This window comes from Fibrobacter sp. UWH6 (assembly GCF_900142465.1).
Taxonomy (GTDB): Bacteria; Fibrobacterota; Fibrobacteria; order Fibrobacterales; family Fibrobacteraceae; genus Fibrobacter.
On the sequence record NZ_FRAX01000014.1, the window covers coordinates 1 to 57,267 of the forward strand.

Here is a 57,267-nt window from a genome sequence, read left to right on the forward strand (position 1 = left end):
TGAACAATAGACCAAGAAAAAGGCTTGACTACCTAACACCAAATGAGTATCTTTTGAAAAAGTTCAACATTATGCGTTAGCGATTAGAAATCGCCAACTATTATCTTTCATTGCTTGACCGCCTGGAGCGCGGGGAGGGTGAAAATCGTTCGGTCGGTATTATTCTTTGTGCAACAAAAGATAATGTTGAAGTTGAACTTTCGCTCGATGGTATTGGCAAGCCAATTGGAGTTGCTGATTATCAATTGCTGTTGCCAAAGGAAGAACTGCAGAAAGTTCTGGCTGACGAAATCAAGTCTTTCAAAGAAGTTAAACATTTAACGCATTAAGACCTTAGTTTTTTTGATGGAGAGTAGATTCCCGGTAATCGTACCCACCACGCGATCTTAGCAATAAGAGCGGACCACGGTGGGTCTTTTTTATTTGCGCAGCTTCTTGACATTTTTCAATCATTAGTGTATATTTGTGCAGTAAACATCCGTAGTTATACGCTTGTCTACGGAAAGGAGAAGTGATGGCTAGTAGTATTCAAAAACAGTTGCAGTTCCTTATGTACAGCACACCTGACGAAGATGTCAAGGTGAACGCCTTGGTGAAGGATGAAACTATTTGGCTTACGCAAAAGGCCATGGGGGAACTGTTTGGCTGTTCTTCAGACAATGTTGGATTGCATCTGAAGAATGTGTATGAAGATGGGGAACTTTCGAAGGATTCAACTACCGAGGAAATCTCGGTAGTTCAGCAAGAAGGTGCGAGATCTGTCAAAAGAAAAATAGCGTTCTACAACCTCGATGCCATCATTTCTGTAGGTTATCGCATCAGTTCTGCTCGCGCAACGCAGTTCCGCATTTGGGCGACTGGCATTCTCAAGGAATACATCCGCAAGGGTTTTGTCTTGGATGATGAACGCCTGAAGCAGGGTGAAAACGCTTTTGGCGCAGACTATTTCCGTGAATTGCTGGAACGAGTGCGTTCGATCCGAGCAAGCGAACGCAGAATTTGGCAGCAGATTACCGATATTTTTGCTGAATGCAGTTTTGATTACAATAAGGATTCCGAGGTTACCCAGGAATTCTATGCGACTGTACAGAACAAGTTCCACTTTGCGATTACTGGGCAGACCGCTGCAGAAATTGTCGCTGCTAACGCCGATGCATCCAAGGAACATATGGGACTCCAGACATGGAAAAACTCACCTGACGGTCGCGTGTTGAAAAGCGATGTCGCTATAGCCAAGAACTATCTGACCGAAAAGGAGATCAGAAGGTTGGAACGTCTTGTGAGCGGCTTTTTTGATTATGTGGAAGATTTGATTGAAAGAGAAATCCCGTTTACCATGCAACAGTTTGCTGGTGCTGTAAATGAGTTCCTGGAGTTCCGTAAGTATCAGGTTCTCGAAGGTAAGGGAAAAATTTCTCACGAGCAGGCGGAACACAAGGCCTTTGCTGAATATGATGTATTCAACAAGACGCAAAAGATTGAATCGGACTTTGACAAACTCGTGAAAAAAACGAATAAAAGACTGCGATAAGAGCGGACCACGGTGGGTGTTTTCCCAATTGCCTCCCTTTAAATAAGTCTGAAGGAAAATTGTCGAAAAAGATTTTGCTCGTAAAAACTCATTAATTTCGGATGATTTTCACATTCCAGAAATACGATGGTACCGCCCACAAGGTTCTGGGCTTGTCTTATAGAGGCGATTGCATGTTCCAGAAGTTTACGGCCAGATATTCTTTTTTCCATTGGCAGGTTAATCAATAACTTTTCTTGCGTTATTGCTTAAAAAAGAACTTTTAAAAGTTACAGGCTTTATTGTGAGTGCGTAATAGCCAACGATTTCGTGCACATCATTCAAAACACAGTAAGTGACCGATTGTTTCTTTTTGGTGAATTCAATGGCATTCTTTTTTGCCTGTGCAAGGGGTGGGCATTGATGATTGCGGCGGGTCTTGATATTTTACGTATAAATTACAAAACGACCCTTGCCAGCGTTTTATAAATAGCTAACATTCTGCCTGACGTACGAAAAGTATCTCTATGACATCTGTGAAAAACAGGTGTTTTTTTTATCCAAAGGAGATACTATGCCCAGAGAGAACTTGGCTTTGAAAAAGTCTGACGACAAGTTGTTCGTCAAGGATTTAGGAACCATCGTTTCCACCGCTCGCGACATGAGTTTCCGTGCGGCGAACCTTATGCAGGTGGCGTGCAACTGGCTTATCGGCTGGCGCATTGTGGAGCAGGAGCAGCAGGGAAAGGCCCGCGCGGGTTACGGCAAGCATGTGATTCAGTTGGCGTCGGAGTCGCTGACCGAAAAATTCGGGAAGGGGTATTCGGAAACCGTTATTCGCAATTTCAGGAAATTTTACCTGATGTTTCCGAATTTGCAAGTCCTTCAGATTCTGCCGAACGAATTTGTGGAAGTGGTGGACCAAATTCAGCAACCAATGGTTGCTAAATTGAACGACGAGGGAAGTGCTATACTCCCTCAATTATCGTGGATGCATTATGAAAACTTAATGCGTGTCGCCGACGAAAAGGCTCGTCACTGGTATATGCAGGAAGCAGCCTCAGAGCAGTGGGATTACCGCACTTTGAAACGAAATATCGCCTCGCAGTATTATTATCGTTTGGTGCAGACTCCTAAGAACAAAAAAGCCGTTGTGGTTAGGGAAATGAAATCCCTTACAGCGGATTACCAAAAAGAAAAATCTCAGTTCATTAAAAATCCCATGATCGTGGAATTTCTTGGTTTGAATCAAGATGCTGCATTTACAGAGACAACACTTGAGAATGCCATTTTGAACCATCTGCAAAAATTCCTCATGGAAATGGGCAAGGGCTACGCGCTGGTAAGTCGCCAGCAGCATATTCATACAGAAGAAGACGACTATTATATAGATCTGGTGTTTTATAACTACATGCTCAAATGCTTTGTGCTTGTAGATCTCAAGACCCGCAAGGTTTGTTACGAAGATGTTGGGCAGATGGATATGTACTTGAAACTTTATGACACCCACAAGCGTTCCGAAGGTGACAACCCTACCATTGGCGTTATTCTTTGTTCCGAAACGAACGGGGATGTGGCGAAATTCTCCACATTGGCGACGAATAAAAGAATGTATGCCGCCAAGTACTTGACCTACATGCCGTCTAAAGAGGTCCTTGCCCGCGAAATAGAAATGCAAAAGGATATCTTTGAAAAATCGCAAAGATCCTAAAATAGAACTGATATGCCAAAGACGCCGAAATCAGCCTTCGGCTCTTAAGCGTTCCGGTGTTGCCAAGGCTGTCAATAGGAAAACTTTCGACTTGGATCAACTCACTGAAGAAAGCGAAGTTATTTCCGAAGATATTACCGAAAATTCCGACATAGCCTACGTAATAAAGTACGTGGGTGTGGTGTATACGAAAAATTGCGTTCTGAAATGCTATCCCAAGTATATCAACAATTGTTCCCTATTACGAGAATGGAATCTACACCAACTACCAAGAAGTTATAGAGACCAATGGTGAAGGCGAAATTGACTGGGACCGAACTATCAACGAGACTTTTGCATACCTCAAGGAAACGTTGATTCCTGATATTGTTTGCAAGGCTTCGGATAATACATTCTGTATTCTTGATGGGAAATACTATTTGAAGACTTATTGACGTTCTTAATACCAAATTCTACAACCATAAATAAAAAAAGACCAGGAAAAATCCTGGTCCTTTTGATTTAGAGCGGAAAAAGGGTCTCGAACCCTCGACATCGACCTTGGGAAGGTCGCGCTCTACCAACTGAGCTACTTCCGCGTTGTCTTGTAATGTAGTAATTTTCTATCATTGTGTCATCTCGTATTGGGGATTATTTATGTCAAATCGTATTGTTGTCGGCGTTTTTGCGGGTGTTTTGTTCGTTGTGGGTTCTGCTTTCGCAGAAAAGTCCATGTGGGACAAGTTTAAGGATTTCTTTAGCCCTACGGAGTCTTTTGACTGCCAGGGGCCCATTTGCGACGAGATTCATGGTCTGGAGTCCAAGATCAGCAAGGTGGAGGGGAAGTATTCCCGCGAACGCCGTCCGGCGAACAAGGAACGGTACAAGAAGGAGCTGGTGGCCCTGGGCGCCTCCCGCGATTCCCTGATTGCGGTGTACAAGAGCCAGCCTGCGGCAAGCCCGAGTTCGTCTGCGGCGATTCCGACGCAGCTTGCGGCACCTCCGAAATCATCGGCGGCAGTTTTGAGTTCTTCTTCTGCGGATCTGGCCTGCAGGGCCGATACGGTCTATGTGCGCGACACGGTGGTGGTCCACGATACCTTGTATGTGGTGGTGACGAACAAGCCTGCGGTACCTGTTGCAGAACCCAACCCTTAGGTTGTATATAAAGTATGCGTTATTCCACCGTCGTCCCCGCCAAATTTATTAGCCGTCCTAACCGGTTTATTGCCCATGTAGAGTTGGGTGGGGTCGATACGGTTGTCCATGTCAAGAACACGGGGCGTTGCAAGGAGCTTCTGGTTCCCGGTTGCACCGTTTATCTTGAGAAGTCGGAGAATCCGGCCCGCAAGACTCCCTACGACTTGATCGCTGTCGAAAAGGGGGACCTGCTGATCAATATGGATAGCCAGGCGCCCAACAAGGTGGCTGCCGAGTGGATCCGCGCCCACGGAGAGATTTTCCCGGGTATCACCTTGCTCCGGCCGGAATTTACTTATGGCAAGTCCCGTTTCGATTTTTATGTGGAGTTCAGCGGCCGAAAGATGTTCGTGGAGGTGAAGGGCTGCACCCTGGAATCCGGGGGCCACGCCAAGTTCCCCGACGCCCCTACGGAACGGGGGGTAAAGCACTTGACGGAGCTGGCGGATATTCTTCGCCATGGGCATCGTGCCGAAGATGGTACCCCTTACGAATGTGGCATCCTGTTCTTGATTCAGATGAAGGGTTGCCGCAAGTTTTCGCCTAACGTAGAGACTCACCCTCAATTTGGAATAGCCTTGAAGGCCGCCCGGGATGCCGGCGTCAAGATTTTTGTGTATGATTGTAAGGTAACGCCGGATACTCTCGTACACGACGCTCCTGTGCCACTGGAAATCTAGGAGGTTCACCATGAATCCGTTTATGAAAATCGCCATCGACGAGGCCCGCGTGGGTATCGAGCATAAGCATGGCGGCCCTTTCGGGGCTGTTGTTGTCAAGGATGGCAAGGTGGTGGGTGCCGGCCACAATCAGGTGCTCAAGAATGCCGACCCTACTTGCCATGGCGAGATGATGGCCATTCGCGACGCCTGCAAGAACCTTGGGACTTTCGACCTGACGGGTTGCGAGATTTATACCACGGGGTACCCTTGCCCTATGTGCATGGGGGCCATTCAGTGGTCTAACATGACCAAGTGCTATTATGCCTGCAACCTGGAAGATACCGAAAAGATCGGGTTCCGCGACGACCAATTCTACAATAATCCCCTGAAGCCCGAGGAGTGCGACCGCGCCGAGGGTCTGGTGCTTTACGAGGAATATGTCAAGAGTACGGATGTCCGTTACTAGGCTAAATTGGGGGCTTTTGTAGGCGGGGCGGTTTGACACCGCCTTTTTTTTTGACTATTGTTTTTTGATGCAATGAAAAAGTATGTTTTCTGTTTGGTTTTGTTGAGTTTCTGCCTTTCTGCGTTTGCAGAGAAGGTGGTGCGCGTGGGGTGTTTCGACTCCCGTTTTTGCCACAGGGATGAATTCGGGCGACTTTCCGGCTATGCGTATGAATTCCAGCGGGATATCGCCACTTACACGGGCTGGCGTTATGAGTATGTAGAGGATAGCTGGCCCAACTTGTTCCAGATGCTCAAGGAGGGCAAGATTGACCTTCTGTCGGATGTGTCCTTTACGGAGGACCGCACCCGCAGCATTCTTTTTTCGTCTTATGCCATGGGTGTAGAAAAGTACCTGCTTTATGCACCCCTGGCGGCGGGGGCCTCCTTTGCCGATGTAAGGAATCTTGAGGGCAAGATTGTGGGGGTCAACAAGGGGAGCGTGCAGGTCGGGATTTTCAAGAAGTGGGAATCCCAGATGGGAATCAAGGCAAAGATTGTGGAACTGGTCGACGACGAGTCGGTGCAGGCGGCCATGCTCAATAGCGGCAAGCTGGATGCCATTGTCAGTGGCGATGCCTATGAGACGGTTGAGCAGATGGTACCTCAGACGGAAATTGGTTCATCTGATATTTTCTTTGGCGTCAACAAGAAACGCCCTGACCTTTTAGAAGAACTGAACCGTGCCATGGCGGCGGTGTTCAGGACCAACGGCTATTACACCCAGGATCTTTACAAGAAGTATGTTGACAATCTCAGGAACAACAAGTTCCTGGACGCAAACGAGCTGGAATGGCTCAAGAAGCGTAGGACCATCAAGGTGGGCTACCGCGACAACTACATGGCCTTTTGCGCCAAGGATGAAAAGACGGGGGAGCTTAAGGGGGCGCTCAGCGATTATCTGAAGATGATGTCTTCGGTGTTCAAGAATGCCTCTATAAAGTTCGAACCGGTGGCTTTTGTTTCGACCCAGGCTTCGCTGGATGCCTTGAAGCGCGGCGACGTGGATTGCGTGTTCCCCATCAACCTGGATCCGTACGATTCCGAAAAGGCGGGGGTCCTTTCTACGAAGTCTTTTGCCGGTACCGACATGTATGCGATTGTCCACAAGGATAACTACAAGAATTTCTCTGTGGTGAACGAGAATGTGGTGGCGGTCAACAAGGATAATCCCAATTACGAAAGTTTCTTGCAGGTACACTTCCCCAAGTGGAAGCCGGTCATTGTGGCGACTACTGACGATGCCTTGAGGTATGTTTCCCAGAAGAAGGCCACGACGCTTCTGGTCAGCAACTTCCGCATCAAGCATTTTGAGCGCAAGCTGGACGAACTCAACTTGTTCGGGATCGCCACCAGCCATATCATGAAGCTTTCTTTTGCGGTTAGGAACGACGACCTGATCCTCTACTCTATTTTGAACCGCTGCATTTCGCTGATTCCCAGGGAGGAACTGGATGCGGCCCTTACCAGCAGCGCCCTGCAGGATTACAATACTTCGTTCCTCGACGTGATCAAGCAGAACTATCTGACTTTCATGATTGTGGGTGGTTCTGTTCTGTTTGTGATCGTGGTTCTTTTGGTTCGTACTTTCAGGTCTGAGATGAAGTACAAGAAGGCTAACCGTCAGCTAGAAAGTAGTTATGACCATCTGAAGATTGCGTTGGCCGCAGCCCAGGAAGCAAGCCGCGCGAAGACCACCTTCTTGAACAGCATGAGCCATGATATCCGTACGCCCATGAACGGCATTATCGGTATGACGGCCATTGCGACGGCCCACCTGGATGACCCTGAAAAGCTGAAGGATTGCCTCAAGAAGATTTCGGGGGCCAGCGACCACCTGCTTTCGCTGATCAACGACGTGCTGGATGTTTCTCGAATCGAGTCGGGCAGAACCACCTTGAACAGGGAAGAATTCGCCATCGACAAGATGTTCATCGACATTACCAATATGGCCCAGTCCCTGGCTAGCCAGAAGCATCACAACTTCGTGGTGGACTACAGCGGCCTGCGGAACATGAATGCCGTGGGCGATCCCCTTCGCCTGCGCCAGGTGATTCTGAATATTCTTTCTAATGCAATCAAGTATACACCCGAGGGCGGAACCATCAAGGCCACGCTTTCGGAACTCCCGTCTTCGACGATCGGCTTTGCAGATTACTTGTTTGTCTGTGAAGACAACGGCCTGGGCATGGATCCGAAGTATCTGGAAAAGATTTTCGAACCTTTCTCCCGCGACGAGCTCGACGAAAACAAGAGGGCTATCCAGGGGACCGGCCTGGGGATGTCTATTGCCCGAAGCCTTGCCCGCATGATGGATGGCGATATCAGGGTCGATAGCGTTCTGGGCAAGGGCTCCAGGATTGAAGTTCCCTTCAAGCTGATGGTCGGAAAGGAACAGTCCACCGGCTCTGTCGACGACGTTTCGCTGGATCAGCTCCTGCAGAAGGATTTCTCGGACAAGCGAATTCTTATTGTAGAAGACAACGAACTGAACATGGAAATCGCCAAGGAATTCTTTGCGACGACGAAGATCAACTTCGAGACCGCCTGGAACGGCAAGGAAGCCTTCTCGATGTACGAGGAGCACGACGCGGGATATTACGACATGATCTTCATGGATATCCAGATGCCTATGATGGATGGACATCAGGCCACACGCGCTATCCGTAGTTCCGGAAAGCCTGATGCGACCACGATTCCTATTGTGGCCATGAGTGCCAATGCCTTTACCGAAGATATGGAAACTTCCAAGCGTTCGGGCATGAACGACCATATTGCAAAGCCCATCAACGTGTCCAGGTTGGTGATGCTGATGGAAAAGTACCTACGATAAAACCCCGATTTTCTCGGGGCTTTAGGTTTAAGCTTTTTAGGGCTGCGGCTCTAGGGGTTGTTGCTCTAGGGGTTGTTGCGGAAATCTTCGATGAGGCAACAGCTGATGCTTACGTCTGTCTCGTAAGGGGGGATGTCTTCTCTCTTGACCCACATGGCTTCTGAAAGTTCTTCGGCCTGCATGTGGATGGTATCGTCGCCATCTAGTTCTGCGGTCCAGCCGGCGATCAGCGAATCGCTGAAGGGCCAGGGCTGACTTCCAAAGTACTTCAGGTTCTTGATTTTGACGCCGGCCTCTTCCATGACTTCGCGGTGGGCGGCCTGCTCCAGGGATTCGCCGATTTCTACAAAGCCAGAGATCAGGAACAGTCTGGGGTTGGGATTGTCGATGTTGTGGGCCATCAACAGCTTGTCGCCGTTACGGACCGCAACGATAACCACCGGCGAGATTCGCGGGTAAACCGTGTTGCCGCACTTGGGGCAGATAATGCTGCGTTCCCTGTCGCCGCGGATGGTGACGTTGCCGCACTTGCCGCAGAACTTGTTCAGGGATTCCCAGTGGGCGATGTGGGCTGCCGTGGCGCCACCCATGCGTTCCAGGGGGCTCATGGTTCTAAAGCTGCGGTTGCCCATGAACTCGAAGCCTTCGGGGGCTTCGTAGTCTTCGGCCACCTGCTGCGTAAAGTAGGCGCGACCGTCGATGTTCAGCAGGTAATGTCCCTCGAAATCGGGAATCTCGCTGACGGTGGGAATGGCGTAGCCCGAGGCGGTCTTTTTCAGAAGGCTCTTGCTTCCGTTATAAAGTATGCAGTAATCGTCTGCTTTCGGATCCTGGATCTTAAACTGGTTGTCGAGAACGTGGGGGGCGATTTCGTGGATCATTCTAGTATTTACCGATAATCTGATTGCGTCCGTTAGACTTTGCCGTGTAGAGTCGTTCGTCTACGACGGTCAGTATCTTGTCGTAGTTGGTAAAGTTCGGGTTATAGCAGTCGATAAAGCCGCCGCTGATGTTGATGCTTACGTTGGGCTGGTCTTCGAACTTTATGGCCGATACCCTCTTGCGGAAATCTTCGGCCTTGGCCATGGCGCTGGTGTAGTTGTCTTCGCAAATCAGCAAGATGAATTCTTCGCCGCCGTAGCGCACTGCCATTTCGCCTTCTCTGTTGCAAATGTTCTTGGCCAGCTGGCCGATGCTTTCGAGAACCTGGTCGCCGAACAGGTGGCCGTAAGTGTCATTGATCTGCTTGAAGTAATCGATGTCGAACATGAGCAGATAATATCCGGCAGGGCTAGAGAGCACCTGGTTGCGGATGCGCTCGATAAAGATGCGTCGGTTGTAAAGCCCGGTAAGGGGGTCGTGGGTCGAAAGGTAATCCAGCTTGGCGATGACTTCGTCTTTCTTCTGGCGTTCCAGGTGGTACGCCTTCAGCAGGTAAGACACCGTGGTAAAAATCAGCAGGGCCATGAAAACGAAGGAGACCACCTGATCCAGGATGGTGTCGAAGGGTTCCAGGGGCGGCGAAAGTTCAGGATTGTACCAGTCGTAGAACAGTATGGACGTGTAGAGAATCAGGGAATAAATGGCCATGATTACACGGGTCCTGAAATTTGAAATCAGCGACGTGATCAGCAGACTGGTAATACAGTAAAAGGGCATGCCGCTGTTCAGGCCGCCGCAGATAAAGAACATGGGCGGCAGAATCAGGGTGTTCAGGGCGAAGCACATGGCCGAATAGCAGGCCTGGTGTTTCTTGGTCATCTGGGCCACGATGGCCAGGATCACGAAGTAGAAGGTGATGAAGGCTGTGTAGATGGCGGCGACTTTACCCAGGTCTTCCATGGCCGTAAAGATGGCTGAAGCGATGGAGGCCATAAAACAAAAAAACAGCACGCCCCAGAAGGTCACGCTTTCGAATGTCTCGTGGATAAAAGTCTTTTTGATGAACTGAAGCATCTACCCAAATATAAAAGTTTGGGCCCCGAAAAAAAAGAAAGCCTCGTCACAAGACGGGGCTTCTTATAGTCTAACGTGGAACTATTTAACGGTTCACTATTCCAGGTAGGTGTAGCCGTAAAGGCCGGAACGGTAGATGTTCAGGAATTCCTTGCCTTCCTTCACAGAGATCTTGCCTTCCTTCACGGAACCGGTCACCCAGTTTTCCATGGTCTTCACCAGGGCCTTGTCGCTGAAGTTCACGTAGTCCAGCACATCTTCAACAGATTCGCCGTCGATGATCTTGTCGATCTCGTAGCCGCCCTTGTTGTCGCAGACAATGTGGACGGCGTTGGTGTCGCCGAAGAGGTTGTGCATGTCGCCGAGAATTTCCTGGTAGGCACCGACGAGGTAAACGGCGATGTAATAGGGATCGTCCTTCTTCAGCTTATGCAGGGGAAGAGTGCGGGCCACGTCACCACCGCGAACGAACATGCCGATCTTACCATCAGAGTCGCAAGTCACGTCCTGGATGGTGGTTTCGACAGTAGGTTCTTCGTTCAGGCGCTGGATGGGCATCACCGGGAAAATCTGGTCGATAGCCCAGCTGTCGGGCAGGCTCTGGAACAAGCTGAAGTTGCCGAAGTACTTTTCGGCCAGCAGGCGGGGGAGTTCTGCCAGTTCGTACGGAGCATGGCGCAGTTCGCTTGCGATCTGGTTCACTTCGCGGGCGATGCTCCAGAACAGTCGTTCGCTCATGGCGCGGGTAGGCAAGTCGTAGTCGCCCACCTTGAAGCCGTTCAGAACGTCATCGTTCAGCTGCATGGCGTCGTGCCAGCTTTCCAGCAGGTTCTTGGGAGTAAGACCCTTATAGATGCTGTACAGGTCCTTCAGTGCGTCGGGAGCGTCGTCACCGATTTCATGTTCTTCTTCGTTGAAGAAGGCCTGACCTGCAGTTTCCAGAATGTTGAACACCAGAATGGAGTGGTGTGCTGTAAGGGCTCGGCCAGATTCTGCAATCACGTTGGGGTGAGGCAGCTTTGCTTCCTGGCAGGCTTCGTACAGGGCGTACACCACGTCGTTGGCGTATTCCTGGATGGAGTAGTTCACGGAGCTGGCGTTGGAACTGCGAGTGCCATCGTAGTCTACGCCGAGACCGCCACCAACGTCCACGAATTCAAGGCCCATACCCATCTTGCGAATCTGCACGTAGAACTGGGAGACTTCACGCAGGCCGCTCTTGATGTGGCGAATGTTGGTAATCTGGCTACCCAGGTGGAAATGGATCAGCTTCAGGCAGTCTTCCATTCCTTCTTCCTTGATGTAGTCCAAGGCTTCCAGGAGTTCAGAACTGTTGAGACCAAACTTGCTGTGGTAACCACCGGATTCTTCCCACTTGCCGCTGCCGGAGCTTGCCAGCTTGATGCGGACACCGATGTTGGGGCGGATGCCGATGCGACGGGACAGTTCCACCACCAGGTGGAGCTCGTTCATCTTTTCGACCACGATAAAGATCTTCTTGCCCATCTTCTGCGCAAGGAGAGCCAGTTCGATAAAGTCTTCGTCCTTGTAACCGTTACAGATAATCAGTGCGTCCGGATTATCCATATTGGCAAGCACGGCGTGGAGTTCTGGCTTGGAACCTGCTTCAAGACCGATGTTGTACTTCTTGCCATGACGAACAACTTCTTCCAGCACGGCGCGCTGCTGGTTCACCTTGATGGGGAACATGCCGTAGTAGGTGCCTTCGAAGCCGTATTCCTTGCGGGCGTTGTTGAAGCATTCGTTCAGCTTTTCGATACGGCTGTCCAGAATGTCGGGGAAACGCAGGAGCATGGGAGTGGAAACGTCACGGATGGACAGTTCCTGTACCAGCTCGTAAAGGTCAATTTCGCAGCCCTTGTCCTTCATGGGAGAAACAGTTGCGTGGCCCTTGTCGTTGATGTCAAAATAGTTGACGCCCCAACCGCGAACGTTGTACAAATCGCGTGAGTCGTCGATACGCCATTTCTTCATGATCAAAATCCTTTGGATTTTGAGGTTTGAGGTTTGAGGTCGTTCGCTTCGCTCTCTTTGAGGTCGGGAGCTTCGCTCCCTTTCAGTTAGATAATCGCGCCTTTGGCGCCTAATTATACCTCATACCTGAGAGCGGGCGTCGCCCGCGTCCTCATACCTCATACCTAATCAACGAGAACCGGGTTGAAGTCTTCCTGCCAGGGGAGGCCGTACTTGTTCAGTGCGTCCATGTACGGATCCGGATCGAATTCTTCAACAGTATGAACACCCGGGGTAGTCCACTTGCCGGTGAGCATCATGAGTGCGCCGCACATAGCGGGAACGCCGGTGGTGTAGGCGATTGCCTGGCTGCCCAGTTCCTTGTAGCATTCCTGGTGGTCGCAAACGTTGAACAGGTAGTAAGTCTTGGGCTTGCCGTCCTTGGTGCCCTTGAAAATACAGCCGATGTTGGTCTTGCCCACAGTGCGGGGGCCGAGGCTTGCCGGATCCGGAAGGAGTGCCTTCAGGAACTGGATAGGAACGATTTCCTGACCGTTGAACATGATAGGATCGGTACGCAGCATGCCCACGTCTTCCAGGCAGCGCATGTGGTCCAGGTAGCTCTGGCCGAAAGTCATGAAGAAGCGGATGCGCTTCACGCCCGGAATGTTCTTTGCCAGAGATTCAATTTCTTCGTGGTGCAGGAGGTACATGTCCTTCTGGCCCACTTCCTTGAAGTTGTATTCGCGCTTGATGCTCATGGCCGGAATTTCAACCCAGTGGCCCTTGCCGTTAGCGTCGGTGTCCCAGTAGCTGCCCGGAGCGGAAACTTCGCGGAGGTTGATTTCCGGGTTGAAGTTGGTGGCGAACTTGTAGCCGTGATCACCGCCGTTGCAATCCAGGATATCGATTTCTTCGATAGTGTCGAACTGGTGCTTCAGGGCGTAGGCGCAGTAAGCCTGGGTAACACCCGGGTCAAAGCCAGAACCGAGAAGTGCGGTAAGGCCCTTTTCTTCAAACTTCTTGGCGTATGCCCACTGCCAGCTGTAATCGAAGTAGGCGCTGAAGCCTGCTTCCTTGCAGCGCTTGTCGTAAACCTTGCGCCATTCCGGATCGTCGATGTTTTCCGGTTCGTAGTTGGCGGTATCCATGTAGTTTACGCCGCATTCAAGACATGCGTCCATGATGGCAAGATCCTGGTAGGGGAGTGCGATGTTCATCACCAGATCAGGCTTGTATTCCTTGATCAGCTTCACCACGTTTTCGGCCTTGTCGGCGTCAACGGCAGCGGTGGTAATCACCGTCTTGGAGTTCGGACGAATCTGTTCGGCCAGCTTTTCGCAGTTTTCGCGATGGCGGCTTGCAATGCAGATTTCAGAGAAAACTTCGCTGACGGTGCAGCACTTCTTGATAGCGACGGTGGCAACGGCGCCACAACCGATAATCAGAGCTCTTGCCATTTTTTTGTTTTTCCTTTTTGAAAAAATGAACGTGCAGGGGCGGCGACCCCTGAAGAAAAATAAGTGCTAGTAAATATAGAAAGCGGGGGAGGAGTCTTTAGAAATGGGAGTAAAGATGGGGTAAAAATTGCCTGAATTTAGGAGATGAAATTACTGGTTTTAAAATTGGCTTATTTTTTAGGCCAATATTGCTTAAAATTGGCCTGTTATTTGAGCCAATTTTGCAACGCAATTGAAAATTATGTATATTGCAAGCTATGAAGAATGCAATTGCCGAAATTATGCGTGAATTTTACGAGGAAGGCCTTCCCGAAAAAATTCACCCCCGTGTTGTTGAATACTACGAAAAGGCGCGTAATGCGACCTCCATTATCGGCATGCGTCGTGTGGGCAAGACCTATGTGGCGTTTCATCGAATACAGGAATTGCTTAGCGATGGTATTCCATTAGAACGGATTGTTTATATCAACTTTGACGATGAGCGCTTGCGAGGTGTTTCGGCAAACGACTTGAAGCTCATTGGGGAAATTCATGCAGCCATGTACCCCGAGGCCGCAAAGGAAAAATGTTGGTATTTTCTGGATGAACTCCAGGATGTTGAAGGCTGGGAATTGTTTGCCCGTCGGTTGGTAGATTCCAATCGCGTTCAGCTTTGCCTGACTGGATCTTCTGCGAAACTTCTTTCATCAGAAGTTGCCACGCAGTTGCGAGGCCGTTCTCTCGATGTTGAGATTTTCCCGCTTTCTTTTTCGGAATTTCTGACTTTTAATGGTCTTGTAAAGACTGTACCGCAGGCACCGTTTTCTCCGAGAACGGCGGGCTTGCTGCGAAACGCCATGATCCGTTATCTTGAAGAAGGCGGCTTCCCCGATATTCAAGGCGAAGATTTGCGAATCCGCAACAAACTGCTTCAGGAATATGTGAATGCCGTAGTTTATCGCGATGTGATTGAACGCCATGAAATTTCAAGCACTCAGGCTTTGCGCTATACTTTGGATTACATCATCCACAACTACGCTCGCAAAATTTCTACACGAGCCATCTCCGGTGCGCTCCGTGCCGTAGGTGCTTCCGACAATCGCGAACGCATTTCTGAATACCTGCAATATTTTGTCAATGCATACTTGATTTATCCGGTTTCTATAAGGACTGATTCTCTGGCTGTTCGCCGCACGAATCCAGACAAGTTCTACATCGTCGATACCGGCCTTATCCGCGCCATGACCCCAAAGAATGATGCGGAACGAGGCTGGCTGCTTGAAAACCTGGTGTTTATGCACCTGCGTCGCGGCAACAATAAAATCGAGTATTACATCAGCAAATCTGGCGGCGAAGTTGACTTTTTGGTGACTGACCAAAATTCAAAATCACGGCAGCTAATCCAAGTCGCCTGGAACATGGAAAAATCCGAAACATCTGATCGCGAACTGTCGGCCTTGTGCCTTGCCCGCGATGAAATAAAAGTCAAGGACTGTTTTGTTGTCACTTGGGATTCTGAAGTTGTTCTGGATAACGGAATTAAAGTTGTTCCCGTTTGGAAATGGTGCTTGGGGTAAAGCTTTGATAAATGATTCCTGGCCCTTGCATTGTTAAAACAGTTTGTTTAAATTTATGCCATTCTCATCCGGCTTACGAGCCGGTCGTATAATTCTCTGCTTGCTGTTCGCGGCACAGTTTATTTAACTGCACAAAGCCGCAGGGTACCTGGATAAGCGCTATCTGGACACGTAACGTAGGGCACCAAAAGGAATCCTTAAAACTTTTGCATGTTCTGGTTTTGCCGCATTTGGCAAAGCCTTGTTTTACCACATAAAATTTAACGCGCTCTTTTTGGACGCAGAGGAAATAATGAATATTTCATTGTTACATGATCCCTTCTGTAGGGATGTTTTATCTGACGTATCTACATTTCTTGAATTTGTGGAATACTTGACTACTCGTGATGAAGAACTGAAGTCTGTTGTTGATTTACTGGACCGAGAATCGTTTGAACGAATTCCTGGCGACTATAGTGATACGAAAAGTCACGGCTATGCGGACTTAGCGTTTCTGGCCAAGGTAAAGAAGGAATGTCTGTCTAAAAAGAAGATTCCTGTCCAGGTTTGTGTGGGATTCTTGCTGGAACACAAGTCGTGGCCTGATGATGGTGTCGTAGATCAGTTGATTAGGTATCACTATCACTTGATGGTAGAAAAGCTGAAAAAGAATGCGGACAAAGGCATTCCCTCGGTGGCAATTATTTTGTACAACGGAACAGAATCTTGGAATCCTCTTGACGAAACATATTCTGATTATCCCAAGGCGTTGCAGAGTATTCTGCTTCCCTTCAAGTGTGTCTTTCTGGATGTTTCGACAGTTCCCGATGACAAGTGTCTGAATGATTTCAGTCCCCGGCTGGGGGCGTTCATTGGTGCTCTGAAATACGCACGTAATCCAGAGAACCATAGCGATTTCCTGGCGCAGATGGTAAAAAAGGTTAAAACGTCATTGACTGGAAACGAGGCCCTTGACTTACTTACGTCTATGGATGTATATTTTCGCTACTGGATTTCGGAAAACTTCAAGGAGGCATTCAACATGGATTTCGTAAGACCGCCATACAGGACGATTCATGACGCTGAAGTCGAAGAAGCCGTTGAAAAGGCTGTGGAAAAGACGGAAGACCGTGTTGCTGTCCAGACGGCACTCAAGATGCTGTCTGATAGTAAACCTATGGACGAAATTGTTCGTTATTCAGGCTTGTCCGAAGAACGAATCCGCTCGTTGCAGCAATCGAAATAATCAGTTTTAAGAACTGCAAACGGTTTCATTAAAAATCCCGAAGGTTCTGCGAGAATCTTCGGGAAATTTTTTACGCATACAGAACTTTCTGGAAATCCACAAAGATTCTGTTTAGAGTTTTTGCGTCCACGTTCATTTTGTTGCAAGCGTCTTTTACGGTTCCGTATTGGAGCTTGACGAGTTCTGGCAACTGTTTAAGAGCGAGCGAATCAACTCCGTTTTCCACATATTGCTTCAAAACAAATTCTACGAAAGATATTTGCTTATCTGTCAGTTCCTGAATAATGCTGTCGTGCATCAGCTGGACGCGTGCGACGCGTTCCATTGGCGTGCTTTGGTATGCGATATATTCAAGTACATCTAGCAAATCGCATTTTTCGTTGGCGGTAAGTGTCTGCACTTGGCGAAGGCGCTCTCTGCTGAAACCTCCGTCGGCGAGGCGTTGCAAAAGTTCTTCGCGAGTTTTCGGGTCGGACCATTTTGTGCGAAGGTCTTTTTCGTTCTTGAAAAAGCTTGGAATTTTACCGAAGAGAATTTTAATGAACTGCTCGATGGTAATGAGTTCGCCATCAAACATGAAGCGTTCTGTCCATTCGGTCGTCAGCTGGATTTTATGGCCTGGCGAAAGTTCAATAACCACCTTCTTCTTTTTCTGATCTTGTACTGGACAGGTGCAAGGCAAGTTACCGCATACTTTACAAGGCTTGGGCTTTACGGGAGGCTTGTTGCCGCCTCCGCGTTTTCCGCATGTGCAGGGAAAATTGCCGCACTTTTCGCAAATCGGGTCACCGTCCCAGTCGGGGTCGGTAAAGTTCTTGCTGGCACCGACAAAGTCATAGACGGTAAAGAAGTACTTTCCATCAAATAGACGGGTGCCGCGTCCAATAATTTGCTTGAATTCAATGATGTTGTTGACCGGGCGCATCAAAACGATGTTGCGAACATTCTTTGCGTCAACACCTGTAGAAAGTTTCTGCGACGTGGTGAGAATGGTGGGCAGCAATTTTTCATTATCCTGGAACGCCCTGAGATCCTTTTCGCCCTTGTCGCCGTCGTCGCTGGTGACGCGCTTGCAGTAATCGACATTTGGCTTTTTGGAATTTTGATTGATTAAGTCTCGCAGAATGGCGGCGTGAGCCTGAGTGGCGCCAAATACGATTGTCTTTTCGTCGGGATCGATTTGATCCAGAAATTCCTTGACGCGGTGTTCGTCGCGGGCGCGGATTTCAATGTTTCCCTGATAGAAATCATTTTCGTTGTAAATGCGGTTGGGGTCCACTTCGCCACTTTCCACATCGTCGTCTTCGTCATAGGCGTATGTGTCGATGTTTGATTTAGAAATGCGGACGCGGTATGGAGTAAGGAAACCATCTTCGATGCCCTGCTTCAAGGAATATTCATAGACGGGCTTTCCGAAGTATTTATAAGTGTTGGCGTTTTCCTTTCGCTTCGGTGTGGCGGTAAGGCCTAGATGGTAAGCTTTCTGAAAATATTCAAGAATGCCTCGCCAGCGGCTTTCGTCGTTGGCTGCACCACGGTGACATTCGTCGATAATCACTAGGTCAAAAAAGTCTTCGGGATAGGCTTTGAATAAGGCTTTTCCCTTATGCTCTGTCATGAAGGTCTGGAAGATGCTGAAGTAGATGCTGCGGCTTGTGGAAACATCGCCTTTTGCCTTGCGGATGTTTTCGGGAGTGATTCTGCACATGGCATCTTCGGGGAATTGTCCAAAATCGTTCAACGCCTGATTAGAAAGAATGTTTCTGTCGGAAAGAAACAGTATTCGAGGCTGGCGACTTGTGCCGCTAACATTCCAGCGGGCCTGAGTTAATTTCCAGCAGATTTGGAATGCGATATAGGTTTTGCCGGTTCCTGTTGCAAGAGTCAAGAGAACGCGGTCCTGCTTGCGGGAAAAGGCGTCCATTACGGCATTGACTGCGTTTTCCTGATAGTAGCGGGGTGACTTGCCGCCGTCGCGATTGAACGGAACTGCATTTAACTTGTCACGGAGAGGATTGTTGACGGGGAACTGTGTTGCCCATAGTTCATCGGGAGATGGGAATGCATTGACAAGACCTTCCTTGCCTGTTTTCATGTCGATGGCCCAGATCTTGTCCCCGTTGCAGGAATAGGTAAAGCGGATGCTCATGCGCTTGGCGTATTCCTTGGCCTGGGCCACGCCTTCGCTAACATCCACTTCGTCTTTTTTGGCTTCGACGATGGCGATTTTGATGCCCTTGTAAACCAGCAGATAGTCGATTTTCTTGGGATTGCGCTCGTGATTGGCGATGCGGCCCGGCGCGATTTCATAGGCGGACTGTTCCGTAAAGATTTCACTTTCCGGAATCACTTCCCAACCCGCTTCTTTCAGCTTCGGGTCAATCTTCTTTCGTCTGGTATCGGACTCGTTCATAATCTAGTAAGCAGTGGTTAGTGGCTAGTGTTCAGTAAATGAATTGATGCAAGAAGTTCTTTCCTATAGTGTCATTGCGAGGAGCGAAAGCGACGTGGCAATCTAGAGCATTCCTTCAAACGCTTGTTTGAGAAGAGCTTTCTTCAGTTCGTCGCAGTCGGCTAGGACTTGCTTGTAGTTTGATTCTAGTTGTTTGACTTTTTCGGAAAGGGTATCCAGTTTGGCTACAATTTGCTTTTGGACGGGAAGAGGTGGGAGAGGTAAATAAAATTGTTTTATGTCACCAACATTAACATGACCAACTCCACAACCTTTGTTCTTAGCTTTTGCTTGGTTATACACAATTGGCGAAATAATCATGTTTAGCATGAATTTAGGGCTAATTTTTGATTTGTCAGGCCTTAAAAGCATGGTTCTTTGACCAAGACTAAAAAAATGAGTATTGGGTAATAATACTGCGTCTCCAAAGGTTCCTTCACGTCCGTATACAATGTCGTTGTATTCAGGCTTCAAACGAGATATTCGTTTTAAATATTCAGATTCATCTAGATATTGCATTGATTCCCAGTAAATTCTGCCATTGCGTAATTCTGATGTTCTGATACAGGGATATTGCGTTTTTCGTTGAGCTTTTTTAGGTGTACTATGAGGACAATCAACAATATGTGTGCAACAATTCTCTAACGATTCTTCTACCCATCCCTGCTTGATTTTTTCATCGGTGATGGAGAGTTCGTTGGCAAGAGTTGTTTGGAAAAGGTCTTTGGCGTTTTGAAGGTTGGTTTCGACGGTGGTTTTGATGGTGTCAATTTTTTCAAAGGCGTCGTCTAAAACCTTGACAATCCGCTCCTGCTCATCCAGCGGCGGAATGGGAATTTCAAAATTTATGATATCGTTTCGGCTAATTGAATCAAAGACTGCTCCGGTTTTACTTGTCATATTTGATTCGTTATAAACGAGAAATAGATACAGATATTTTTTATCAATATGCTTTGCTCTAATAGCAGCGAGACCTCGTCCAATACACAGTTGTCGATCGGTGAAATTAACGGGACCAACGGGTGCTCTCACCGAAATGAGAATGTCTTCGGGGCTCGCGATTTTGGTAATCTCTGAAGTCCATACACCAGAAGACTCAATAATGGTCTTACCGAAGGATTTCTTTCCTTGGTGAAATTCCATTCCTTCTTCATTGTTATTGTAAGAAGAACCTTTTGGTGATTGACCTGCAATTACTTCGCAAACATCCCCAAGTTTCTTCCATTCCCATTCAACATTCTTCTTACTCATATAAACCTTTTTGTTCTAGATCCTTCGCTACGCTCAGGATGACACTCGCATTGCTAGATTCCCGGTCAAGCCGGGAATGACGATGGCAAACTACTTCACGCTTTTAACGAGTTCTTTCAGGAGTTGTTCACTTTCCTTGTTGAGGCGTTGCATTTCGTCGATAATTTCGGAAGGTTCGCGGAGCTCCACTTCGGTTTTGCGATTGGGATTCTTTACGGAAAGATCGTAGTTCTCATTCAAATCCGAGACCTTGATGGTCCAGGAATTTTCACTGTCGGTCTTTTTCTTTTGTAGCTGAACAAATTCAGCAAGGTCCTCTTCACTCAGGGGATTTGTCTTGCCCAGGTTTCTGCCGAAGTTGGGCTGGTAATACCAAATCTTGTCGGTGGGCTTGCCCTTTTCAAAGAACAGCACCACGGTCTTTACACCGGCGCCGGTAAACACGCCGCTGGGCAAATCCAGGATGGTGTGGAGGTTGCAATTTTCAAGGAGACTTTTACGCAAGGCAATGGATGCGTTATCCGTATTGCTCAGCACTGTGTTCTTGATGACAACGCCAGCCCTGCCGCCGGCTTTCAGCATCTTCATAAAGTGCTGCATAAACAGGTAGGCGGTTTCGCTGGTCTTGATTTCAAAGTTCTGCTGGACTTCGGCGCGTTCCTTGCCACCGAAGGGCGGGTTCGCCAGGATTACATTCTTGCGGTCTTTTTCTTCTACCGCGGCCATGTTCTCGGTTAGGGTGTTGGTGTGCAGAATGTTGGGCGCACTTACGCCATGGAGAATCATGTTCATGATGCCGATGATGTAGGCCAGCCCTTTCTTTTCCTTGCCGTAGTAGGTTCTGGTCTGCAAGGTTTCCTTTTGGGAAACGTTCTTCACCTTTTCCTTCATGTAGGCGTATGCTTCGCAAAGGAACCCTGCGCTTCCGCAGGCGGCGTCGTAAACTGTTTCGCCAATTTTGGGGTCCACCACTTTCACGATGGTTCGAATTAGGGGGCGGGGCGTGTAATACTCGCCGCCGTTTCGGCCTGCGTTACCCATACGGTGAATCTTGTCTTCGTATAGGTGGCTCATTTCGTGCTTTTCTTCGCTACTCTGGAAGCTGAGCTTGTCGGCATACCAGAGAATTTCACGGAGGTTGTAGCCGCTGGTAATCTTGTTTTTCAGTTCCCCGAAAATTTCACCGATCTTGTATTCCAAGGATGCCGCGGTGGAAGCCTTTTCCTTGAACTTCTTCAGGTGGGGGAAAAGTTTTTCGTTCACGAAATCAATAAGGTCGTCGCCGGTCATGGCCTTGTTGTGGTCCGGTTCGCCCTTGGAAGTTTTGGGTGCCGCCCAGGTTTCCCAGCGGAATTTCTTTTCGATGATCCGTTCGTAATCTTCGCCACGGAGAGCCGCTTCGTCTTCCCGTTCGCTTTCCAGGTTGTCCAGGTACTTGAGGAAAAGGATCCAGGAAGTCTGTTCCACGTAATCCAATTCGTTGCTGCAGCCACCCTCTTTCCAAAGGATGTCGTCGATATTCTTGAAAACCTGTTCGAACATGTGGGCTCCTCTTTTGAGGTTAGCCCTGTGCAGGTGATTTTTGTGCCACGCCCTTTGCAAAAAGCAAATAAAAAAGCGTGGGCTCGAATGCACCTATTTAGTCAGAGGCTCGGCAAAGCCATACCACAATAAGCACAAACGACCCACGCCCATTTCTGGACGTGAGTGTCCGCCTTATCCTTTGTGGTTTTGAAATTTTGCCGATTTCTGACTAACGGATAAGAGCTAACTCTACGTTAAATTTTGCGTCCTTCGTCACTTGCGCAGCGGAGAACTATGTCAAGGAGAATATAATTAAAAAGCAAAAGAAAAAGGTTGGCAGCTCAAAGCAGCCAACCATAAAGTCGTTACTTATTCAAGATAATTGAACGCAATCCTCCCCGTCAATCCTAGCCATCCACAAATCCCGCCTCCGCCATGCATTTTTGTGCGAAGCAATTGGCTTCTTCTTCCTTTTCGGGATGGTGGTGGGTAATATCGACATTTTGCAGACAGATTCCTTTTTTGCCGTGGTATAGAACGTGGGCGAGTTCATGGAAGAACGTGTGCCACATGGCTTCGCGGCTCTTGAAGCGGTCGTGTAGCTGAATTGTGGGGACGTCCTTGTACCAGCGGTACATTCCATGGACGGGTGCTGTCTTGAAGTTCTGTACAAAAAGAATGCGAATTCCGATTTTGCGGCAAAGCTCTGCAAGCCCGGTCATGCAATCGTCAACTACGTCGGCTTCGGGAGTGTTGTAGGTAATGTCCTTTGCGCTTTCGGGAAGGGCTTTGTTTGCCGCTGCAAAATCAATAATTTCGGGAAGATGCTGCTTTAGTTTCTTGCGAACAGCCTTGTGGTCTTGCGGTTCCATGGGGTCTTCGTCAGAAAGGATTTCTCCCCGGCGAATCCACATGGACATGGCGTAAGGGTCTTTCACCTCTGCCAGGGAAATCCTGAAGGCGACTTTTAGACGTGCGTCCTTGTAATAGCGGTCCCAGGCCTGCGGGGTTCCCACTGCAAAAAACTTTAGTAGCGTGTGGACTTCGTTGGCGGTGGTTTCGGTTTTGGATTTGCCCTCGGGAGCTTTTTCGATCCAGTTTCTCGCGCATGCTTCTGCCGGGAAGGATTTTTTCCAAAGGGGCTGGTTTCCGAGGCTTGCCTTGACTTTTTCGCGAATGAGGTATTCGTCGTAACTGACTTGTCGACGAAGCCAATAGCTGGAGGGAATGTTGGTCACCATTTCCAAGAGAAATGCGACTTCGGAGACGATGCGGACGTTCCCTTGTAAAATGTCGTTCACCGCCTTGGGCGTGTAGCCCATGCGAGCGGCCAGGTCGTTTGCGTCCATTCCCATTTCTTGAATTTTTTCTGCTAGATCGCGTCCTGGAGGGAAAATTACAGCAAGTTCGCCACAATGATATACGTTCATATAAAATCCTACTTATGGTAATCAACAATTTCCATGATTGAGACCGTTTGCTCTACAATTAAACCGACGATATTTCCTTCGTTGTTGATTAATGGTTTGAAAATAAGCCTATAAGGGTGGTCCAAATCGCAAGCCCATTGCCCTGCGCGATTTCCTGTCAGTTCGTGAAAACGGCCGGGCATATTCTTTAATTCTCCCAAATCGCAAGCTTGTTTAAGAGTTTCAAGTCTAGCCCAGTAAACGTTCGCTCGACGCTGGCCTAGTTTTTTTACCGCGAATGATTTGTCGCCGGCGCATGTTGCCAACTCTTTAGTGGCGTAGACGATTTGCATTTCATATCCTCATGTTCTCCTTTTTTTTGATTAACCTAAAATATAAATTAAAATTCTAGTTTAAGTGTTTGGTTTATTAAAAATTCTTTAATTGGGTGTGCTGTCCGCAATTTTCGTCTGCAAAAGAAGAACTTATTTACGTCACGGTTTCTTCTAGAACCATTTTTTTTACTATATTACACCCCAACGTCGCAAGGCGTACCGGAGCTTTAGCTCAGTTGGTTAGAGCAGCGGACTCATAACCCGCCGGTCCTCGGTTCAAGCCCGAGAGGCTCCACTAAAAAAGACAGGTCGTATGGCCTGTCTTTTTTTTATGTAAAGGGAGGGGCTTTCCCCTCCCTCTAGACTCCTTTCCCTTTTGCTCGGGAAACAAACTTCTGCTTTACGTTTAAGAATTTGTTCTTTATGCCTTGGGCTGCAGTCCAAGTTCGCCAAGGATCAGCAGGTACTTGGAGATGGTTCTGCACCATTCGTAGTGGAATCCGCTGTAGGCGTTCACGACGCACTTGTCCCAGTCGGCGGTCTCGGTCTTGTAGACGTTCTCGGCGTCCTTGACGCAGCGCAGCATCTGGTGGGGTGCGTTGGCGTCGTCAACCAGGAAGGCGTTGGCTTCGCCTGCAGTCTCGAGGCTGTAGGTGGTCAGCATGGTAGAAACGCCTACGGTGCGTCCGGTCAGGGGGAGTGTTCCCGCGGCCATGGCTTTCAAGATGATCGAAGAAGAGGGTTCTCTCAGGTTGGCGGCGAACAGGACGTCGGAACCGGCCAGCGTGTCGCGGAGCCTTGTGGCGTCACCCATGAATTTATCCAAATCCAGCAGGTACATGACGTCGGGGTACTGCGTGGCGAATTCCTTGTAGTAGTTCCAGTCGGCGTTGTTCCTGGACGAAGTTCCGACGATAAGGAATACGTCGAGGTGTGCCACGTCCGAAAGGATGGTGGCCAAGGTCTCGGAAGTGTTGCCCGCTTCGGAATCCAGGTGGACGTAGATAACCATCTTGTCTTTAAAGACGATGCCCAACTGCTGCTGCAGGTTGGCCCTGGCTCTGCGCTTTGCTTCCTTGATGGGGAGGCAGTCCTGGTCGTTGAAATCCCATACCTGGTAGCTTACACCGAACTGCACGCCAATCAGCTTGTCGGCGTTGCGGTTCAGGAATCCGCTAAGACCGCCGGGCAGGTTGGTGTTCAGCATGGCGTCGCGGTAACCCGGCGAGGGGAACAATACCTTGGTGGCATACAGGATGCCGGCCTTCAACAGGCTCACCTTGCCCCAGAACTCGTAGCCGTCCATGTTGTAGTCTTCGCGGGGGAGGCCGATCTTCTCGATTTCGCTGGAGGATACGTGGAAGTCGTAGGTGATGTTATGGATGTTGAAGAAGAAGGGGATGTCGGCGGCGTAGCTGGTGTACAGAGTCCTTGCCAGGGTGCCGGCAAGGGCGCCGCCCCATTCGTGACCCATGATGGCCTGGCAGGCGAAGTTGGAGGCTTCGGCGTAGGCTAGCGCTGCGGAGGCCAAAAAGGCGAAACGCAGGTGGTTGTCGGTGTAGGGGCGCTCGTCGGGAGGGCCGTACACGTGGGGTCTGTCAAAAAATTCCTGGTTGTATATGTAGGTGTGGAGGGGGTCCTTTTCGGATACCCAGATCTCGTAGGGCTTGTTCTGAAGTTTTTCGGTTCCTGTAAAGATGCACTTGTAGGAATCTACATCGACCATCAGCTCCTTGTAGAACGGGGAGCAGGTCAAAACCTTGGCACCGGCACATGCGAATGCGTCTGTCATGCGGTTGACTGCGGTTGCCAGGGGGCTCGTGCGCCTCCAATTGCCTGCTTCCGGGCTTACGACAAGAATGTTCATGCCTAAGAGATTACTCCTAATAAAATTTTACTTATACCCAAAGGTTGGTATAAATTTATTTAATTATTTTTAAGAAGTATACGCCCAAATTCAAATTTTTGGTGCAAAAGCTTATAAAACACTTACAAAGCCCTATTGGCTGAAGGAAAACAAAATGAAGAAGATCTTTCTTGCCTCTCTGGCTGCTGCCGTCGCCTTTACGATGGTCGGTTGCAAGGGAACCAACGAAAAGCGTGGTGACGAACACCTTAAGGAAGGCCGTTATCGTAACGCCATCAACTCCTACCTGGAAGCAAAGAAGAAGGGTAGCGTGTCTGACGAATTCTACGATAACTTCACTCTCGCTCTGGTCCGTGCTGCAGAAATCGAAGCCAAGAAGGATCTTAACAGCGATTTGATCAGCGGCTACTTTGACAAGGCTGGCGTCAACATGCCCGAAGTCAAGAACGCCGAAGTTGTTGAAGAATACGTCACCAAGATGGCTACTGTCGGTAAGCAGCAGGCTACTCAGGACGGTGTGGACTTCAACACCATCATCAACGCTTTTGCACGTATCGATACCGCCCTGGTCTATGCAAAGTCCAAGGGTGTCGGCGAAGGTTCTGTAAAGACCCTCCGTAACGAAGCAGAAAACGCCGTCGTTGCCAAGGCTCTCCCCGAAATCAAGGATGAATCTGATCCGGTGGTTTCTGAATTCGGCCTGCTCCGCCTCGAATACGTCGCACCCGAAAATGCAGAGGTCAAGGCAGCTCTTAACAAGAACCGCAAGACCACTCGTGGCTACTTCCTGATCTTCGGTGAAAACATCGCCGACGCTGCTGGCAAGCGCTTTGTTGACAAGTGGGGCTACGTCATGGCTCTGCCCACCATCAAGATGGCTCCGGGCTCTCTCAACGGCGAGCTCCAGTTCTGGGCCTCTACCGGTAACAACACCGAACTGGATCCCGAAAAGATCAAGGTCGTTTCTACCGACGGTAAGGAAGCAATTGCTAAGGTCAGCGGTGGCTGGTGCGAAGCTGAAGTCCTCGTTGGCAAGAAGGGCGACGAAAAGATCGAAAAGAAGAAGCAGCCCATCAAGAAGGGCACTAAGGGTAAGTTGATGAACGAATTCCTGTGCTCCGTGAACGTCTCCTTCACCTATGCTAAGGACTTCGTTCCTGACTACGTCGAATACAAGGACGAATTCGGTATCGGCCGCAAGTACCTCGGTCAGTAATAGTCCAAGACTGATTTAGTCTGAAGCAGATTTAAAATCAACAGGAGCCTCGGTGAAAACCGGGGCTCTTTGCTTTTGTGGCGGGCATTTGCGTTCGCCTTGTTTGCGGGGCGCTTGATGGTTCGCCTTATTTTTGGCGGGGTTCTCGGATCTTTGCCAGGAGCCACAGCAGTAGGCATGCGGCAATGGGGGCGGCTATGTTCCATGGTTCGTGGTAACGGATGCTGCCGGGGGTGGCAAGCCAGATGTAGACCAGGACGATGTGTGCCGTAAAGACGTCTAGACTGTGGCGCCCGATGACGTTGGTAACCTTGAAGTCCAGTGCGCTGGGGAAGCGGCGGACAATCCAGCTGACCAGGGAGACGAACACCATGAAGTTGACGAATCGTAACGGCCCGATTGCGGCCTTGCTTATCCAGAACTTGGAGGGCTGCTGCAGGGGGATGTATTCGTGCCTCCAGAGGAACAGGAAGACAAGGATAATGAATAATAGCGGGATAAGGCGGTCAAATTTTTTGAAGAATGTAGGGGTAAAGACCTGGGAACGTTTCCAGCAGGCGGCAATGGCCGCCCCCGTCACATAAAGGAACTGCCAGCAAAGCGGGTCGAAAAAGCCGTGGTTTATCCATCTGGGGAACAGGCTGTTGAGGGTGTCCCGCAGGCCGTACTGCCCCGCAATCCAGAGGGCGACGCTTGCGCACCAGATGGCGAGAATGTTCCCTCGGATCATCTGGGGGAACAGCGCAGAACCGATTAGCAGAAAGACCACGTAAAGGGGCAGGACGTCAAGGTAATCCGGCGTGTTCACCATGGGTATGGACCACAGGCTAACTAGCACCGGGTGTTCCGGGAAGTTGCTGAAGTATTCGCGGATCGGGGTCAGGATGGTGCAGGCGGCAATGGCGACCGCTGCCAGCGTAATGCTGTGGTACTTCCAGATCTTGAATGCGCGGGAGCGCATCCAGGTTTGCTTTGGATCCTTGGCAGACTTGCTGAAGGCTGCCAAGGCGCCTACAAAACCCGATAAGAAAAAAAAGCCTTCGGCTGCACTGAAGAAGCCGAAGCACTGATATAGGTAATGAGAAATGGGCTTTCCGAAGTGATCCAGGGTCATCTGCAGCAGCAGGATGCCACGGATTGAATCCAGAGCCTTGATTCGCATAGGGAGCGAAGCTAGCTGAACTTAGAAGTTTGCCTTGCCGCTGAAGCCCAGGGAGAACTTGGAATCTCCGAAGGGACCGCTCTTGGTGCCAAAGTTGTAGCCGTACCAGAATACCAGTTCGGTCTTCATGGTGGGATACAGGTAATGGTTCATGCCCAGGAAGTGGAAGCTGTCGCCGCTGGTTTCGGTGTCAGGGTCATGGAGTTCGTAGCTGAAGCCCATGGTGTACTTCTTGTGGAGGTTAAAGCTGGGTTCGATTGCGAAGAGCTTCTGGTCGTCGGTGGACAGCTGGGGAGCGGTTTCGTATTCGCTATTGGTAATGGCGTAGAAGTAGGTCATGGCCAGGTTGAATACGCCGTAGTTCATGCTGGGTTCCAGCAAGAAGGAGTGTACGCCCTTGCCCTTGTACGGGTGGAGACCCCAGACGGCGTAGATGCCGTAGTTGAACTTGTCGTAGCTCTTGGAGTAGTCCACTTCGGTGCCCAGGGAGTAGGTGTTGGGGCGGCCGATGTTTTCGCCGAATACCCAGTCAAGGCTGGGGGTAAGGATCAAGTGTTCGTCGGGGTGGTTCAGCATGGGGAATGCATAGGTGACGAACAAGTCCATGGTATGGTCGGTGTTGTCGGAGGCGCCGAAGTAGAATGCGCCGTGGCCGTACTTGTCGTTGCCGAATTCAGCACCGAAACCGCGGAGGCTTTCTTCGCGGATGATTACGGCGTAGCGGGAGGCATCGCGCCAGAAGTAGTAGTTGAATGCACCTGCGCTGTAGGTCATGTCGCCAAAGACCAGGCTTACGTCGTGGCTAACGTCCCAGCGGAGCTGTACGCCGTCGAATTCGAAGGAATTGTGGCGGCCTTCTTCGCCCATGGCGGTTGCGCGGGCCTTGCCGTGGCGGACTTCAGAGTCTTCTTCGGTGGCGCCGAGGGTGCTGTGGGTGGTTCCGCTAACGACGACAGACACGTTTTCATCGAGATTTGCCTTTACGGAAAGGTCAATATCCTGGTTGCCGGCGTTGACCGGGTCAAAATCCTCGTCAAAATAGCTGGCGTAGTCAAAATTCACGTCGCCGTGGACTTCGATGTCGGCGGCAGTTGCAAATGCGGCGGTCATTGCGACCATGGGCAAAATCATTTTGCGCATACAGTGATTCCAATACTGGGTGTTAAATTTTCACGCCTAAAGATAGCAATATCCAATGTCGTAGACCAACATAAAAACAATTTGAAATACAAATTATGGGGGGTATTTTTGTAAATTTTGATAACTATGATAAGAAAATGTTCCTTTAGACCCCAATTCCTGGTGGCTATTCTTTTGGTGTTGGCCCAGGTGACTTTTGCCCTGACTGCAAGTCAGGCCATGGAAAAATCCAAGGCCTGGTTCAAGTCCGGTAAGGCCTGGAGCCTGGATTTTAAACTGCAGGTGTTTTATGCGGATTCGCCGGATATCGCATCGCAGATGGGTAGCCTCAAGGTGGCCGAAGGCGATAAGTTTGTTCTTGATATCGCCGGCATCAAGTTCTATAGCGACGGTGTCGACATGTGGCAATACAATGTGGAGCAGAAGCAGGTCCTGATCAAGGCCGTGGAGGATCTTTCCAGTCAGCTGCACCCTTCCGAGCTTCTATTTAAATACCTGAACTGCAACGCCAAGGAAATGACCGAAGGCAATTTCGGTGGCCAGAAGTTGTGGGTACTGAAACTGGACCCTTCGAAGTATGCGGGGCAATTCACCCAGATGGAAGTGTGGCTGTCTCAAAAGGATTTTTCTCCGGTGCGCCTGTTTACCATGGACCCTTCTGGAAACGGTTCCTGGTATAACATCGTTAACCTGAAGGTCATGAAGAAAGTTTCCGACAGCGATTTTAGATACAAGGCCATTCCCGGTGTCGATGAAATCGATATGAGATAGCAGAAAAGGGACGTTATATTATGAAATGGACTGAAGGTATTTTAAGGTTAAAAGGCTTGGTGGCTGCAGGCCTGGTGCTTGCCGGTTCCGCCCTGGCCGCCGAAACTCTTTTCAGTAACTACACGCTGAATGTCAACGCTTCGGCCGAAACGGGTAAGCTGTGGGTGTTTTCCCGTGGCGATATTTATAGCGGTGTTACCCTTCTGACTTTGAATGTGGCTGGCGACGGAACGGTTCGCCTGGCTGAATCTTCTCAGGGGCAGATGGATGATTCCCTGACCGCAGTCCACGACAGCATTTTCTGGGACGATATGGCTGAACGTCGTCGCACCCCTTCTATTCTTGCTGGTAAGTTGGGCTATGTCCTCCCGATGGTGGGAATGAATGACGATGAATCCTACCTGCAGCCCAGGGGATTCTTCTCGGTTCGCGGTGTAGATGAAATTTACGGGACGCCCCTTGCGGTTCCCGAAAAGTTAGAGGATACCGATTCTTCGGCCATGTCTTATGCCTCCAGCGGATTTGCCTACGATTCTTCTGCCAAGGCGATGTGGATTGCCCGCGGTTCCGCCGGCCTCGCCCTTTACGATGTTTCTGGAAACAGCGCGAAGAAGAGTTTTTATGCCTTGAATCTCGAAACGAAAACTCTTGATTCTGCCAAGTCCAGCTATTCCTTTAACAGCAAGAAGAACCCCGACATTTTTGCGGTGGCTCTGCACCCCGAAACAGGTGACCTGTGGATGGCTACTTCCAAGGGGCTGTGGAAACGTTCTTCTGACGGATCTGTGAAGAAGGCCTCTTCTGCCCTGGATTCTTCCCGCGTGACGGGTGTCTGGATTGGCGGGGAACCTCTGCAGATTATCGCAGAAACTTCTTACAGAAAGAGCGGCTCCATTAAGGGTGGGCTGTGGCGCCTGAAAAAGGATGCCAAGGATTTTGCGAAGGTGGCCTTCTTGGATACGGCAGGAAAGACCGTAAAGAAGGAAGTGTATGATGAAGGCGATTATACCGTAAGCGGGATCGCATTCCTTGGAAAGACTGCTTTTATCGCTGTGGGTGCCTCTGCGACTTCTGTGAGCGGCTACTTCAAGCTGGATTCTGCTGGTGTCCGCGCCTGGGAACAGGATGATGACGGCAGGAACACCTGGCTTTACGGCTATGGAACCGGAGCCACGGACCGCGACGCCATTATCACTTCTATTTGTGCATTCCCCCTGACAAAGAACAGCACAGGCCTGGCTCTGTCCACCTACGGAAACGGCGTTTCTGTTTCGGCTGATTCCGGCAAGACCTGGAACACCATCTTGAATCGTGCCAAGCTGGGCGACAACCTGGGTTCTGTCCGCATGGTGCCCTCGGTGATTACCGCTGGCGATCAGGCCCTGGTGTCTTACAAGGTTAGCCAGGATTCCAAGATTACCATTGACGTGTTCAGCTACGACATGCGCAAGGTTCGCACTATCGTAAAGGATGCCCCCCGCAATGCCGACAATTCCCGCAGCACCAACCCCAAGGTGGATTTCTGGGATGGTTACGACAAGGCTGGGCGCCCCTGCACCATGGGTGTCTACTATGTACGCGTAAAGGACAACCACGATAACGTGGGCTGGGGCAAGGTCATGACTTTGGGAGGGCGCAAGTAATGAGAAGAGAAAACGCTTCGCTGCAGACGAGAGATGAAAGAATGCACTCTTGGTTGCTGGTCCTCTTGTTGTGTGTCTTTTGCGCAATGCCTGCTTTTGCGGGCAAGAAGGCTACACTTGGAAGTTTTGACGGTTTTGTAGAACGTATGGGTGCCGGTACCCGCGAACTGGGCCGTGGTAATACAGGTTCTGCCGATACGGCTTCTATGCCTGCGGCTTACTGGAATCCGGCCATCCTGGGTTTCCGTGAGAATTTCAATTACAACTTGAATGCCGAAAAGCGCGACCTGGATCGTGCCGGTGGTTCTCTGGGCCTCGAAACGAAAATCGGCAAGCGTATGGGTGTGGGTTTTGCCATGCTTTATCGCGGTGACCTGAACTTCGACGTGATTAACGAAGATGATGAAACCGTTGGAACCGCTTCGCCCTATTTTACCATGATGTACTTGGGTCTTGCCTACCGTGCCACCCGCCGAGATGCCTTCGGTCTTTCTCTTTCCATGAGCTATGACAACATGGGAATTTCTGAATATTTCGAAGGCGTTGAACTGGTGGATGATTACCGCAGCCCCATGACCTTGAACTTGAGCTGGTTGCGTCAGTGGAATGAGAAGTGGTCGACTTCCGTAGTGATCCGCAACTTGAGCTTTAGCGAAAATCTTTCTGCCAAGTGGTCCAAGAACACCAGCACCGATAACTCTGTGGCCAGTTCCGATGGCGTTCGCCCCAAGGTGCTGCAGATTGGTGTGGGGTACCGTTCCCACATCATGGGCAAGCCGGTGTATGCCTGGATGGAAGCCATTGACTATCAGGTGGCGGATACCTTGCTGGCTTTTGACCCGGATCTTCATGTGTGGACTGGCCGCGTGGGCTTTGAATGCGAAATCATTCCCGATGGTACTTTGCGCCTGGGTATGGATGACCTGGACTGGACTGTTGGCGCGGGCTACAAGTTCCGCATCCGCATTGGCAAGAAGAAGTACCTCTTCGACGTGAACTACGCCTTGATCTATGAATCCGAGGCGGACCTCTGGACTCCTCTTAGCTTTGGCCTGAGGGGCTTCATTCCGTGATTGATTTTGTATCCGTTAACTGTATGCGGAGCTTGTCCGGGTTCGAGCAGAAGCTTGGATCCGGCATTACTGTCGTTTACGGACCTAACGGATGCGGCAAGACTACGATCCTCGAGGCGATCCACCTGCTGGCCCAAGGATTCTCCTTTAGGGCGAAGGACCTGAAGGAAGCGATTTCCTGGAAGTGCGACGAAATGATCCTGCGGGGGCATTTTGAAGATAATGGCATGGAAAGGAATCGGGGAATCCGCGTGCATAGGCGGGGTGCCGAAGTCCGTGAAAATGGCGAAAGCCTGAAATCCGCTGCGGCACTTTTTGGAAGTTGCCCGGCGGTGATTATGCAGCCTTCCGACATTGAACTTTTGCGCGGGGCGCCTGATGTGCGTCGCCATTGGCTCGATGAAATTCTGTGCTACCGGTCGGCGGCCAATGGGGCGGTGCTTCGCCGCTACAAGCGTGTCCTGCAACAGCGCAACCAGTGGCTTAAACAGTATAAGAAGGCCGCTCAGGACCGAAGGAATGGATTGTCTGCTGCGGAAGTGGTGGGCGGCGAGGATCTGTTCAAAATTCTGACGGAGCAACTTATAGATTTGGGGGCAAAACTCTGGTCGGCTCGTCTAACCTTGACCGAAGAAATGTCTCCGATTATTACGGGCTATTACCGCAAGCTTTCGGGTGGCGTCGACGAAATTACCTGCGCCTACAAGAGTTCCATTCTCAAGGAATTGGATGCATTGGATGGTGCCGAGTTTTTGGACGGCGAAGAACTTGATGAAGTATCTCCTGCGGAACCGCAAGACGAAATAGTGTCCGAGGAATCCTTGCGGGAGGCTTTTGCCCGCAAGCTGGCAGGCCTTGAATATGTCGAGAAACTGCAGGGGATGACTATGGCCGGCCCTCATCGCGATGACCTGGCGGTTTGCATTGGCGGTTACGAAATGCGTTCTGTAGGAAGTCAGGGGCAGTGCCGTTCTGCGGCTCTTGCCATGCGGTTCGCCGCTGTGGATGTGGCTTCCCGCTATCTGAGCAAGCCCATACTTTTGCTGGACGATATCTTTGCGGAACTGGACGTAAATCGTCGAAACGCCGTGGCGGACTTGATCCGCGAAAAGGAATGCCAGGTGGTGATCGCCACTCCGCAAAAAGAAGACTTGCCTTTTACGGCTGATGCGGAAGTCCAACTGAGTTTATAGCGGAACTTCCTATAACGAAAAAAGACTGTGGTTTGAACCACAGTCTTTTTCATAGTTAGCGCTTGTGAATCGCGGACCAAAATCAAATTGATTGTTGGACTATTACTTCTTGAGAAGGTCGCGGATTTCGGTGAGCAGCTTTTCTTCTGCAGACGGTTCAGGAGGAGCCGGCGGTGCAGGAGGTTCGGCGGGCTTTTCTTCAGCCTTGCGCATGTTCTGCATGAAGCCCAGGAACTTCTTCATGACGAGGAAGACCACGATGGCCACGATGAGGAAGTCGACGATGCCGCCGATGAAGTTACCGTAGGGGATAGCGACGCCAGCTTCGGTAGTGTAGGTGAGGGACTTGAGGCCTTCGCCTGCGTCCTTGGCACCACCCATGGCGATGAGAGCGGTAACGCCCGGCATCACGATGTCGTTAACGAAAGAAGTGACGATCTTACCGAATGCACCACCGATGATCACACCGATAGCCATGTCGACGATGTTGCCCTTGAATGCGAAGGCCTTGAATTCTTCGATCAGGGATGTTGCTTTTCCTTTGATACCCATGTGGGGCTCCTTTTATGTTAAGATTATCTTAAAAATAGTTTAAACCTTGGGGTTTTCAAGTGGGATTTCTACATTGTGTGCGTTATGTCATGGTTGATTTTGGCCCTCGCCTCGGCCATTTTTTTAGGATTTTACGACCTGGCCAAGAAAAAGTCGGTCCAGGGGAATGCTGTACGGCCCGTGCTCTTCATGTGCAGCGCATTTTATGCCTTGCTCATGCTTCCGGTTCTTTTTACGGGAAATTGTCAGAGTCTTCCCTGGCAGAGTCATCTTTTTTTGGCGGGTAAGGCCATGATTGTGGGCGGAAGCTGGATTCTGACTTACAACGCCCTGGCCCATTTGCCTCTTTCTATTGCAACGACGATTCGCGCGCTGGCGCCTGTCTTTACCATCTTCCTGGCGGTGACCTTGATGGGGGAACGCCCCTTTGCCATGCAGTGGGCCGGTGTGGCGGTGTGCCTTTGCAGCTATGTGGCGCTGAGCCTGGCTGGCCGAAAGGAAATGGGACATTTCTTTAGCAACGGCTGGGTGATCTGCATGGTCCTGGGCACAATGCTTGCGGCTTGCAGTGGCGCCTACGACAAGTTTATCTTGCAGCGTATGGATTTCGAGCCGACGACGGTGCAGGTGTGGTTCAGCATCTACATGCTTCTGTGGCAATTTGCAGTTTGCGCCATTACCTGGTTCCCCAAGCGCAAGACCACCACGCCTTTCAAGTTCCGCTGGACATTCCTTCTGGTGGCGGTTCTGTTGACGGTAGCTGACCGCTGTTATTTCTTGGCGGTGAGCAACCCCGATGCCTTGATTTCGTTGATTACGGTGTTCCGCCGTTCCAGCGTGCTTATTGGTTTCGTGGCGGGTCTCGTGCTGTTCAAGGAACGCAAGAGTCCGCTGAAGTGGGCCGCCCTCTTCGGCATCATCACGGGTCTTTGCATGATTGCCTTGGGCAAGTAGCCCTTGATTTTTAGCGGTAATTATGATCGGTATAACAGGTCAGATTGGTGCAGGAAAATCCTTCGTAGGACACAAGCTCCGCGAACGTAAAATCCGTGTAATCGATGCAGACCTGGCCGTGCATCAGCTGTACCGCGACCATGGTGAATTGCGCTCAGCCATCGCCAACGAATTCGGCCCGGAATCGCTGACGGAATCCGGCGTGAACCGCAATTTTTTTGCCGACCTGATTTTTAGGGATGCGGGCGCCCGACTCCGCCTAGAAAATCTGGTCTATCCGGTTTTGACTTCCTACCTCATCAAGGAAAATCCCGACTTTGTGGAGGCCGCCCTTTTCGAGAATGTCCCTGAGCTGGTGGAACATCTGTCTGAAATCTGGGTGGTCATGGCCTCGCCAGAAGTGCGTCTCCAGCGCCTTACCAAGAACCGCAATATGAACGAGGCCGATGCCTTGCGCCGCATGGAACTGCAGAAGGACAAGGATTCCGAAGAGGCCTGGCGCAAATTATTCCCGAACAAGCCTCTGCGGTTTATCGACAACTCCTCGGTTGACATACTTCCTAATCTGTTTTAGATTAGGGGCATGAATCACTACATCCACGAGTTTGCAGGCTTTCTCAGATTCCACATGGATTCTATTTCGGTGGGTATCATCGCCACGCTTCTAATGATTTATGGCGCATCCATCAATGGCTACTTCAAGAAGATTACCAGGAGCGTGCCCTTTGTGGGCCGTTTCGCCTTGTTCGTGATCCTGTGTTCTGCTGGTTATGCTTTCATCAGTTCACAGGCGGTTAAACTTTTCAAGATGTTCCTGATGAACCAGGCCGACTTGCCCTTGATCGGAATCATCGCAGGGAGTTTTGTGGTGCTGGCCATTATGGCTTACCGCGGTAAGGATGTTTGATTTTTAAGACTTCGTTCAAAGGAGATTGTATGAGCGAAAAAAAGATGGATAACGTAAGGGCCATAATGGCCCTGAATGATATGAAGGTGTACGCCAATTCAAGGGCACTAGATGCCTTGAACTACGCAATTGCCGTCCTTGAAAAGCTGGAAGAATCTGGCATCAAGCAACCCCTCGCCAGTTTAGAAAAGGAACCTTAATATGGAACAGTGGATTTTTGCTAGCGGAACTTTCTGGGCTCTGGTTCCCCCGATTGTGGCTATTGCCCTTGCCTTGCTGACAAAGGAAGTCTATTCTTCGCTTTTTGCCGGTGTGGTGATTGGCGCCCTTTTCATTAGCCAGGGTAGCTTTCCGACTTTTTTGGATTCCATTTTCAAGAATGGCCTTGTAGCCAAGGTCTCTGATCCCTGGAACGTAGGCATCCTCCTGTTCCTAGTCATTCTTGGAACCATGGTCGCCCTCATGAATCGTGTGGGTGGTTCGGCAGCCTTTGGTGAGTGGGCCAAGAAGCGCATCAAGACAAAGACGGGAGCCCAGCTGGCCACGATCTGTCTTGGCATCCTGATTTTTATTGACGATTATTTTAACTGCCTTACGGTGGGTAGCGTTATGCGCCCCATTACCGACAAGTACAAGGTCAGTCACGAAAAGCTTTCTTACCTTATCGATTCTACTGCGGCCCCGGTCTGCATTATTGCCCCCATCAGTTCCTGGGCTGCCGCTGTGTCGGGCTTTGTGGAAGGCGAAGATGGACTGGGACTTTTCATCAAGGCGATTCCCTTTAATTTTTACGCCCTGTTTACCTTGCTTGCCATTTTCCTGGTTGTTTTTTGGAAAATCGATTTCGGTGCCATGAAGAAGTTTGAGTCCGCCGTTGAAATCGCTGCTGCGAAAAGGGAAGAACCTGTCGTTCCTGAAGGTCGTGGCAAGGTGATGGACCTGGTGCTCCCCATTGTGCTGCTCATTGTCTTTTGTACCATCGGTATGATTTATACAGGTGGATTCTTTGCCAGTGGTAAGGAGGCCAAGGGCTTTGTGGATGCGTTCGGTGCAAGCGATGCTTCTATCGGTCTTGTGTTGGGTTCCTTCGCTGCTCTTGTACTGACTGTTATTTTGTATGTGTCTCGCGGTGTACTTCGCTTTGGCAAGTGCATGGAATGTCTGCCGGCTGGTTTCAAGGCCATGGTTCCTGCCATTCTTATTCTGAGTCTCGCCTGGACCTTGAAGGGCGTAACAGATACTCTTGGTGCAAAGGAATTTGTTGCCGGTGTCGTAAGCGGCAGTGCGGCGAGTTTCATGAATTTCATGCCCGCCATCATCTTTGTCATTGCGGCATTCCTGGCTTTTGCGACGGGAACATCCTGGGGGACTTTCGGCATCCTGATTCCTATCGTGGTGGCAGCCTTTGGCGGTGTTGACTACAGCCTCATGGTGATTTCTATTTCTGCATGTATGGCTGGTGCCGTTTGCGGAGACCATTGCTCTCCCATTTCGGATACGACCATCATGGCCAGCGCCGGCGCTCAGTGCGAACATGTGAACCATGTGAATACGCAGCTGCCCTACGTACTTTACGTGGCCAGCGTTTCCTTCGTGACCTTTATTATTGCGGGCTTTACCCGCAGTGCTGTTATCTCGTTGATCCTGGGTGCTTCCATGATTGTGGGTGGTCTGTTCCTGATCAAGAAGAGAATGCGGAAGTAAGACGGTCGCGCCTAAATATGAAATTTTAACGGCGAAAATTGTAAAAAAAAGTTAAGCATCCCGTGGTTTTGATATAGTTCACACCCGGGATGTCTTTTTGTGATTATCTTCTTACATTCGTTGTTTTCCTGAAATTGACTTTGTATTTTCTCATTCGTAGAACTTGAGGAACCAATATGAAGTCACATGAACTTTTCATTGTCAAACAGATTGTCGTTCTTTCCGTGATTGCAGCTGTTCTAGGTTACGTTTACGGTTAAGTTTAACACTGAGAGAGAAAGGTCGGTGCGGTATATCTGCGCCGGCTTTTTTTTATACGGTGGAATGCCGGGTGGTGAGTTTCTAACTTTAAGGCATGGATTCTTTTGAGGAACATTTTTCCGAGGTGTTTGAAACCGCGAACCTGAAGGGGGCGCGGGTAACGCTTGTTGGCCTGCGGGAACTGGACGAGGCGGCGTCTGACGCGCTGTACCAAAAGATTTGCGGTTCCCGGGAATTTCTTCTGGAACACTTACCCTGGATTGCGGAAACGTCTCCTGCGGATCTTAGAAAGAGGGCCCGCTCCTGGTGTCTGCAGGCTCACTTGTCCCAGGGCGGCTGTTGGCAGATCTTCGAAACGGCAGAAGGCGGCTCGAACTCCATTGCGAACGTTGCCGAAAACTCCGTCGGGAACCTGGCAGGCTTCCTGATGATGGACGTGAACATGGGGAACCATTCTGCCACCTTGAGTTATTGGCTGTTCAGGGAATTTACCGGTCGCGGTCTCATGACGGAATCCCTGGAGTGCCTTTGTAGGTTTGCCCTTGACACTCTGCGGTTAAACCGATTGGAACTTTTCGCCTCGGTGGAAAATCCCAAAAGTCAGGGGGTGGCTCGCCGCTGTGGGTTCCGCGAAGAGGGTATATGTCGCGATTTTGAGCTAAAAAACGGGATTTTCGTGGATCATGTCCGTTTTTCAAGGCTTGCCCGCGATGGTTAGGAATTGTTTTTCTGGTTACAGAATGTTTACTCGAGTAAACAACAAAAAGAGATTATTTTTTCAATATTGAGGCGCACTCTTCTATCTTTCTAAGTATGGAAAATGGGAAAGAAAATATCCTCGTAGAACCTGATGTTCTGCAGTACACCAATTACAGGGTGTACCTTAGGGACTATTACGAGTATAAGAAGAAGACCACTGCGGCCTTCAGTTTGCGTTTTTTTGCCGAAAAGGCCGGGCTTTCTAGTCATGCTCATCTGAAACTTGCCATCGACGGCAAGCGTAACATCACAAAGAACACTGCTACCAAGCTTATCCACGGTCTCGGTCTCGAGAATCAACGTGCCGCATATTTTGAAAGTCTGGTTTTCTTTAACCAGGCGACAACTGACGAAGACAAGAAAATCTACTACGCCCAGTTGATCAAGGCAAGCCCTCGCTCCAAGCTGCACAAGATGGACAAGGCTCAGCTTCGAATTTTTAAGGAATGGCATCATTCCGCAATTCTGGAAATGGTGGGACTCAAGGATTTCCGTCCTATCCCCGACCAGATTTCCAAGCGTCTCCGTGGCTTGATTACCCCGGCGCAGGTGACTGAATCCCTGAACTTGCTGTTGGAGTTGGGTCTGCTGGTAAAGACCGCTAACGGTTATAGACAGAGTAATCCGCTGATTACGACCGACGACGAAGTCCAGGATGTTGTGGTCAAGATGTACCACAACCAGATGCTTAGCCTTTCAAACAAGATGCTGAACGACCTTCCGGGTGCCGAAAGGGACGTTTCCGCCTTGACTTTTGGAATTAAGCGCTCTGATTTCGTTAATTTGAAGAAACATTTGCAACTTATGCGAAAAGAACTACTAGATTTCTCTGCAAAAGCCGGAGAAGCTGAAGAGGTTGTACAAATCAACATTCAGCTGTTCCCGCTGACTCGAGGAGTGTGATGCGTTTCTTTTTGTCCATAGCCGCTTTCGCCAGCTTGATGCTAACTGGTTTGTCGTTGGTCGCCTGTGCCGATGACAAGTCTGTCGCTGGTATAGAAATTGGCAACCCGTCCCTGGATAATCCTATCGCCGATGGGGATACCACGGGACAGGATTCTATTCCCGTGATTACTCCGGATGATTCCATTCTTCCGGAACCGGAAGAACCTGTGTCCCTGCCGCTTACCGCTAGCTTTGTTGTGGATTACGATAAGGGTACTGCCGCCCGTGCGCTTACAAAGGCTTCCTCCAGCGATAGTGCTGTGATTCTGGATACCTTTGCACTGGAACTGACGAATGTCCGTACATACAACAGCATTTACGTCAGTGTGACGGACACCATATTGACCCGCGGTCTGACGGTCTGGCCCTACGAAGGGTCCGACGTGGAAACCATGCCTATTTCCTTTACGGAACAGTCCTTTGTTGAAGAAGATTTCAGCAAGATCGACCTGTTGCCTGAATCGGACTTCTACCTGAAGGAAATTGGTGTTTCCTTCAAGCCCCATAAGGCCGGCAAGGTTTATGGCCGAGTGCTGCGCGATGGTAAGTATGTTCCCTTTATCTTTAGCCTGTCTCACTTCCAGGCTTTGCAGTTGCGCTATCATTATTCCCAGATTGAAATCGATTCCGCGAAGAATGTGGCAAACCTGCAGGTGGAGTTCCGCGTCAAGAAGTTCGCTGACGGTCTTGACTTCTCCAAGGCTGATTTGTCTGACGGCGTTATCCTCATCGACGAAAAGAATAACGCGGCCCTTTGGGATTCTCTGAATAACCGCTTCATTCCTAGCTTCCAGCCGCTGCGCTATAAGTACCTGGAAGTTGGCGAAGCTGATACGGCCGGTGTCGAAAATGTGGAACGCATGGACTACGTGAACGACATCTGGAAGAATATCGCTGCAGGTCTTGGCGAGAACACCTTGATCAATGGAAACTTCAAGTCTCCCTTTACCACCGATTGGATCTTCAAGACCCAGCTTGGCGGCAAGGCCGACACCGCTATCGTTACCGAAAGGAGTGGCGACCGTATCATGAAGGTGAACGTGACCAAGGGTGGCAACTACTCCTACAGCGTTCAGCTCATGCAGGAGAATGTGGCTCTCATTGCCGGTGTCAAGTACAAGTGTATCTTTACCATCTGGTCTGAAGTGGAAGGTGAGATTACGGTTAGAATCGGTTCCTACTCCACTTACGAAGCGGTTGGCTTCTCGGAACACAAGGAAGTGGCACAGACCGGTCAGTCTATCGAGATTGAATTTACTCCCGAAGTGAACGATCCCTTTGCCCGCTTTGAACTGAATCTGGGCAAGACGGAAAGAGTCCTCCGAATCAAGGAAGCCCAGGTCCTTCGTTTGAGTAAGTAAGATCGCAAGGAAACAACGCAGACTTTTAAAGGCATCCTGGTGGGTGCCTTTTTTCTATAACTTTGATGGAACGTCTATAACCATTATCCTTTAACCTTTCTAATTTTATAGCACTATGGCAATGATTCCTACTTTAAAAGACAATCTCGTTATCGAGAATATCCGCCCGAACATCGAGGGCGGCCGTTTCATGATCAAGCGCGAACCGGGTGATTCCGTGACCGTGCAGGCAGACATTTTCCGCCACAGCCACGAGAAGTATGACGCCGCAATTTTTTACCGACATGTCCCCGTAGAAGGCAAGGCCAAGAAGACCGCCAAGGCCGCAGCAAAGCCTGCCGCCGTCAAGTGGGAACAGGCTCCCATGCATTTCGTTGACAACGACCTCTGGGAAGGTTCCTTTACCGTCAACAACATCGGCTATTACGAATACAAGGTTTGCGCCTGGACCATCGAGCCCAAGGACAAGCCCACCGAAAGCCCGGTGATGAAGCTCCGCGTTGACCCGGCTTATGCACGTACCGGTACTTGGTACGAAATGTGGCCCAAGTCCCAGGGTACCGACGCCACCAAGAGCGCTACCTGGAAGGACTGCGAAAAGCAGCTGGACTACATCGCTGACCTCGGCTTCGATACAGTTTACCTGGTTCCCATTCACCCCATTGGTGTCACCAACCGTAAGGGTGCCAACAACGCCCTCCACGCCAAGACCGACAAGAAGGGTAAGCCCCTGGAACCGGGTTGCCCCTACGCAGTGGGTAATAAGTTCGGCGGCCACTATGCTACCGACCCTGAACTGGGCTCCATGAAGGACTTTGAACATTTTGCCAAGGCTGCACGCTCCAAGGGTTTGCGCCTGGCTCTGGACATCGCCTTGAACTGCTCCCCGGATCACCCCTACGTTAAGGAACATCCGGAATGGTTCTACCACGAACCTGATGGCTCCATCAAGTTTGCTGAAAACCCGCCCAAGAAGTACGAAGACATTTACCCCTTCGACTACTACAACAAGAACTACAAGGAACTCTGGCAGGAAATCGAAAACATCATCCTGTTCTGGGCCGACAAGGGCGTGGAAATCTTCCGTATCGATAACCCGCACACCAAGCCCTTCCCGTTCTGGGAATGGCTCATCGCCGACGTCAAGGAAAAGCGTCCGGAACTGGTGTTCCTGGCAGAAGCCTTCACCCGTCCCAAGATGATGCATCGCCTGGCCAAGGCTGGCTTCGACATGAGCTACACCTACTTCGCATGGCGTAGCGCCAAGTGGGAATTCGAACAGTACCTGAAGGAACTGACCCAGTCCGACGCCAAGGAATACATGCGCGGCATCTTCTTCCCGACCACACCGGACATCTTCCCCAAGTATCTGGCTTACAAGGGTGCAAATGCCTTCAAGCAGCGCTACTTCCTGGCTGGTACCCTTTCCAGCCTTACCGGTATGTATAACGGTTACGAACTCTGCGAAAACATTCCGTCTCCCATCAAGGAAGAACTGCAGGATTCCGAAAAGTACCAGTACAAGGTTCACAACTGGGCCGGCCCCGGCATCCAGGACTTCGTCCGCCGCGTGAACACTGCCCGCCTTGAACATCCGGCTCTCCAGGAATACGACAACCTGGACTTCCACTACTGCGCCAACGACCAGCTCATGGTTTACTCCAAGAAGTCTGGCGAAGACGTTCTCCTGTTCGTCTGCAACATGGACATGGACAACGCCCAGGAAGGCATGGTGGAACTGGATATGTCTAAGCTCGGCCTGAACGAAGATTCCTTCTTCTTCCTGAAGGACTTGCTCACCGACGAATCCTTCGTCTGGCGCGGCAACAAGAACTTCGTCCGTCTGGATCCCAACAAGGCTCCTGGCCATCTCTTGGTTCTTAAAAAGATCTAAGAGTTGAACGTCGCGGCCTCGCGAACGAAACTTTTTCAGGAAGTACCGACATTTTTGCCGGTACTTTTTCTTTTTTGCATATATATTAATCAAGTAAACTATTCACTCTTCACTCTTCACTGCCATGATTGATATTTATTCTCTCGCAAAAAATCCCCTTGTTTTTCAGAAGCCCCGTACCGTTACGTCGGCTTATATTGACGTGTCCGGGAAAATGGGCGTGGCCCAGACGGTTCTTATGGTCCAGGATAACCTCTGTGAAAATCTGGGGAAACTCAAACAGGATAATTTTTTCGTAAAGGAAAAGGGCGGCTATTGGGTTATTTCCAAGGCCAAACTGAAATTTTTCCAGCGCCCGTTCTGGGGTGATAAGGTGGTGACGACTTCATACCCTACAAGTAACAGCCTGATTCGAACTTATGAAAGTACCGCCATTACCACAACCGAGGGCGAACCCATTGTGTTGGCCGTACAGGAGGCCTGCTGCCTGGATTTGGTACGTCATCGTCCCATGAAACTTTCTACGGTGGGCTTTCCTACAGAGGGTTTCCCGGAACAGGTCCTCGATGACAAGTTTACCAAGTTCGAAGTGACTCCCGATGAGTACGAAGAGATTTACCAGCAGCGGGTTCTGCCTCAGCATCTGGACATGTCTCATCATATGAACAACATCAAGTACATCGAATTGTCGATGAACGTGTTCTCTTCTGCAGACTGGGAACTTTGTACTCCCTCCGAAATGGAAGTCCATTTTTTGGGAGAGTCCATGGAAGGAACTCTGCTGAAGATTTTCCGTGCGGACCACAAGGGCGCCACCTACATGAAGATTGAAGATGAGACAGGACGTCAGGTCTTCGAAATGAAAATCAAGATGAAATAAAAAACGCGGCAGTAATCGCCGCGCACTTTATACAAATTCTCTGAAGAATTCGGGCCGGTGAAAATCCGGCTTTTCTGTTTCTACGGGGAAGGCGCTCAGATAGTGGGGCGACTGGGACTTGTCGCCGCATTTATAGAGGTTGCCACGAAGAGACTTTCCGACAAATGAATTCAGCCCGAAGAGGCTGGCGGGAATCTGTACGGTCATTCCCCAGCAGACCAGGTTCCCGGCGACGCTGGCCACTTGCTTTGTGCGGATGACCTTGTTGATGTCTTCCTGGGACAGGGTGGTACGGTTGTTGCGATCTGGCCCGTGGGCTGCCAGCAGGAAACCTCGGCTTGTCGTTTCGAAGTTGAAGTACTCGCTGGGGTTTGCTGGGTTCTGCAGGAAAATTTCTACGCAGGAATCTTCCCAACTGCGGCCGTTGTCTTCTTGCACTTCGGCACGGAAGCAGGTGTCGGGTTCCTCGATGGTAAAGCTGACGGTAAAATAGTCGGCGCTGATTTCTACGTCGGCAAGGACTGAGGGGAGAACTTTTCCCTGATTCTGAGGCCAGTTTAGATTTGCATTAAGAAGCATGGCTATAAGATAGATAATCACTGATTAATCAGTGATTAATCGCTGCTTAATTTAGAATGAAAAAATGGGAATGCCTTTTTTTGATGAAAAAGGGCGTTTTTGTATTTGGCATGGCTTTTGCATTAAGGGGGGCGTCATCGGACGGTTCTGGTAAACCGTTAGATGTTGGATAAGTTAACGCCAATGACTTAGGAGGTCTTTATGGCAGAACAGATAAAAGAAAGTGAAGTCAAACAGGCAACAAGTCAGTTTGATTGTCTTGCAGTCACCAGTGTCCAGGTTTTCCCTTTTAAGGAAGGACCTAGCATGGGACATATTAAGGGGCTTGCCACCGTAGTCCTGAATGACCAGATGTTGATTCGTGGTCTTCGTGTGATGGATGGTGAAAACGGTATGTTTGTGGGCTATCCGAACGATCCTTTCTATAAGGGCGAGGAATTCCGCACCATTTGCTCTCCCGTTACCCGCCAGCTCCGTGAGCACATCGAAAACTGTGTTCTTGAACGCTATCAGGCCGCCATGGCCTAGGAAGGTTCTCTTGTTCCATAGAATCCGTTCTTACTGCCTGTTTGGAATAAAGGCTGTTCCCGTAAGCGTCGAGGTCGACGCCTCTCAGGGGCTGCCGGGTTTTACTTTGGTTGGATTACCTGACAATGCGGTAAGGGAATCTAGGGAACGAGTGGTCTCGGCCATCCGTTCCATAGATAAGGTGGTGACAGGTTTCCGAACGACGGTGAACTTGTCGCCCGCGGATTTGCGGAAGGAGGGCAGTGCCCTTGACCTGCCGTTGGCTATCGGTCTTCTTGTGGCTACCGGCGAAATTGAAGTTCCTGATTTGGAACGGTTGGTGTTTGTGGGGGAACTTTCCCTAGATGGTTTGCTGAAGCCTGTTCGTGGAGTCCTTTCGGTGGCCATGAGTCTCCCTGATCGCAAGAGAGACGTTCTTGTGGTGCCTCGGGGGAACGAACGGGAGGTGCGTCTTGTAGAAGGTGTGCGGTACGTGTGTGCGGATTCCCTAAGGGAATGCGTTGGTGTGTTAGAAAAGGGGGCTGTGTCTAAGGCTGTTTCGGCGGCGGGACTGGCTGCCGCGCATGGAGCGGAGAGGGGCGCTGGACAGGGGTATGCCTGCATACAGGGAATACCAGACTTTAAGAATGTCATCGGGATGGAAGGGGTCAAAAGAGCTCTTGAGGTGGCTGCTGCCGGAGCCCATAATTTCCTGTTGGTTGGTTCTCCCGGTGCGGGAAAATCATTATGTGCCAAATGCCTTCCGGGAATCCTCCCCGAAATGACGGATGAGGAAATTCTCGAGACGACCCGCATACATTCCTGCGCAAGGGCTGCAGGGGATATGGAATGCTTTAAGCCGGTAATGGTTCGTCCTATCCGGACGCCACACCATTCGGCGTCTATGGTGTCTCTTGTTGGGGGCGGCGTGCATTTGCGGCCTGGGGAGGCTAGCATGGCTCATAATGGCGTTTTGTTTCTTGATGAACTCCCCGAATTCAACCGCAGTGTCCTGGAGGCTTTGCGAGAACCGATGGAAGAGGGACTCATTTCGGTGAGCCGGGCTAGCGGAACGGTCGTGTGGCCTGCTCGTTTTATGATGGGGGCTGCCATGAATCCTTGCCCCTGTGGCTATGCCATGGATGCAAAACGGAGCTGTACGTGCCTGCCGGAAGCCCGCAAGCGGTATCAGGAAAAAATTTCGGGACCGCTGCTGGATCGTATCGATATCCAGGTCAGTGTGCCCTCTGTGGAGGCATCCCAGTTTGCCAGCGGGGCCACTATATCTGAGACTTCTGCAGACATTCGCAAGCGGGTCTGTGAGGCTAGGGCCTTGCAGAGGGATCGCTTTAAGAATCTCCCTTTCAAGACCAATGCGGAAATGTCGTCCGAAGCGGCGAAATCGTTCTGCAGGTTGTCTGCAGCTACCGAGCGTTTTGCCATATCTGCCGCCGACAAGATGGGCTTGAGTGCACGAGGCTACTTCAGGCTCCTGAAGGTGGGACGGACCATAGCTGACCTTCGCGGGGCTCCTGCCGTCGAAATTCTGGACCTGTCCGAGGCGCTTCGCTATCGTTCCTTTCGCTCCTGATTGAACGTTGTAAAAGAACTTTCTCCTTCGTCCCCTCATCACAAGCAAAGCGCCTCTCCTAACGGAGGGGCGCTTCTTGCTTAATCTCTTGTTTTATCTCTAGCTTAGCGTCGCATCCTAATGGATGATTCTGCCCCGACGCAATCAGGGATGGCGCACGGCTTTCTGACGGAAACCTCGACGGCCTGAGCCTTGGGATAATTCCCGAGAATGCGTTCGGCGCAGCGGTACACCAGGGTTTCTTCCAGCTGGAAACAAGAAAGGCGGATAAACCCTTTCAGGTCTTCCGCCAGTTGTGCATAGTCTATGGAGTGTGCCAGGTCTTCGTTTCTGGCAGCGAGGGTAAAATCAGACCAGACGGTCACGTTCAGTACGATCGGCTGTTCGTTTTCGCGTTCATAGGGAAGGGTCCCGATGATGCAGTCGAAAGTAAGGTCCCGAAGGCTGATTTTACCGAGTTCTGTTACCATACGTAGAGAACGACTGCGCCTGCGATAGATGCGCCTGCTACGCCGAACCAGATGTTACGGGCAGAAGCATAGGAATCGTGGGTCTTCTTGTTTTCGTTCATACGGTTCTGGAGGCTCTGCATGGTCCAGTAGACGGGGCCTTCTTCGGTGGTTCTAAGCACGTACTCGCCCTTGGAAATCATCACTTCTTCACAGCTGGGGTTGCCGTTACAGGCGCGGAGGAGGTTGCCCTTAAGTTCGTCCAGGTTGTCGTAGGCGCTCTGGGCCTTGTTGGCTTCCTTCTGCTGGAGGATGCCCATGACGATGCTTGCTGCGGCCAGGGCGGTGAGACCCACTGCGCTCCAGAAGCGGACTTCGTCAGCGATACCGAAACGGTCGCCTACGTTGCCTGCTGCGTCGCTGGCTGCCTGGTCACGGCTGTCGGCTGCAGAGTTGTCTATCGGAGCGGTAGTCTTGTACTGGAAGACATCATCATCGTCTTCACAATCTTCATCGTCGTCGCAGTATTCGTCACTGCTGGTTGCAGCGGCAGCGGTTTCGGCGACAGGTTCGTCGGCGCCTTCGCCCTTGAGGGTCACGGGGCTGCCGTCAATGAAGACGATTGCAGAGGAAAGGCCGTCGGCGAAGACGGACTTGCCATCGAAGTATACCTTTTCGACGTCCTTGTCGGCGTCCATGCCGCGCTTGGAGTAAACCTTGGCGGTCAGGAGCTTGGAGTAGTCGACGCCGTCAGCGGTCATGGCGGTCATGGAGGACAGGTCGCCTGCGGAGCCCTGGTAGAGCTGGTAGGTCGCGTCGTTGTCGCCGAACGGGTCTACAAACTTCTGACGGACGACCAGACGGCCATCCTGGAGGGATTCCACTTCGTCTGCCGGGATGGTCTTCAGTTCGCCACCGAATTCGGCAGAGATGTATTCGTCGGGAGTACCGGCGTCCTTAGCATCAAATTCATTGATATCGTACGGACCGGCAAAAGCGGACACGACAGAAAGGCACAGGGCCCACAAAATTGAACGTTTCATTTGATAACTCCAATATGGACTATTTTTCGTGAAATATATAAAAAAAAGATTGAAAATTCACAAAGGAAAGTTTTTTGCAGTATACAAAGGTAAATGATTAAGGGATAGTCGGATAGATGATACAAATTATATAAAGAAAAGTTTACAAAAGTGTGCTTTGCATAGTTGATTTGTGCATTTGACCATGTTTTTTTGCCCCCTTTTACTATATTTTAGTCCGTAAATTTTAACTCTAACCAGAAGGTGCTAATCATGGCAAAGCTTTCTATTGAAGATCTCGAACTCGCTGGCAAGCGCGTGTTCATCCGTGTCGACTTCAACGTTCCCCAGGACAAGGTCACCGGCGAAATCACCAACACCAAGCGTATCGAAGCTGCTCTCCCCACTATCCAGTGCGCTCTCGATAAGGGTGCTGCTGTTATCCTCGCTTCTCACCTGGGCCGCCCCAATGGCGAAGTGAACATGAAGTACACTCTCGCTCCCGTTGCCAAGAAGCTCGAAGAACTCATCAAGAAGCCGGTGAAGTTCCTCTCTGACTGTGCAGGTGCAGAAGTTGAAGCTGCTTGCGCCGCTATCAAGCCGGGTGAAATCATCCTCCTCGAAAACCTCCGCTTCCACATCGAAGAAGAAGGCAAGAAGAAGGACGCCGAAGGCAACAAGGTTAAGGCTGACAAGGAAGCTGTCAAGGCATTCCGCGCTTCCCTCACCAAGCTCGCTGACGTTTATGTTAACGACGCATTCGGTACCGCTCACCGCGACCACTCTTCCATGACTGGTGTTGAACTGCCGCAGCGCGCTGCTGGCTTCCTCATGAACAAGGAACTCAAGGCATTCGACGCAGTTCTCAACAACCCCCCGCGTCCGTTCCTCGCAATCCTCGGCGGTGCTAAGGTTGCCGACAAGATCCAGCTCATCAACAACCTCCTGGACAAGGCTGACAAGATCATCATCGGCGGCGGCATGGCATTCACCTTCAAGAAGGTGATCGACAATATCGAAATCGGTTCTTCTCTGTTCGACGAAGAAGGCGCAAAGCTGGTTCCGGAACTGATGGCTAAGGCTAAGGCTGCTGGCAAGGAAATCATCCTCCCGGTTGACTACATCGCTGCTGACAAGTTCGCTGCTGACGCTGCTACCAAGGCTGTTTCTGACGCTGAAGGTATCCCCGCTGGCTGGATGGGTCTGGACGTTGGTGCAGAATCCACCAAGAAGTTCGTTGAAGCTATCAAGTCCTCCAAGACCATCGTTTGGAACGGTCCTGCAGGCGTGTTCGAATTCGAAGCTTTCGAAAAGGCTACCAAGGCTATGGCTGACGCAATCGTCGAAGCTACCGCAGCTGGTGCAATCACCGTGATCGGTGGTGGCGATACCGCTACTGCAGCTAAGAAGTACGGCGCAGACAAGAAGGTCACCCACACCTCTACCGGTGGTGGCGCTTCTCTCGAACTCCTGGAAGGCAAGGTCCTGCCGGGCGTCGCAGCCCTGACCGACAAGTAACTTGCGATGATAAGCGGCGCATTGCCGCGTTGCTCGCCCCCTCACGTACGAAAGTACGCTACGGGGGTTCGCGCCTTGCACTGCTTGCTTCTAATCGCAAATTACATTTGCGTTTTAGAGAAATTGTGAATTGAAAAAATCCCGATGGAAGTCGGGATTTTTTTTGTATTTGGGGGAGGTGGGCTTGCGCCTTGCGGACCACTACGGTTGAATTGAACGGAAATGACTTTGATAACCGTAGTCAAGCTCTAAGTCATTGCTGGCTGGCGTCGGGGTTGACGGTTTCGTCGTGCTCCTCGAATTGGCTCACTTTCTTGAACCAGTAGTCTTCACTGTTGATGGAGCTCATGTTGTTGATGATGGCGTCCAGATCCAATTCTTCATTGTTGTTGTTTTCGTTAGGCATGTACTGAATATAGTATTATCTGTTAAATTTTGTATTTTTGCAGTCATGAACAAATTGATTTGGGGGTTAGTTTTGTTGATTTCTGTAGGGGCGGCTCAGGCTCAGCTTGTTCCCAAGGGTATGGCTATCTACGGCAGTGTGGACGGGACTGATGTTGTGCCGCAGGAGGAGTCTTCCTATGGGTCGGAAAATTCTGTGCCTGATTCGTTGCTGAACTGGAACGAAGACCGTGCCGTTTTTGCAGATAGTGTGTCCATTTACATGAAGGATTACAACTGCAATATTGGCAAGGCTAAGCAGTTTGCCCGCTATGGTGGGATTTGTGGTTGGGCTGGGCTTGGTATCGCCCTTATCGGTATTGATATGCTGTCCGCGGGACTTGCCATGGACAAACGCAGTTTTGATAATGCGCTCAGTTATGGCGGTGTTGCAATGATTACGGGCGGAATTCTTTAAGCAGAAAAAGATTGATTACCAGCGGAGACATTCCGTTTTGCAGACAAGTGACTATTAAAACGTGAGGTTTTTATGGCAGAAAAGATTTCTGAAATTTCAAAGGTGTATCACAAGGAACACGGCAACTGCGCTGTGTCTGTGACTTATGGTTATTGGCGTGCCCAGGGCAAGTCTGAAGCGGAAGCTCTGGAACTGGCCATGGCTGTAAAGCAGTTCAGTGGCGGTCGTGCTCCGGAGGGAACTTGCGGCGCCTTACATGCGGCAAAGCTGTTGGCTCCTGCCCAGTCTGATGCCATTGTGGAGTTCTTCAAGAACGGTGCCAAGGGCTGCACCCTGTGTAGTGAAATTCGCCCCAATGGGGTGATTCCCTGCAACCGCTGTGTGGAATTGGCGGGCGAGGCGCTGGACTCCTTGAATAAATAGGGCGGTCTGGGGTTTTATTTTGCGATTCCATTAAGTATCTTTGTGTCGGTGTTCGGGTATTTAGGAAAAGGAGACTTGATGAAGAATCGTTTTGGACTTTTGGCCCTTACGCTTTTTGTGGCGGGTTGCAGTTTTTTCGTGGCATGTGGCGAGTCTGCCTCTGAAGCAGAAAATTCGGATCCGGTTCCTCAGGCGGAATCTAGTTCTGCCATGGGAACGGCTGACCCCGCTGAAGTTTTTTCGTCGGCTGTAGTAGAAGTCCCCCAGACTTTGCCCTGCGCTCCCGAGGAGGAGGGCGGTTTTGTGTGGATCGAAACGGGTAAGAGTTATTACCGTTGCGAGTCCGGTTTGTGGACTGCGTATGACGTGGCGCCTCATAAGAGAGGTTTCGATCCGTGCCAGTTTAATTTTGGTGCGGCCTGGAGTACCGACAAGGAACGCGATTCTACGAATTACGCCGGCCTGGACTATATTGCGGTCTGGCTTGGTGATAACGATTTCTATAACGGCTTTGAAGAACGTATGGTAAAGATGAGCGTGGAAATTGGCGCGACTCCCATGATTTACGCTTACGTGATTGCCGAGTTCGACAAGGATCATGGAATTGACGACTGCAATATTTCCAAGGCAGAAAAGACCCATTGCTCCCATGGGGCCCAGATGATTCGCGAATATTTTGCGGACTCCATTTTGTATCGTTATGCGGCTTATGCCAACGGTATGCGTGAACAGCTGATTTACCGTCTGGAGGTGGATGCGGATACTTATGAATCCATCTGGCTGATTGAACCGGATTTTTATCAGTATTCCGAAACGGCTTCAAGGCAGAAGGAAAGATACGATGGAACTGTCCAGGAAGGAGGCGGCATTCCCGATTCCCTTATGGGCGTGTACTTCAAGCAGATCGTGGATACCATTCGTGCCTACTTGCCTGCGGCAAAGATTGCCATCGATATTTCACCCTGGATTGGCGATAAGGATACGGCCCTGTTTGCCCAGTGGTATTCCAACTTTGACATGAGTATCGTGGATTTTGCGGGAACTTCCGGCGGTTCGTCCCTGGCGACATCCGAGAAGATTGTGGCTGCCAATTCTGCCACCTGGGCGAAGATTCATGAGGTGACGGGCAAGCCCATTCTTGCGGATGCGGGCTATGGTGCCGGTGGCGCAAGTAACGGCCACAAGAAGCCTTGGGATGATGTCCAGAACATCAAGGCCAGAATGGCCAACGGTGTTGTGGGTATTATGCAGATGAATGCCGCTAACGATTTCCCGGTAAGGGCTGATACCATCAGGCCGCAGCTGAATTATACGTTCCCCTGGTGCAATAACTAGGGCGGCACTTCGGCGGTTTTAATCTTTTTTTCTATCTTTGCGGTTGTAAAAACGAGGTTTCTATGTCTATTATCGTAGTTGACTACAACGCTGGCAACTTGACGTCTGTGATGAACGCTTTGGAACACATCGGTGCCGATGCTGTTTCTAGTCGCGATCCCGAAGTGATTGCCAAGGCTGATCGCCTGATTTTCCCTGGCGTTGGCGCTGCGGCTTCGGCTATGGAAACCTTGACTAGGACCGGAATCGGTGAGGCCATCAAGACGGTAGTGAAGGCCGGCAATCCTGTGCTTGGTATTTGTATCGGTTGCCAGATCATTCTGGAAGAATCCGAAGAAGATGGCGGTGTCAAGACTTTGGGTCTGATTCCCGGCAAGGCTGTGCGCTTTAAGGATGAACCGGGCCTGAAGATCCCTCACATGGGTTGGAACCAGGTGGAATTTACCCGCGAACACCCCATTATGAAGGGCATCGCCAGCGGTAGCGATTTCTACTACGTTCATTCCTATCACCCGGTGGTGCCTGCGGAGTATAGCTTTGCTGAAACTACTTACGGCACCCAGACCTTCCAGGGCCTTATTGGCAAGGATAACCTGATTGCTTCCCAGTTCCATCAGGAAAAGAGTGGTGATGTGGGGCTTGCCATGCTGAAGAACTTCTGCGACTGGAAAGTTTAATTCGCCTTAGCCAATTTTTTACTTTATAGTTAGACCGTGTTAATCCGCGGTCTTTTTTTATAATAAAAAAATATGGATTCTTGGTTAAGAGTCTGGTAGTTTACGTCTATTTTTATTGATAAAATAAATTTTGTATCATTGGTTTATTGACGAATGATACAAAATAAATTATGTTTGCCTTCGCCGTCAAGGCAGGTAAATTTTTGAAGCCCATAACCGATTATCAAAGCTATCGCTGCTATATGCAGGAGTTTTATGAGGAGCGTAAGCGAACGGATTCGTTTACGTGGCGAGAATATGCCCGTCTGGCAGGGTTTTCTTCGCCTACCTACCTGAAGTTGGTTTGCGAGGGTAAAAGTAGCCTTAGCGAGGCGGGAATCGGCAAGGTGGCCGACGCCATGGGGCTGAAGGGTTTTGATTACGTCTATTTCCGTTACCTGGTGCAGTTTAACCAGGCTAAAGATGACGAGTCCCGCAAGAAGGCGTTCGGTGCCATGCAGGAAGTGGCCAAGTCAAAAAAGATCCGCGTGCTGGATGGCGACGCCTACGCTTATTTTGAGTCCTGGAAGAATCCGGTGCTGCGTGAATTAGTGACCATGATGCCGGGTGCCACTCCCGAGGCTATGGCAGCCATGTGCTGGCAGCCGGTAAGTGCCGACGAAGTCTGCGCTTCGCTTGATTTGATGGTAAAGTTGGGTTTGTTACAGAAGAAGGGCCGTAATGTTTATGTGCAGACGGATAAGGCTCTCGTGGGGAATTCCGATGCGATTCCCGTGGCTGTACGGACGATGCATCGGGAAATGGCTGCGCTTGCTCAAAAATCTATAGATGCGTTTGATGTGAATGATCGAAATATTATGGGTGTTACAATGAGTGTTGATCGTGAAGCTTACGAACAAATTGTGGAGGAACTGCTTTCGTGCCGACGAAAAATAGCCTCCATTGCCAATGCCAGCAGAAAGCCGGATCAGGTATATCGTTTGAACTTACAATTGTTTCCTTTGACAAAGAAAATCTAGAAAGCTGATTTGGGACGGCTAGGATGACTAAAAAAAATATTGCATTCTCTATTGTTTTAACTAACGCGTTTTTACTGGGTGGTTGCGGATCGGACCGCCACATGGTTTTTGACGAAGGATCCACCGAAGAAAACAATGCTTCTGTTGAAGTGGTCCACATTGAAGATGTAAACGTGGTGGACGTACCCGGAACATGGTCTATGTTGGATGGCGGTGAAGGGTCTGAAATTAAATGGGACGTTGACGGTGATAAAGTCTTTTCAAGGACTTGGCTGAAATCGGCTCAAAAGAAATGTGGCGGTTTCTGCGGAACGGTTGTTCTTGGAAAGAGCTCGTCTGACAAGGTGGCTTCCGTTGGGTTTAATCTGGATCTTTCCAAGGAACGGAATGATACGCTGGTTTTGGCGGATGTTTCGTCTTGGGGACAGTTGTGCGTGGAATATGCTTCTGGCCTGGATGTTCGCGTCGACCTGGAATCAATGGATTCGACAGGTGTTGTCGTTGAGGATTCTCCGACAGCCTTGTATAAAAAGACGTCTGGCGATTCGGTCAAAGTTCGTTGTGTTGGCTGGGAAAAGTTCAAACCGAAAAAGTCCGGTAAAATTCCGGGTCTTGAAGCGGTGAAACGTCTGGTTTCCCTTTCGTTCTACTTTGAGGGGTCTCCTGGGATGAGTGGCTATTTTAACATCCGGAAGCTGGGGGCCCTGGTGGTCGGTAGTTTCAAGGAGACTCAAGAAGAAAAAATTGATGACCCTCCAGCAGATTCTCTAGCAGATTCACCAGTGGATGATTCTGTAAATGTTCTTGTAGATTCTTCTGGTGGAGATACGTTGCTTATTACGTCGGCGGAATCTAGCTCGGGAGAAATAGCGTCTTCGGCGGAGTCCAGCTCCGGAGAGATTGACTCATCAGCGGAAACTAGTTCGGCGGAATCGACCTCTTCGGCGGAATCAAGTTCGTCAGCGGACACAACCTCGTCAGCGGATTCAACTACGTCGTCGGAATCTAGTGCGGATACGTTGATCACTCCTGCGAAACGGACGATTGATACAAATGATTTGGTGGAGTTATGGGATGGATCAATAAGTTATGAGGTAAAAACAGAATTTTGGGAAATGGATGAATACGGAGCTCCCTGGTATGCTTTTGATGATCATGTTTATGAAGGTTCTTCTACGATTACGTGGCCGGTCTCGTTAGGAGGCGGCTTTGATTCGGGATCTTTAGATGAAGTCATCGAAGAATGTCTGGGTATTTGTGGTACGATTGAATTTGGCGATGTGGCTAAAGGAAAACCACCGTTTGTGGGGGTTGTCTTTGACGTGAAGGGATCTTCTGATTTAATTGCGACGGCTAGGCCTGTTGATGTGACTCCCAAATGGGATGGCGTGTGCGTCGTGTACAAGTCCGACATGAGCGGAGCTATCGTTCTGGACCCGGGATTAGAAAAGGCGGGAACGATGAGCTTCCAATTGCCTGAGGCGGTTTTTGAAAGCTCTTCTGAAATTGTCCGTAAATGTGCTTTGTGGAGTGATTTTACCAAACCCGATTCAAAAGAACCTTCCGACGAAAACGTGGAAGAATCTTTGGCGTCCGTTAGAATCAAGTTTGACGGAAGCTCGGGTAGTGGTGGATCTTTCGCAGTCTATCGAGTGGAAGCTGTCAAAGTCACTGAATAATTACGGCAGTTCACCGCCAATCAGTTCCATCTGCTTTTTATAGATGTCCTTGCAGGCGTTTTCGCCCAGGTCAAGGAGGGTGTTCAGCATGGCGCGATCGAAGCTGGCGTGTTCGCCGGTGCCCTGGACTTCGATGAAGTTCTTGGCATCCTGCATCACCACGTTCATGTCGACGTCGGCTGCGGAGTCTTCTACATAGCAGAGGTCGCAGAGGGGCTTGCCGTTTACGACGCCTACGGAGATGGCGGTAATGGCGTGCTGGAGGATCTGTTCGGTGAGGCCCAGACGTTCCTTGATTTTCTTCAGGGCGATGGCCAGGGCTACAAATCCGCCGATAATGCTTGCGGTACGGGTGCCGCCGTCGGCTTCGATGACGTCACAGTCAATCACGATGGCGTTTTCGCCAAGGGCGGCCAGGTTTGCGGCTCCGCGGAGGGAACGACCTACGAGGCGCTGGATTTCCTGGGTGCGTCCGCTGGCACCTTTACGTTCGCGTTCGACGCGCTTGCCGGTACTCTGAGGCAGCAAGCTGTATTCTGCGGTAATCCAGCCAGTGCCGCGGCCAGCCAGCCAATCCGGAACCTTGGGGAGCAGGGTGGCGTTGCAGATCACGCGGGTGCGACCCATTTCGATAAGGACGGAACCGTCGGCGGAACTGATAAAGCCGGTGGTCATTTTCAGGTTTCTGTATTCGTCAAACTTTCTGTCGGTGCGTTCGTATGCCATAGAAAAATCCTTTTTCAATTATGATTTATGAATTATAAATTATGAGATTTAGTTTGGCGCCTACGGCGCGATTATTAATCTCGTACCTCGTAATTTGTAATTCGTAATTAGAACTTAAGCGTTTCTACGACGCCTTTCTTGAAGGTGCCAAGGATGTACACGAAGCTGGTGTAGTTTTTGAGTTCTGCCAAGGCGGCCTGAGCGTTCTCGTCCTTGATGTTTGCTTCAAAGGAAACGTGGAAGATGTAACCCCAGGGTTTATCGGGGTGGGGGCGGCTTTCGCAACGGGTCAAGTTCAGACCTCGCTTGGCGAAACAGCCCAGGGCGTTGTAGAGGGCGCCTACGGCCTTGTCGTCGGCCAGTTCGAAAAGGATGGTGGTCTTGGCGTTCTCGCTTTCGGTGAAGTCTGCGGGAGTTTTCTGGATAGCGTAGAAGCGGGTGAAGTTGGTTCCCTTCAGGTTTTCGAGGCCAGCCTTCAGAATGTCCAGATTGTAAATCTTGGCGGCGTATGCGCTGGCGATGGCGCCTTCGTCGCGGTTACCGCGGGCGGCCAGTTCTTCGGCAGAACCTGCGGTATCGAATGCAGGGATTGCCTTGATCTGGGGGTTTTCTGCAAAGAAGTGTGAGCACTGGGCCAGAGCCTGGGGGTGGCTGTAGACGCGCTTCAAGTCTTCAACTTTTACGCCGGGCATAACGCAAAGGGTGTGCTCGATGCGGAGCATGACTTCGCCAACGATGCGGTGACGCCACTTGTAAAGCAGGTCGTAGTTCGCTTCGATGGAACCTGCCGTAGAATTTTCGATAGGGATTGCACCGCCGTCGGCTTCACCAGTTTCAATGGCCTGGTAAATTTCTTCGAAAGTGTCCATGGGCAAAGTTTCGATGTCTTCGCCAAAAAGGTAGTGGGCTGCGCAATCGCTGTATGCGCCCTTGCGGCCTTGGAATGCAATTTTCTTCATGACGTTAAGTTAGAAAATTTGCGGTTCCTGTTGCGAACCCCCTATTTAAAACGCTTGGCTCCCTTGTACTTGGGACTCCAGTATTTGTCGTTCATGGG

At 50.2% G+C, this 57,267-nt stretch carries 52 protein-coding genes, 2 tRNA genes and 1 pseudogene (1 of these 55 only partly in view); 34 read left to right on the forward strand and 21 right to left on the reverse strand.

Features of this window, described 5'->3' with window-relative positions; translation table 11 throughout:
* Window positions 1-95: 95 nt before the first annotated feature.
* The 3 genes and pseudogenes from BUB73_RS11695 to BUB73_RS11705 all read left to right on the forward strand — a co-directional run.
* A pseudogene (locus BUB73_RS11695) lies at window positions 96-329 on the forward strand (PDDEXK nuclease domain-containing protein); the annotation flags it as partial.
* Window positions 330-514: 185 nt separating this feature from the next.
* Window positions 515-1,531 carry a virulence RhuM family protein gene (locus BUB73_RS11700; RefSeq protein WP_073286085.1) on the forward strand — a complete coding sequence of 339 codons (1,017 nt, stop codon included), beginning with the start codon at window positions 515-517 and terminating at the stop codon, window positions 1,529-1,531.
* Between the two features lie 553 nt (window positions 1,532-2,084).
* Complete coding sequence (locus tag BUB73_RS11705; RefSeq protein WP_073286088.1) at window positions 2,085-3,221, forward strand: PDDEXK nuclease domain-containing protein; 1,137 nt, start codon at window positions 2,085-2,087, stop codon at window positions 3,219-3,221.
* A gap of 505 nt (window positions 3,222-3,726) precedes the next feature.
* On the opposite strand, the gene BUB73_RS11710 is transcribed toward BUB73_RS11705, so the two are convergent.
* Window positions 3,727-3,799 (reverse strand) — tRNA-Gly (locus BUB73_RS11710).
* Between the two features lie 58 nt (window positions 3,800-3,857).
* On the opposite strand from BUB73_RS11710, the gene BUB73_RS11715 reads away from it, so the two are divergent.
* The 4 genes from BUB73_RS11715 to BUB73_RS11730 all read left to right on the forward strand — a co-directional run bounded on the left by BUB73_RS11715 (window position 3,858) and on the right by BUB73_RS11730 (window position 8,399).
* A complete protein-coding gene (locus tag BUB73_RS11715; protein WP_073237287.1) occupies window positions 3,858-4,358 on the forward strand; it encodes a hypothetical protein in 501 nt (166 codons plus the stop codon).
* Window positions 4,359-4,372: 14 nt separating this feature from the next.
* Complete coding sequence (gene sfsA / locus BUB73_RS11720) at window positions 4,373-5,080, forward strand: DNA/RNA nuclease SfsA (protein WP_073286091.1); 708 nt, start codon at window positions 4,373-4,375, stop codon at window positions 5,078-5,080.
* A gap of 10 nt (window positions 5,081-5,090) precedes the next feature.
* Window positions 5,091-5,528: a nucleoside deaminase gene (locus tag BUB73_RS11725; RefSeq protein ID WP_073159491.1), complete on the forward strand. Its 438-nt coding sequence runs from the start codon at window positions 5,091-5,093 to the stop codon at window positions 5,526-5,528.
* A gap of 72 nt (window positions 5,529-5,600) precedes the next feature.
* A complete protein-coding gene (locus BUB73_RS11730; RefSeq protein ID WP_073286094.1) occupies window positions 5,601-8,399 on the forward strand; it encodes an ATP-binding protein in 2,799 nt (932 codons plus the stop codon).
* A 65-nt stretch (window positions 8,400-8,464) separates the two neighbouring features.
* Here the strand turns inward: BUB73_RS11730 and nudC are convergent, their stop codons facing one another.
* The 4 genes from nudC to BUB73_RS11750 form a co-directional block, all read right to left on the reverse strand.
* Window positions 8,465-9,280, reverse strand: coding sequence for an NAD(+) diphosphatase (nudC, locus tag BUB73_RS11735; protein WP_073159495.1), 816 nt, complete (start codon window positions 9,278-9,280; stop codon window positions 8,465-8,467).
* A gap of 1 nt (window position 9,281) precedes the next feature.
* On the reverse strand, window positions 9,282-10,355 hold the full coding sequence (locus tag BUB73_RS11740; RefSeq protein ID WP_073286096.1) for a GGDEF domain-containing protein: 1,074 nt from the start codon (window positions 10,353-10,355) through the stop codon (window positions 9,282-9,284).
* Window positions 10,356-10,451: 96 nt separating this feature from the next.
* Entirely contained in the window at window positions 10,452-12,350 is a 1,899-nt protein-coding gene (speA, locus tag BUB73_RS11745; protein ID WP_073159499.1) for a biosynthetic arginine decarboxylase, read from the reverse strand.
* A 164-nt stretch (window positions 12,351-12,514) separates the two neighbouring features.
* Window positions 12,515-13,789, reverse strand: a complete 1,275-nt coding sequence (locus BUB73_RS11750; RefSeq protein ID WP_073159501.1) for a saccharopine dehydrogenase family protein — start codon at window positions 13,787-13,789, stop codon at window positions 12,515-12,517.
* A 257-nt stretch (window positions 13,790-14,046) separates the two neighbouring features.
* On the opposite strand from BUB73_RS11750, the gene BUB73_RS11755 reads away from it, so the two are divergent.
* Window positions 14,047-15,345: an ATP-binding protein gene (locus BUB73_RS11755; protein ID WP_073286098.1), complete on the forward strand. Its 1,299-nt coding sequence runs from the start codon at window positions 14,047-14,049 to the stop codon at window positions 15,343-15,345.
* A gap of 292 nt (window positions 15,346-15,637) precedes the next feature.
* Window positions 15,638-16,570 carry an Rpn family recombination-promoting nuclease/putative transposase gene (locus tag BUB73_RS11760; protein WP_073286101.1) on the forward strand — a complete coding sequence of 311 codons (933 nt, stop codon included), beginning with the start codon at window positions 15,638-15,640 and terminating at the stop codon, window positions 16,568-16,570.
* A gap of 70 nt (window positions 16,571-16,640) precedes the next feature.
* On the opposite strand, the gene hsdR is transcribed toward BUB73_RS11760, so the two are convergent.
* From hsdR to BUB73_RS11785, 5 genes are all read right to left on the reverse strand, one after another.
* Window positions 16,641-18,983, reverse strand: a complete 2,343-nt coding sequence (gene hsdR / locus BUB73_RS11765; RefSeq protein ID WP_073286103.1) for an EcoAI/FtnUII family type I restriction enzme subunit R — start codon at window positions 18,981-18,983, stop codon at window positions 16,641-16,643.
* 102 nt (window positions 18,984-19,085) lie between these two features.
* Complete coding sequence (locus BUB73_RS11770; RefSeq protein ID WP_073286106.1) at window positions 19,086-20,273, reverse strand: restriction endonuclease subunit S; 1,188 nt, start codon at window positions 20,271-20,273, stop codon at window positions 19,086-19,088.
* 90 nt (window positions 20,274-20,363) lie between these two features.
* Window positions 20,364-21,815, reverse strand: coding sequence for a class I SAM-dependent DNA methyltransferase (locus BUB73_RS11775; protein ID WP_073286109.1), 1,452 nt, complete (start codon window positions 21,813-21,815; stop codon window positions 20,364-20,366).
* 389 nt (window positions 21,816-22,204) lie between these two features.
* A complete protein-coding gene (locus BUB73_RS11780) occupies window positions 22,205-23,227 on the reverse strand; it encodes an XRE family transcriptional regulator (RefSeq protein WP_073286112.1) in 1,023 nt (340 codons plus the stop codon).
* A gap of 8 nt (window positions 23,228-23,235) precedes the next feature.
* Window positions 23,236-23,559 (reverse strand): type II toxin-antitoxin system RelE/ParE family toxin, encoded by a 324-nt coding sequence (locus BUB73_RS11785; protein ID WP_073159521.1) that lies wholly within the window; start codon window positions 23,557-23,559, stop codon window positions 23,236-23,238.
* 203 nt (window positions 23,560-23,762) lie between these two features.
* Here BUB73_RS11785 and BUB73_RS11790 point away from each other — a divergent pair.
* Window positions 23,763-23,836, forward strand: a tRNA-Ile gene (locus BUB73_RS11790).
* Window positions 23,837-23,962: 126 nt separating this feature from the next.
* Here the strand turns inward: BUB73_RS11790 and BUB73_RS11795 are convergent.
* Window positions 23,963-25,408: a glycogen synthase gene (locus tag BUB73_RS11795; RefSeq protein WP_073286114.1), complete on the reverse strand. Its 1,446-nt coding sequence runs from the start codon at window positions 25,406-25,408 to the stop codon at window positions 23,963-23,965.
* Window positions 25,409-25,562: 154 nt separating this feature from the next.
* Between BUB73_RS11795 and BUB73_RS11800 the strand changes: the two genes are divergently transcribed.
* Window positions 25,563-26,624 (forward strand): hypothetical protein, encoded by a 1,062-nt coding sequence (locus BUB73_RS11800; protein WP_073159525.1) that lies wholly within the window; start codon window positions 25,563-25,565, stop codon window positions 26,622-26,624.
* 127 nt (window positions 26,625-26,751) lie between these two features.
* Here BUB73_RS11800 and opgC read toward each other — a convergent pair whose 3' ends face one another.
* Entirely contained in the window at window positions 26,752-27,786 is a 1,035-nt protein-coding gene (opgC, locus tag BUB73_RS11805; protein ID WP_073286117.1) for an OpgC domain-containing protein, read from the reverse strand.
* 21 nt (window positions 27,787-27,807) lie between these two features.
* Entirely contained in the window at window positions 27,808-28,926 is a 1,119-nt protein-coding gene (locus tag BUB73_RS11810) for a hypothetical protein (protein WP_073159529.1), read from the reverse strand.
* 126 nt (window positions 28,927-29,052) lie between these two features.
* On the opposite strand from BUB73_RS11810, the gene BUB73_RS11815 reads away from it, so the two are divergent.
* From BUB73_RS11815 to BUB73_RS11830, 4 genes are all read left to right on the forward strand, one after another.
* Window positions 29,053-29,697 (forward strand): LolA family protein, encoded by a 645-nt coding sequence (locus BUB73_RS11815; RefSeq protein WP_073159531.1) that lies wholly within the window; start codon window positions 29,053-29,055, stop codon window positions 29,695-29,697.
* A gap of 20 nt (window positions 29,698-29,717) precedes the next feature.
* Window positions 29,718-31,340 carry a hypothetical protein gene (locus BUB73_RS11820; RefSeq protein WP_073237332.1) on the forward strand — a complete coding sequence of 541 codons (1,623 nt, stop codon included), beginning with the start codon at window positions 29,718-29,720 and terminating at the stop codon, window positions 31,338-31,340.
* Between the two features lie 86 nt (window positions 31,341-31,426).
* A complete protein-coding gene (locus tag BUB73_RS11825; RefSeq protein WP_175547658.1) occupies window positions 31,427-32,413 on the forward strand; it encodes a PorV/PorQ family protein in 987 nt (328 codons plus the stop codon).
* Entirely contained in the window at window positions 32,410-33,606 is a 1,197-nt protein-coding gene (locus tag BUB73_RS11830) for a DNA replication/repair protein RecF (RefSeq protein WP_073159535.1), read from the forward strand. Before BUB73_RS11825 ends, BUB73_RS11830 begins: the two co-directional genes overlap by 4 nt.
* 102 nt (window positions 33,607-33,708) lie before the next feature.
* Here the strand turns inward: BUB73_RS11830 and mscL are convergent, their stop codons facing one another.
* Entirely contained in the window at window positions 33,709-34,158 is a 450-nt protein-coding gene (gene mscL / locus BUB73_RS11835) for a large conductance mechanosensitive channel protein MscL (protein WP_073286119.1), read from the reverse strand.
* An 84-nt stretch (window positions 34,159-34,242) separates the two neighbouring features.
* On the opposite strand from mscL, the gene BUB73_RS11840 reads away from it, so the two are divergent.
* From BUB73_RS11840 to BUB73_RS11880, 10 genes are all read left to right on the forward strand, one after another.
* On the forward strand, window positions 34,243-35,112 hold the full coding sequence (locus BUB73_RS11840) for a DMT family transporter (protein ID WP_073237337.1): 870 nt from the start codon (window positions 34,243-34,245) through the stop codon (window positions 35,110-35,112).
* A gap of 22 nt (window positions 35,113-35,134) precedes the next feature.
* Window positions 35,135-35,686 (forward strand): dephospho-CoA kinase, encoded by a 552-nt coding sequence (gene coaE / locus BUB73_RS11845; protein ID WP_073286122.1) that lies wholly within the window; start codon window positions 35,135-35,137, stop codon window positions 35,684-35,686.
* 9 nt (window positions 35,687-35,695) lie between these two features.
* Window positions 35,696-36,019: a DUF3392 family protein gene (locus BUB73_RS11850; protein WP_073159543.1), complete on the forward strand. Its 324-nt coding sequence runs from the start codon at window positions 35,696-35,698 to the stop codon at window positions 36,017-36,019.
* 29 nt (window positions 36,020-36,048) lie between these two features.
* Entirely contained in the window at window positions 36,049-36,219 is a 171-nt protein-coding gene (locus BUB73_RS17355) for a hypothetical protein (RefSeq protein WP_158236688.1), read from the forward strand.
* Window position 36,220: 1 nt separating this feature from the next.
* On the forward strand, window positions 36,221-37,723 hold the full coding sequence (locus BUB73_RS11855) for a Na+/H+ antiporter NhaC family protein (RefSeq protein ID WP_073159545.1): 1,503 nt from the start codon (window positions 36,221-36,223) through the stop codon (window positions 37,721-37,723).
* Between the two features lie 355 nt (window positions 37,724-38,078).
* Window positions 38,079-38,702 (forward strand): GNAT family N-acetyltransferase, encoded by a 624-nt coding sequence (locus tag BUB73_RS11860; protein WP_073286125.1) that lies wholly within the window; start codon window positions 38,079-38,081, stop codon window positions 38,700-38,702.
* 95 nt (window positions 38,703-38,797) lie between these two features.
* The gene (locus BUB73_RS11865) at window positions 38,798-39,646 is read left to right on the forward strand and encodes a TIGR02147 family protein (RefSeq protein ID WP_073286127.1); all 849 of its coding nucleotides are present in this window, start codon (window positions 38,798-38,800) and stop codon (window positions 39,644-39,646) included.
* A complete protein-coding gene (locus BUB73_RS11870) occupies window positions 39,646-41,049 on the forward strand; it encodes a carbohydrate binding domain-containing protein (RefSeq protein WP_073237348.1) in 1,404 nt (467 codons plus the stop codon). Before BUB73_RS11865 ends, BUB73_RS11870 begins: the two co-directional genes overlap by 1 nt.
* Before the next feature lie 115 nt (window positions 41,050-41,164).
* A complete protein-coding gene (locus BUB73_RS11875; protein WP_073286130.1) occupies window positions 41,165-42,943 on the forward strand; it encodes an alpha-1,4-glucan--maltose-1-phosphate maltosyltransferase in 1,779 nt (592 codons plus the stop codon).
* Window positions 42,944-43,067: 124 nt separating this feature from the next.
* Window positions 43,068-43,823, forward strand: a complete 756-nt coding sequence (locus BUB73_RS11880; protein WP_073159555.1) for an acyl-[acyl-carrier-protein] thioesterase — start codon at window positions 43,068-43,070, stop codon at window positions 43,821-43,823.
* Window positions 43,824-43,850: 27 nt separating this feature from the next.
* On the opposite strand, the gene BUB73_RS11885 is transcribed toward BUB73_RS11880, so the two are convergent.
* A complete protein-coding gene (locus tag BUB73_RS11885) occupies window positions 43,851-44,402 on the reverse strand; it encodes a carbohydrate-binding family 9-like protein (protein WP_073159672.1) in 552 nt (183 codons plus the stop codon).
* Between the two features lie 201 nt (window positions 44,403-44,603).
* Between BUB73_RS11885 and BUB73_RS11890 the strand changes: the two genes are divergently transcribed.
* Window positions 44,604-44,930 (forward strand): SpoVG family protein, encoded by a 327-nt coding sequence (locus BUB73_RS11890; protein ID WP_073286133.1) that lies wholly within the window; start codon window positions 44,604-44,606, stop codon window positions 44,928-44,930.
* Window positions 44,931-44,940: 10 nt separating this feature from the next.
* Complete coding sequence (locus BUB73_RS11895) at window positions 44,941-46,500, forward strand: YifB family Mg chelatase-like AAA ATPase (RefSeq protein ID WP_073286136.1); 1,560 nt, start codon at window positions 44,941-44,943, stop codon at window positions 46,498-46,500.
* Between the two features lie 104 nt (window positions 46,501-46,604).
* Here BUB73_RS11895 and BUB73_RS11900 read toward each other — a convergent pair whose 3' ends face one another.
* Window positions 46,605-46,970 (reverse strand): dihydroneopterin aldolase, encoded by a 366-nt coding sequence (locus BUB73_RS11900; RefSeq protein WP_073159561.1) that lies wholly within the window; start codon window positions 46,968-46,970, stop codon window positions 46,605-46,607.
* Window positions 46,964-47,992 carry a hypothetical protein gene (locus BUB73_RS11905; RefSeq protein WP_073286139.1) on the reverse strand — a complete coding sequence of 343 codons (1,029 nt, stop codon included), beginning with the start codon at window positions 47,990-47,992 and terminating at the stop codon, window positions 46,964-46,966. Before BUB73_RS11905 ends, BUB73_RS11900 begins: the two co-directional genes overlap by 7 nt.
* Before the next feature lie 252 nt (window positions 47,993-48,244).
* Here BUB73_RS11905 and pgk point away from each other — a divergent pair, with 252 nt between their 5' ends.
* Entirely contained in the window at window positions 48,245-49,489 is a 1,245-nt protein-coding gene (gene pgk, locus BUB73_RS11910; protein ID WP_073159565.1) for a phosphoglycerate kinase, read from the forward strand.
* 253 nt (window positions 49,490-49,742) lie between these two features.
* Here pgk and BUB73_RS17360 read toward each other — a convergent pair whose 3' ends face one another.
* Window positions 49,743-49,895 (reverse strand): hypothetical protein, encoded by a 153-nt coding sequence (locus BUB73_RS17360; RefSeq protein ID WP_170932337.1) that lies wholly within the window; start codon window positions 49,893-49,895, stop codon window positions 49,743-49,745.
* Window positions 49,896-49,940: 45 nt separating this feature from the next.
* Between BUB73_RS17360 and BUB73_RS11915 the strand changes: the two genes are divergently transcribed.
* From BUB73_RS11915 to BUB73_RS11940, 6 genes are all read left to right on the forward strand, one after another.
* Window positions 49,941-50,351: a hypothetical protein gene (locus tag BUB73_RS11915; protein WP_139259204.1), complete on the forward strand. Its 411-nt coding sequence runs from the start codon at window positions 49,941-49,943 to the stop codon at window positions 50,349-50,351.
* Window positions 50,352-50,423: 72 nt separating this feature from the next.
* A complete protein-coding gene (locus BUB73_RS11920; RefSeq protein ID WP_073159569.1) occupies window positions 50,424-50,774 on the forward strand; it encodes a hypothetical protein in 351 nt (116 codons plus the stop codon).
* A gap of 78 nt (window positions 50,775-50,852) precedes the next feature.
* On the forward strand, window positions 50,853-52,109 hold the full coding sequence (locus tag BUB73_RS11925; protein ID WP_073159571.1) for a hypothetical protein: 1,257 nt from the start codon (window positions 50,853-50,855) through the stop codon (window positions 52,107-52,109).
* A 62-nt stretch (window positions 52,110-52,171) separates the two neighbouring features.
* Window positions 52,172-52,786, forward strand: coding sequence for an imidazole glycerol phosphate synthase subunit HisH (gene hisH, locus BUB73_RS11930; protein WP_073159573.1), 615 nt, complete (start codon window positions 52,172-52,174; stop codon window positions 52,784-52,786).
* Window positions 52,787-52,989: 203 nt separating this feature from the next.
* On the forward strand, window positions 52,990-53,805 hold the full coding sequence (locus BUB73_RS11935; protein ID WP_073286208.1) for a TIGR02147 family protein: 816 nt from the start codon (window positions 52,990-52,992) through the stop codon (window positions 53,803-53,805).
* Window positions 53,806-53,906: 101 nt separating this feature from the next.
* Entirely contained in the window at window positions 53,907-55,484 is a 1,578-nt protein-coding gene (locus BUB73_RS11940; protein ID WP_175552214.1) for a hypothetical protein, read from the forward strand.
* On the opposite strand, the gene rph is transcribed toward BUB73_RS11940, so the two are convergent.
* The 3 genes from rph to BUB73_RS11955 form a co-directional block, all read right to left on the reverse strand.
* Window positions 55,485-56,210, reverse strand: a complete 726-nt coding sequence (gene rph, locus BUB73_RS11945) for a ribonuclease PH (RefSeq protein WP_073159577.1) — start codon at window positions 56,208-56,210, stop codon at window positions 55,485-55,487.
* 107 nt (window positions 56,211-56,317) lie between these two features.
* Window positions 56,318-57,169, reverse strand: coding sequence for a prephenate dehydratase (locus BUB73_RS11950; protein ID WP_073159579.1), 852 nt, complete (start codon window positions 57,167-57,169; stop codon window positions 56,318-56,320).
* A gap of 41 nt (window positions 57,170-57,210) precedes the next feature.
* Window positions 57,211-57,267, reverse strand: the 3' end of a protein-coding gene (locus BUB73_RS11955; protein ID WP_073286148.1) for a C40 family peptidase. It continues 594 nt past the right edge of the window; 57 of the gene's 651 nt are visible here — the last part of the coding sequence; the start codon falls outside the window, past its right edge; the stop codon is at window positions 57,211-57,213.

Bases quoted from the DNA above. Each gene is read 5' to 3' on its own strand.
- BUB73_RS11825 (WP_175547658.1), top strand. From the start codon at position 31,427: ATGCCTGCTTTTGCGGGCAAGAAGGCTACACTTGGAAGTTTTGACGGT.
- BUB73_RS11885 (WP_073159672.1), bottom strand. From the start codon at position 44,402: ATGCTTCTTAATGCAAATCTAAACTGGCCTCAGAATCAGGGAAAAGTT.
- BUB73_RS11725 (WP_073159491.1), top strand. From the start codon at position 5,091: ATGAATCCGTTTATGAAAATCGCCATCGACGAGGCCCGCGTGGGTATC.
- nudC (WP_073159495.1), bottom strand. From the start codon at position 9,280: ATGATCCACGAAATCGCCCCCCACGTTCTCGACAACCAGTTTAAGATC.
- coaE (WP_073286122.1), top strand. From the start codon at position 35,135: ATGATCGGTATAACAGGTCAGATTGGTGCAGGAAAATCCTTCGTAGGA.
- BUB73_RS11820 (WP_073237332.1), top strand. From the start codon at position 29,718: ATGAAATGGACTGAAGGTATTTTAAGGTTAAAAGGCTTGGTGGCTGCA.
- BUB73_RS11815 (WP_073159531.1), top strand. From the start codon at position 29,053: ATGATAAGAAAATGTTCCTTTAGACCCCAATTCCTGGTGGCTATTCTT.
- BUB73_RS11795 (WP_073286114.1), bottom strand. From the start codon at position 25,408: ATGAACATTCTTGTCGTAAGCCCGGAAGCAGGCAATTGGAGGCGCACG.
- BUB73_RS11865 (WP_073286127.1), top strand. From the start codon at position 38,798: ATGGAAAATGGGAAAGAAAATATCCTCGTAGAACCTGATGTTCTGCAG.
- BUB73_RS11905 (WP_073286139.1), bottom strand. From the start codon at position 47,992: ATGAAACGTTCAATTTTGTGGGCCCTGTGCCTTTCTGTCGTGTCCGCT.
- BUB73_RS11750 (WP_073159501.1), bottom strand. From the start codon at position 13,789: ATGGCAAGAGCTCTGATTATCGGTTGTGGCGCCGTTGCCACCGTCGCT.
- BUB73_RS11950 (WP_073159579.1), bottom strand. From the start codon at position 57,169: ATGAAGAAAATTGCATTCCAAGGCCGCAAGGGCGCATACAGCGATTGC.
- BUB73_RS11875 (WP_073286130.1), top strand. From the start codon at position 41,165: ATGGCAATGATTCCTACTTTAAAAGACAATCTCGTTATCGAGAATATC.
- BUB73_RS11925 (WP_073159571.1), top strand. From the start codon at position 50,853: ATGAAGAATCGTTTTGGACTTTTGGCCCTTACGCTTTTTGTGGCGGGT.
- BUB73_RS11860 (WP_073286125.1), top strand. From the start codon at position 38,079: ATGGATTCTTTTGAGGAACATTTTTCCGAGGTGTTTGAAACCGCGAAC.
- hsdR (WP_073286103.1), bottom strand. From the start codon at position 18,983: ATGAACGAGTCCGATACCAGACGAAAGAAGATTGACCCGAAGCTGAAA.
- BUB73_RS11730 (WP_073286094.1), top strand. From the start codon at position 5,601: ATGAAAAAGTATGTTTTCTGTTTGGTTTTGTTGAGTTTCTGCCTTTCT.
- BUB73_RS17360 (WP_170932337.1), bottom strand. From the start codon at position 49,895: ATGCCTAACGAAAACAACAACAATGAAGAATTGGATCTGGACGCCATC.
- hisH (WP_073159573.1), top strand. From the start codon at position 52,172: ATGTCTATTATCGTAGTTGACTACAACGCTGGCAACTTGACGTCTGTG.
- BUB73_RS11855 (WP_073159545.1), top strand. From the start codon at position 36,221: ATGGAACAGTGGATTTTTGCTAGCGGAACTTTCTGGGCTCTGGTTCCC.
- BUB73_RS11785 (WP_073159521.1), bottom strand. From the start codon at position 23,559: ATGCAAATCGTCTACGCCACTAAAGAGTTGGCAACATGCGCCGGCGAC.
- BUB73_RS11900 (WP_073159561.1), bottom strand. From the start codon at position 46,970: ATGGTAACAGAACTCGGTAAAATCAGCCTTCGGGACCTTACTTTCGAC.
- BUB73_RS11850 (WP_073159543.1), top strand. From the start codon at position 35,696: ATGAATCACTACATCCACGAGTTTGCAGGCTTTCTCAGATTCCACATG.
- BUB73_RS11780 (WP_073286112.1), bottom strand. From the start codon at position 23,227: ATGAACGTATATCATTGTGGCGAACTTGCTGTAATTTTCCCTCCAGGA.
- BUB73_RS11940 (WP_175552214.1), top strand. From the start codon at position 53,907: ATGGTTTTTGACGAAGGATCCACCGAAGAAAACAATGCTTCTGTTGAA.
- BUB73_RS11775 (WP_073286109.1), bottom strand. From the start codon at position 21,815: ATGTTCGAACAGGTTTTCAAGAATATCGACGACATCCTTTGGAAAGAG.
- BUB73_RS11760 (WP_073286101.1), top strand. From the start codon at position 15,638: ATGAATATTTCATTGTTACATGATCCCTTCTGTAGGGATGTTTTATCT.
- BUB73_RS17355 (WP_158236688.1), top strand. From the start codon at position 36,049: ATGAGCGAAAAAAAGATGGATAACGTAAGGGCCATAATGGCCCTGAAT.
- sfsA (WP_073286091.1), top strand. From the start codon at position 4,373: ATGCGTTATTCCACCGTCGTCCCCGCCAAATTTATTAGCCGTCCTAAC.
- pgk (WP_073159565.1), top strand. From the start codon at position 48,245: ATGGCAAAGCTTTCTATTGAAGATCTCGAACTCGCTGGCAAGCGCGTG.
- BUB73_RS11770 (WP_073286106.1), bottom strand. From the start codon at position 20,273: ATGAGTAAGAAGAATGTTGAATGGGAATGGAAGAAACTTGGGGATGTT.
- BUB73_RS11705 (WP_073286088.1), top strand. From the start codon at position 2,085: ATGCCCAGAGAGAACTTGGCTTTGAAAAAGTCTGACGACAAGTTGTTC.
- BUB73_RS11715 (WP_073237287.1), top strand. From the start codon at position 3,858: ATGTCAAATCGTATTGTTGTCGGCGTTTTTGCGGGTGTTTTGTTCGTT.
- BUB73_RS11890 (WP_073286133.1), top strand. From the start codon at position 44,604: ATGGCAGAACAGATAAAAGAAAGTGAAGTCAAACAGGCAACAAGTCAG.
- BUB73_RS11870 (WP_073237348.1), top strand. From the start codon at position 39,646: ATGCGTTTCTTTTTGTCCATAGCCGCTTTCGCCAGCTTGATGCTAACT.
- BUB73_RS11755 (WP_073286098.1), top strand. From the start codon at position 14,047: ATGAAGAATGCAATTGCCGAAATTATGCGTGAATTTTACGAGGAAGGC.
- BUB73_RS11740 (WP_073286096.1), bottom strand. From the start codon at position 10,355: ATGCTTCAGTTCATCAAAAAGACTTTTATCCACGAGACATTCGAAAGC.
- opgC (WP_073286117.1), bottom strand. From the start codon at position 27,786: ATGCGAATCAAGGCTCTGGATTCAATCCGTGGCATCCTGCTGCTGCAG.
- mscL (WP_073286119.1), bottom strand. From the start codon at position 34,158: ATGGGTATCAAAGGAAAAGCAACATCCCTGATCGAAGAATTCAAGGCC.
- BUB73_RS11810 (WP_073159529.1), bottom strand. From the start codon at position 28,926: ATGCGCAAAATGATTTTGCCCATGGTCGCAATGACCGCCGCATTTGCA.
- BUB73_RS11700 (WP_073286085.1), top strand. From the start codon at position 515: ATGGCTAGTAGTATTCAAAAACAGTTGCAGTTCCTTATGTACAGCACA.
- rph (WP_073159577.1), bottom strand. From the start codon at position 56,210: ATGGCATACGAACGCACCGACAGAAAGTTTGACGAATACAGAAACCTG.
- speA (WP_073159499.1), bottom strand. From the start codon at position 12,350: ATGAAGAAATGGCGTATCGACGACTCACGCGATTTGTACAACGTTCGC.
- BUB73_RS11840 (WP_073237337.1), top strand. From the start codon at position 34,243: ATGTCATGGTTGATTTTGGCCCTCGCCTCGGCCATTTTTTTAGGATTT.
- BUB73_RS11800 (WP_073159525.1), top strand. From the start codon at position 25,563: ATGAAGAAGATCTTTCTTGCCTCTCTGGCTGCTGCCGTCGCCTTTACG.
- BUB73_RS11915 (WP_139259204.1), top strand. From the start codon at position 49,941: ATGAACAAATTGATTTGGGGGTTAGTTTTGTTGATTTCTGTAGGGGCG.
- BUB73_RS11920 (WP_073159569.1), top strand. From the start codon at position 50,424: ATGGCAGAAAAGATTTCTGAAATTTCAAAGGTGTATCACAAGGAACAC.
- BUB73_RS11880 (WP_073159555.1), top strand. From the start codon at position 43,068: ATGATTGATATTTATTCTCTCGCAAAAAATCCCCTTGTTTTTCAGAAG.